Annotated in this window: 53 protein-coding genes, 1 tRNA gene and 1 pseudogene; 43 read left to right on the top strand and 12 right to left on the bottom strand. The window is 67.7% G+C overall.

All coding sequences use genetic code 11. The annotated features are described in order from the left end of the window. The 4 genes from WC493_RS06660 to WC493_RS06645 form a co-directional block, all read left to right on the top strand. Positions 1–330, top strand: a 330-nt coding sequence (locus WC493_RS06660; RefSeq protein ID WP_373063807.1) for a DapH/DapD/GlmU-related protein, incomplete at its 5' end; no start/stop codon positions are given. A gap of 4 nt (positions 331–334) precedes the next feature. Further along, positions 335–2,158 (top strand): glutamine--fructose-6-phosphate transaminase (isomerizing), encoded by a 1,824-nt coding sequence (glmS, locus tag WC493_RS06655; RefSeq protein WP_373063805.1) that lies wholly within the window; start codon positions 335–337, stop codon positions 2,156–2,158. A 90-nt stretch (positions 2,159–2,248) separates the two neighbouring features. After that, positions 2,249–3,580 (top strand): class I SAM-dependent methyltransferase, encoded by a 1,332-nt coding sequence (locus tag WC493_RS06650; protein ID WP_373063803.1) that lies wholly within the window; start codon positions 2,249–2,251, stop codon positions 3,578–3,580. Between the two features lie 52 nt (positions 3,581–3,632). After that, the gene (locus WC493_RS06645) at positions 3,633–4,952 is read left to right on the top strand and encodes a sorbosone dehydrogenase family protein (protein ID WP_373063801.1); all 1,320 of its coding nucleotides are present in this window, start codon (positions 3,633–3,635) and stop codon (positions 4,950–4,952) included. Positions 4,953–4,958: 6 nt separating this feature from the next. Here the strand turns inward: WC493_RS06645 and WC493_RS06640 are convergent, their stop codons facing one another. Continuing rightward, a complete protein-coding gene (locus WC493_RS06640; RefSeq protein ID WP_373063799.1) occupies positions 4,959–5,372 on the bottom strand; it encodes a DUF3830 family protein in 414 nt (137 codons plus the stop codon). A 120-nt stretch (positions 5,373–5,492) separates the two neighbouring features. Between WC493_RS06640 and WC493_RS06635 the strand changes: the two genes are divergently transcribed. Beyond that, the gene (locus WC493_RS06635; protein WP_373063797.1) at positions 5,493–6,023 is read left to right on the top strand and encodes a GNAT family N-acetyltransferase; all 531 of its coding nucleotides are present in this window, start codon (positions 5,493–5,495) and stop codon (positions 6,021–6,023) included. Here WC493_RS06635 and WC493_RS06630 read toward each other — a convergent pair. Continuing rightward, positions 5,960–6,439, bottom strand: coding sequence for a hypothetical protein (locus WC493_RS06630; RefSeq protein WP_373063795.1), 480 nt, complete (start codon positions 6,437–6,439; stop codon positions 5,960–5,962). The genes WC493_RS06635 and WC493_RS06630 overlap by 64 nt on opposite strands. A 124-nt stretch (positions 6,440–6,563) precedes the next feature. Between WC493_RS06630 and gabD the strand changes: the two genes are divergently transcribed. From gabD to mutT, 6 genes are all read left to right on the top strand, one after another. Continuing rightward, the gene (gene gabD, locus WC493_RS06625) at positions 6,564–8,018 is read left to right on the top strand and encodes an NADP-dependent succinate-semialdehyde dehydrogenase (protein ID WP_373063793.1); all 1,455 of its coding nucleotides are present in this window, start codon (positions 6,564–6,566) and stop codon (positions 8,016–8,018) included. 9 nt (positions 8,019–8,027) lie between these two features. Continuing rightward, the gene (gene gor, locus WC493_RS06620; protein WP_373063791.1) at positions 8,028–9,422 is read left to right on the top strand and encodes a glutathione-disulfide reductase; all 1,395 of its coding nucleotides are present in this window, start codon (positions 8,028–8,030) and stop codon (positions 9,420–9,422) included. A 126-nt stretch (positions 9,423–9,548) separates the two neighbouring features. Continuing rightward, a complete protein-coding gene (locus WC493_RS06615) occupies positions 9,549–10,517 on the top strand; it encodes a peptidylprolyl isomerase (protein ID WP_373063789.1) in 969 nt (322 codons plus the stop codon). Between the two features lie 42 nt (positions 10,518–10,559). After that, a complete protein-coding gene (argJ, locus tag WC493_RS06610; RefSeq protein ID WP_373063787.1) occupies positions 10,560–11,807 on the top strand; it encodes a bifunctional glutamate N-acetyltransferase/amino-acid acetyltransferase ArgJ in 1,248 nt (415 codons plus the stop codon). Then, entirely contained in the window at positions 11,788–12,318 is a 531-nt protein-coding gene (locus tag WC493_RS06605) for a GNAT family N-acetyltransferase (protein WP_373063785.1), read from the top strand. The genes argJ and WC493_RS06605 overlap by 20 nt, the downstream gene beginning before the upstream one ends. Before the next feature lie 22 nt (positions 12,319–12,340). Beyond that, on the top strand, positions 12,341–12,742 hold the full coding sequence (gene mutT, locus WC493_RS06600) for an 8-oxo-dGTP diphosphatase MutT (RefSeq protein ID WP_373063783.1): 402 nt from the start codon (positions 12,341–12,343) through the stop codon (positions 12,740–12,742). A gap of 123 nt (positions 12,743–12,865) precedes the next feature. Here the strand turns inward: mutT and WC493_RS06595 are convergent, their stop codons facing one another. Beyond that, positions 12,866–14,203, bottom strand: coding sequence for a GAF domain-containing protein (locus tag WC493_RS06595; RefSeq protein WP_373063781.1), 1,338 nt, complete (start codon positions 14,201–14,203; stop codon positions 12,866–12,868). After that, the gene (locus WC493_RS06590; protein ID WP_373063779.1) at positions 14,200–14,667 is read right to left on the bottom strand and encodes a hypothetical protein; all 468 of its coding nucleotides are present in this window, start codon (positions 14,665–14,667) and stop codon (positions 14,200–14,202) included. Before WC493_RS06590 ends, WC493_RS06595 begins: the two co-directional genes overlap by 4 nt. A gap of 128 nt (positions 14,668–14,795) precedes the next feature. On the opposite strand from WC493_RS06590, the gene WC493_RS06585 reads away from it, so the two are divergent. Further along, positions 14,796–15,470: a hypothetical protein gene (locus WC493_RS06585; protein WP_373063777.1), complete on the top strand. Its 675-nt coding sequence runs from the start codon at positions 14,796–14,798 to the stop codon at positions 15,468–15,470. A 1-nt stretch (position 15,471) separates the two neighbouring features. Here the strand turns inward: WC493_RS06585 and WC493_RS06580 are convergent, their stop codons facing one another. Further along, entirely contained in the window at positions 15,472–16,392 is a 921-nt protein-coding gene (locus WC493_RS06580) for a methyltransferase domain-containing protein (RefSeq protein WP_373063775.1), read from the bottom strand. A 26-nt stretch (positions 16,393–16,418) separates the two neighbouring features. On the opposite strand from WC493_RS06580, the gene WC493_RS06575 reads away from it, so the two are divergent. From WC493_RS06575 to WC493_RS06550, 6 genes are all read left to right on the top strand, one after another. Continuing rightward, entirely contained in the window at positions 16,419–17,180 is a 762-nt protein-coding gene (locus WC493_RS06575; RefSeq protein WP_373063773.1) for a double zinc ribbon domain-containing protein, read from the top strand. Between the two features lie 55 nt (positions 17,181–17,235). After that, a complete protein-coding gene (gene grxC, locus WC493_RS06570) occupies positions 17,236–17,496 on the top strand; it encodes a glutaredoxin 3 (RefSeq protein WP_373063811.1) in 261 nt (86 codons plus the stop codon). A 16-nt stretch (positions 17,497–17,512) separates the two neighbouring features. Beyond that, entirely contained in the window at positions 17,513–18,334 is an 822-nt protein-coding gene (locus WC493_RS06565) for a carbon-nitrogen hydrolase family protein (RefSeq protein WP_373063771.1), read from the top strand. Continuing rightward, positions 18,334–19,323 carry a lysozyme inhibitor LprI family protein gene (locus WC493_RS06560; RefSeq protein ID WP_373063769.1) on the top strand — a complete coding sequence of 330 codons (990 nt, stop codon included), beginning with the start codon at positions 18,334–18,336 and terminating at the stop codon, positions 19,321–19,323. Before WC493_RS06565 ends, WC493_RS06560 begins: the two co-directional genes overlap by 1 nt. 39 nt (positions 19,324–19,362) lie before the next feature. Beyond that, the gene (locus WC493_RS06555) at positions 19,363–19,785 is read left to right on the top strand and encodes a DUF1178 family protein (RefSeq protein WP_373063767.1); all 423 of its coding nucleotides are present in this window, start codon (positions 19,363–19,365) and stop codon (positions 19,783–19,785) included. A 71-nt stretch (positions 19,786–19,856) separates the two neighbouring features. Next, positions 19,857–20,942, top strand: a complete 1,086-nt coding sequence (locus WC493_RS06550) for an OmpA family protein (RefSeq protein WP_373063765.1) — start codon at positions 19,857–19,859, stop codon at positions 20,940–20,942. A gap of 28 nt (positions 20,943–20,970) precedes the next feature. Here WC493_RS06550 and WC493_RS06545 read toward each other — a convergent pair whose 3' ends face one another. Together WC493_RS06545 and ubiG are read right to left on the bottom strand one after the other, a co-directional pair. Next, the gene (locus WC493_RS06545) at positions 20,971–21,123 is read right to left on the bottom strand and encodes a hypothetical protein (RefSeq protein WP_373063763.1); all 153 of its coding nucleotides are present in this window, start codon (positions 21,121–21,123) and stop codon (positions 20,971–20,973) included. Continuing rightward, complete coding sequence (ubiG, locus tag WC493_RS06540) at positions 21,120–21,869, bottom strand: bifunctional 2-polyprenyl-6-hydroxyphenol methylase/3-demethylubiquinol 3-O-methyltransferase UbiG (RefSeq protein WP_373063761.1); 750 nt, start codon at positions 21,867–21,869, stop codon at positions 21,120–21,122. The genes WC493_RS06545 and ubiG overlap by 4 nt, the downstream gene beginning before the upstream one ends. A gap of 148 nt (positions 21,870–22,017) precedes the next feature. On the opposite strand from ubiG, the gene WC493_RS06535 reads away from it, so the two are divergent. The 8 genes from WC493_RS06535 to prmC all read left to right on the top strand — a co-directional run bounded on the left by WC493_RS06535 (position 22,018) and on the right by prmC (position 32,314). Beyond that, entirely contained in the window at positions 22,018–23,241 is a 1,224-nt protein-coding gene (locus tag WC493_RS06535) for an aspartate kinase (RefSeq protein ID WP_373063759.1), read from the top strand. A gap of 25 nt (positions 23,242–23,266) precedes the next feature. Further along, positions 23,267–24,343 carry an NAD(P)H-dependent flavin oxidoreductase gene (locus tag WC493_RS06530; protein WP_373063757.1) on the top strand — a complete coding sequence of 359 codons (1,077 nt, stop codon included), beginning with the start codon at positions 23,267–23,269 and terminating at the stop codon, positions 24,341–24,343. A gap of 57 nt (positions 24,344–24,400) precedes the next feature. Then, positions 24,401–26,611 (top strand): phosphoenolpyruvate--protein phosphotransferase, encoded by a 2,211-nt coding sequence (ptsP, locus tag WC493_RS06525; RefSeq protein WP_373063755.1) that lies wholly within the window; start codon positions 24,401–24,403, stop codon positions 26,609–26,611. 187 nt (positions 26,612–26,798) lie between these two features. Continuing rightward, on the top strand, positions 26,799–27,899 hold the full coding sequence (locus WC493_RS06520; RefSeq protein ID WP_373063753.1) for a helix-turn-helix domain-containing protein: 1,101 nt from the start codon (positions 26,799–26,801) through the stop codon (positions 27,897–27,899). Between the two features lie 19 nt (positions 27,900–27,918). Further along, positions 27,919–29,043, top strand: a complete 1,125-nt coding sequence (ispG, locus tag WC493_RS06515) for a flavodoxin-dependent (E)-4-hydroxy-3-methylbut-2-enyl-diphosphate synthase (RefSeq protein ID WP_373063751.1) — start codon at positions 27,919–27,921, stop codon at positions 29,041–29,043. A gap of 78 nt (positions 29,044–29,121) precedes the next feature. Further along, positions 29,122–30,366 carry a histidine--tRNA ligase gene (hisS, locus tag WC493_RS06510; protein ID WP_373063749.1) on the top strand — a complete coding sequence of 415 codons (1,245 nt, stop codon included), beginning with the start codon at positions 29,122–29,124 and terminating at the stop codon, positions 30,364–30,366. Positions 30,367–30,368: 2 nt separating this feature from the next. Then, complete coding sequence (prfA, locus tag WC493_RS06505; protein WP_373063747.1) at positions 30,369–31,451, top strand: peptide chain release factor 1; 1,083 nt, start codon at positions 30,369–30,371, stop codon at positions 31,449–31,451. Positions 31,452–31,453: 2 nt separating this feature from the next. Continuing rightward, positions 31,454–32,314 (top strand): peptide chain release factor N(5)-glutamine methyltransferase, encoded by an 861-nt coding sequence (gene prmC, locus WC493_RS06500; protein ID WP_373063745.1) that lies wholly within the window; start codon positions 31,454–31,456, stop codon positions 32,312–32,314. Here prmC and WC493_RS06495 read toward each other — a convergent pair. Both WC493_RS06495 and WC493_RS06490 read right to left on the bottom strand, forming a co-directional pair. After that, positions 32,308–32,976 carry an NAD(P)H-dependent oxidoreductase gene (locus WC493_RS06495; RefSeq protein WP_373063743.1) on the bottom strand — a complete coding sequence of 223 codons (669 nt, stop codon included), beginning with the start codon at positions 32,974–32,976 and terminating at the stop codon, positions 32,308–32,310. The two genes, prmC and WC493_RS06495, sit on opposite strands and share 7 nt — an antisense overlap. Positions 32,977–32,985: 9 nt before the next feature. Further along, positions 32,986–33,780: an SDR family NAD(P)-dependent oxidoreductase gene (locus WC493_RS06490; RefSeq protein WP_373063741.1), complete on the bottom strand. Its 795-nt coding sequence runs from the start codon at positions 33,778–33,780 to the stop codon at positions 32,986–32,988. 107 nt (positions 33,781–33,887) lie between these two features. Between WC493_RS06490 and WC493_RS06485 the strand changes: the two genes are divergently transcribed. Further along, positions 33,888–34,967, top strand: a complete 1,080-nt coding sequence (locus WC493_RS06485; RefSeq protein ID WP_373063739.1) for a P1 family peptidase — start codon at positions 33,888–33,890, stop codon at positions 34,965–34,967. Positions 34,968–34,977: 10 nt separating this feature from the next. Here the strand turns inward: WC493_RS06485 and serB are convergent, their stop codons facing one another. Next, the gene (serB, locus tag WC493_RS06480; protein ID WP_373063737.1) at positions 34,978–35,877 is read right to left on the bottom strand and encodes a phosphoserine phosphatase SerB; all 900 of its coding nucleotides are present in this window, start codon (positions 35,875–35,877) and stop codon (positions 34,978–34,980) included. A gap of 26 nt (positions 35,878–35,903) precedes the next feature. On the opposite strand from serB, the gene miaA reads away from it, so the two are divergent. The 9 genes from miaA to WC493_RS06435 all read left to right on the top strand — a co-directional run bounded on the left by miaA (position 35,904) and on the right by WC493_RS06435 (position 45,177). Further along, complete coding sequence (gene miaA, locus WC493_RS06475) at positions 35,904–36,845, top strand: tRNA (adenosine(37)-N6)-dimethylallyltransferase MiaA (RefSeq protein WP_373063735.1); 942 nt, start codon at positions 35,904–35,906, stop codon at positions 36,843–36,845. A gap of 88 nt (positions 36,846–36,933) precedes the next feature. After that, complete coding sequence (locus WC493_RS06470) at positions 36,934–38,694, top strand: acetolactate synthase 3 large subunit (RefSeq protein WP_373063809.1); 1,761 nt, start codon at positions 36,934–36,936, stop codon at positions 38,692–38,694. Between the two features lie 91 nt (positions 38,695–38,785). After that, entirely contained in the window at positions 38,786–39,289 is a 504-nt protein-coding gene (gene ilvN, locus WC493_RS06465; RefSeq protein ID WP_373063733.1) for an acetolactate synthase small subunit, read from the top strand. 24 nt (positions 39,290–39,313) lie between these two features. Next, complete coding sequence (gene ilvC, locus WC493_RS06460) at positions 39,314–40,333, top strand: ketol-acid reductoisomerase (protein ID WP_373063731.1); 1,020 nt, start codon at positions 39,314–39,316, stop codon at positions 40,331–40,333. A gap of 173 nt (positions 40,334–40,506) precedes the next feature. Next, positions 40,507–41,547, top strand: a complete 1,041-nt coding sequence (locus WC493_RS06455) for a rod shape-determining protein (protein ID WP_373063729.1) — start codon at positions 40,507–40,509, stop codon at positions 41,545–41,547. A gap of 51 nt (positions 41,548–41,598) precedes the next feature. Beyond that, entirely contained in the window at positions 41,599–42,612 is a 1,014-nt protein-coding gene (gene mreC, locus WC493_RS06450) for a rod shape-determining protein MreC (protein WP_373063727.1), read from the top strand. Between the two features lie 8 nt (positions 42,613–42,620). Continuing rightward, the gene (gene mreD, locus WC493_RS06445) at positions 42,621–43,145 is read left to right on the top strand and encodes a rod shape-determining protein MreD (RefSeq protein ID WP_373063725.1); all 525 of its coding nucleotides are present in this window, start codon (positions 42,621–42,623) and stop codon (positions 43,143–43,145) included. After that, a complete protein-coding gene (mrdA, locus tag WC493_RS06440) occupies positions 43,142–45,028 on the top strand; it encodes a penicillin-binding protein 2 (protein ID WP_373063723.1) in 1,887 nt (628 codons plus the stop codon). The genes mreD and mrdA overlap by 4 nt, the downstream gene beginning before the upstream one ends. A 73-nt stretch (positions 45,029–45,101) precedes the next feature. Continuing rightward, positions 45,102–45,177 (top strand) — tRNA-Lys (locus tag WC493_RS06435). Positions 45,178–45,278: 101 nt separating this feature from the next. Here the strand turns inward: WC493_RS06435 and bfr are convergent. Both bfr and WC493_RS06425 read right to left on the bottom strand, forming a co-directional pair. After that, positions 45,279–45,755, bottom strand: a complete 477-nt coding sequence (gene bfr, locus WC493_RS06430) for a bacterioferritin (RefSeq protein WP_373063721.1) — start codon at positions 45,753–45,755, stop codon at positions 45,279–45,281. Positions 45,756–45,850: 95 nt separating this feature from the next. Beyond that, a complete protein-coding gene (locus WC493_RS06425) occupies positions 45,851–46,084 on the bottom strand; it encodes a bacterioferritin-associated ferredoxin (protein ID WP_373063719.1) in 234 nt (77 codons plus the stop codon). A 555-nt stretch (positions 46,085–46,639) separates the two neighbouring features. Between WC493_RS06425 and WC493_RS06420 the strand changes: the two genes are divergently transcribed. The 7 genes and pseudogenes from WC493_RS06420 to WC493_RS06390 form a co-directional block, all read left to right on the top strand. Beyond that, positions 46,640–47,086 carry an Rrf2 family transcriptional regulator gene (locus WC493_RS06420; protein ID WP_373063717.1) on the top strand — a complete coding sequence of 149 codons (447 nt, stop codon included), beginning with the start codon at positions 46,640–46,642 and terminating at the stop codon, positions 47,084–47,086. Between the two features lie 93 nt (positions 47,087–47,179). Continuing rightward, positions 47,180–48,223, top strand: coding sequence for a sulfate ABC transporter substrate-binding protein (locus tag WC493_RS06415; protein ID WP_373063715.1), 1,044 nt, complete (start codon positions 47,180–47,182; stop codon positions 48,221–48,223). 9 nt (positions 48,224–48,232) lie between these two features. Then, positions 48,233–49,111 carry a sulfate ABC transporter permease subunit CysT gene (gene cysT, locus WC493_RS06410; protein ID WP_373063713.1) on the top strand — a complete coding sequence of 293 codons (879 nt, stop codon included), beginning with the start codon at positions 48,233–48,235 and terminating at the stop codon, positions 49,109–49,111. Between the two features lie 2 nt (positions 49,112–49,113). After that, positions 49,114–49,971 carry a sulfate ABC transporter permease subunit CysW gene (gene cysW / locus WC493_RS06405; RefSeq protein ID WP_373063711.1) on the top strand — a complete coding sequence of 286 codons (858 nt, stop codon included), beginning with the start codon at positions 49,114–49,116 and terminating at the stop codon, positions 49,969–49,971. 12 nt (positions 49,972–49,983) lie between these two features. Then, on the top strand, positions 49,984–51,033 hold the full coding sequence (locus WC493_RS06400; RefSeq protein WP_373063709.1) for a sulfate/molybdate ABC transporter ATP-binding protein: 1,050 nt from the start codon (positions 49,984–49,986) through the stop codon (positions 51,031–51,033). Between the two features lie 42 nt (positions 51,034–51,075). After that, entirely contained in the window at positions 51,076–51,978 is a 903-nt protein-coding gene (locus WC493_RS06395; protein WP_373063707.1) for a DUF3445 domain-containing protein, read from the top strand. A 168-nt stretch (positions 51,979–52,146) separates the two neighbouring features. After that, a pseudogene (locus WC493_RS06390) lies at positions 52,147–52,476 on the top strand (hypothetical protein); the annotation flags it as partial.

The raw sequence follows: 52,476 nt of genomic DNA, 5'->3' as shown, positions 1-52,476 counted from the left end.
GTGCTCGGCGAAGGCGCCAAGGCGAACCACCTGAGCTATCTCGGCGATGCAGTGATCGGCGCCGGCGCCAATATCGGAGCAGGCACCATCACCTGCAATTACGACGGTTACACCAAGTCGAAGACCGAGATCGGCGCCGGTGCCTTCATCGGCTCCAACTCGGCCCTGGTGGCGCCGGTCACGGTCGGTGCCGGCGCCATTGTCGGCGCTGGTTCGGTGGTGGTCGAGCCGGTCGCCGCCGACGCCCTCTATCTCGAACGGGCCAAGCCGGTGCAGAAGCCGGGCTGGGCCGCGCGCTTCCGCCTGCGCAGGGGCAGGCGCCAGGAGTAATCTCATGTGTGGCATCGTCGGTATCGTCGGCAGCTCCGAAGTCGCATCGCGCCTGGTCGACGGCCTGCGGAGGCTCGAATATCGGGGCTATGATTCGGCCGGTCTCGCCACCCTGGTCGACGGCCGGATCGAGCGCCGCCGGGCCGAGGGCAAGCTCGGCCACCTGACCGAACTCCTGGCGCAGCAGCCGCTGCCCGGCATCACCGGGATCGGCCACACCCGCTGGGCCACCCATGGCGCACCCACGACGACCAATGCCCATCCCCATGCGACCAAGCATGTCGCCGTCGTGCACAACGGCATCATCGAGAATTTTCGCGAACTGAAGAACGAGCTGGTCGCCCGCGGCCACGTGTTCGAGAGCGAGACGGATTCGGAGGTCGTCGCCCATCTGATCTCCGACGGGATCGAGCGCGGGCTCGAGCCGCAGCCGGCGGTGGCTGAGGCGCTGCACCGGCTGCGCGGCGCCTTCGCGCTGGCGATCCTCTTCGCCCGTCACGACGGCTTGCTGATCGGCGCCCGGCGCGGCAGTCCGCTCGCCGTCGGCTTCGGCGAGGGCGAGATGTATCTGGGCTCCGACGCTCTCGCCCTGTCGAGCTGGACGCGCCGCGTGCTCTACCTCGAAGAGGGCGACTGGGTGGTGCTGAACCGCGACGGCGCCCAGGTCTTCGATGCCCAGGACCGGCCGGTCGAGCGTTCGATCCGCACCGTCTCCCTGTCGCCCTCGATGATCGAGAAGGGAAACTACCGGCATTACATGCAGAAGGAGATCTTCGAGCAGCCGCAGGTGATCGGCGACGCGCTGGCGACCTATCTCGACCCCGCGACGCGCAGGCCCCGCCTGCCTGCCGGCGGGCCGGACTGGAACGCCGTGCAGCGCCTGACCATCGTCGCCTGCGGGACCTCGAACTACGCCGCCATGATCGCCAAATATTGGTTCGAGCAGGTGGCACGACTGGCGGTCGAAGTCGACATCGCCTCCGAATTCCGTTACCGCGAGGCGCCCCTGCCGCCGGGCGGTGCCGCGCTCTTCATCAGCCAGTCGGGCGAGACGGCGGATACGCTGGCGGCGCTTCGCTATGCCAAGGCACATGGCCAGTTCATCGTCGCCCTGGTCAACGTCCCCGAATCCTCGATGGCGCGGGAAGCCGATCTGGTGCTGCCCATCCTGGCCGGGCCGGAGATCGGCGTCGCCTCGACCAAGGCCTTCACCTGTCAGTTGACCGTGCTCATGTGCCTCGTCCTCGCCGTCGCCCGCGCCCGCGGCACGATCGACGCGGCGGAGGAGGCGCGGCTCTGCGCCGCCCTGTCGGAAGTGCCGGCACGTGCCCTCGAAGTGCTGAACCACGACGACAAGATCCGCGAGATCGCGGACTGGCTGGCCCAGGCGCGCGACGTGCTCTATCTCGGCCGGGGGGCGATCTTCCCGGTCGCCCTCGAAGGCGCCCTGAAACTCAAGGAAATCTCCTATATCCATGCCGAAGGCTATGCGGCCGGCGAATTGAAGCACGGGCCGATCGCCCTGATCGACGACCTCGTGCCGGTCATCGTGCTCGCCCCCCACGGCCCTCTGTTCGAAAAGACCGTGTCGAACATGCAGGAAGTCCTGGCCCGCGGCGGCCGCGTGATTCTCCTGTCCGATACCGCGGGGATCGAGACCGAGGGCAAGCACGCTGCCGAGATGATCGAGCTGCCCCTGGTCGATCCCTTCGTGACGCCGGTGCTCTATGCGATTCCGGTCCAGCTTCTCGCCTATCACACCGCGGTCGCCAAGGGCACGGACGTCGATCAGCCGCGCAACCTGGCGAAATCCGTGACCGTGGAATAGGTACAAGGGCGGCCTGAAAATAGGGGCATCGCCGGGGCGCCGGCAGCGCTATAGTCCCGCCGTTTGCGCCGCCGCCTGGGAAGGACTGCCGTGGTCGAAGACAAACGCCTGGCGGCCGCCCGCCGATTGTTCGAGCATGTGGCGAGCCGGCTGGACGGCTCGATCGCCGTCCGCCTGTGGGACGGCAGCGTGATCCCCCTCGGGCCCGAGGCCGACACGCGCTACCAGGTCGCCTTCGATTCGGCGGCGACGCTGGGTCGCCTGCTGCGCCGGCCGACCCTGGAAAACCTGGTGATCCACTATGCCGAAGGCCATGTCGACCTGCTGGGCGGCGACCTGATCGAATTCGTCGAGGCGGCCCAGGCCCGGCGCATGAAGCTGAAATTCAGCGATCTCGACAAGGGCCTGCTCGCCCGCTGCCTGTGGACGCTGGCCCGGACGCCGGGCAAGGCGGGGGCCGCCGAACACCGTTTCGGCGCGGACGAGGCGGCCCGCGTCTCCTCCGACCAGCGCCACGATCAGGATTACATCCGCTTCCACTACGACATCGGGGACGACTTCTACCGTCTCTTCCTCGATCCCGAGACGCAGTATTCCTGCGCCTATTTCACCGATTGGGACAACAGCCTCGAACAGGCCCAGCGCGACAAGCTGGATCACATCTGCCGCAAGCTGCGCCTGAAGCCGGGGGAGCGTTTCCTCGATGTCGGCTGCGGCTGGGGCGGGCTGATCGCCCATGCCGTGCAGCATTACGGCGTGACCGCCCATGGCGTCACCCTCTCGCAGAACCAGCATGATTTCGCCCGCGCCAAGATGGAACGCCTGGGGATTGCCGACAAGGTGACGATCGAGCTGAAGGACTATCGCCTGCTCGAGGGGCGCTTCGACAAGATCGCGTCGATCGGCATGTACGAGCATGTCGGCATCGCCAATTACCCGGCCTATTTCGGCAAGCTGAAATCGCTGCTGCGCCCGGGCGGCATATTGCTCAACCACGGCATCACCCGCCGCGCCAAGGCGGACAAGCGCCGCTTCGGCAAGATCCGGCCGGAGAACCGGCTGATCCTGAAATATGTCTTCCCGGGCTCCGAACTCGACCATATCGGGCACACGCTGGAGAGCATGGAAGCCGTCGGTTTCGAGATTCACGACGTCGAAGGCCTGCGCGAGCATTATGCCCGCACCACCCGGCTCTGGTGCCAGCGCCTGTCGGCCCGGAAGGACGAGGCGATCGCCCAGGTGGGCGAGGCCAAGTATCGTCTCTGGATCGCCTATCTGGCCGGCGTCTCCTTCGCCTTCAAGAATGGCACGCTCCGCCTGTTCCAGACCGTGGCGACCCGGCACCAGAAGAATGCGCCGCTGGAATTGCCGCCCAGCCGGGCCGATCTCTATACAAGGGCCGAATCGCAAAGCCGGGGTTGACGGCGGCCGCTCGCGGCGGATCATCCCCTCAACGACAAGGGGGAGGGATGCCATGAAGCGCTGGCTGAAAATCGGCCTGGGGGCCGCCGTGCTGTCGGTGGGCGGTTGCCTCGCCGTGCTGCAGGCCGGGGGCGACACCTCGAAACTGCCGCCGGGCGCCGATTTCGGACCAAATCCGACCCTGGTCGCCCCGGTCACCGGCCTGATGCCGACGGTCAATATCGCCACGGCGGTGGGCTGGGCGCCGGGCGGCGCCCCGGTCGCAGCACCGGGCCTGAAAGTCACGGCCTATGCGACCGGCCTCGACCATCCGCGCTGGCTCTATCGCCTGCCGAACGGCGACATCCTGGTGGCGGAGACGAACCGCCCGTCGACCGCGAGCGGGCTCACCGGCATGGCGGAGCGCTATATCATGGGCCAGGCGGGCGCCGGGGTCGCCGGTGGCAACCGCATCAGCCTGCTGCGCGATGCCGACGGCGACGGCGTGCCCGAACTGAAGACACCCTTCATCGAAGGCTTGAACGCACCCTTCGGCATGGCCCTGGTGGGCGAGACCCTTTATGTCGCCACGGCGGAAGCCCTGATCCGCTTCCCCTACAAAGCGGGCGAGACCAAGATCACCGCCCCGCCGGAGCGGGTGGTGGACCTGCCGGGTGGGCCGCTCAACCACCATTGGACCAAGAACCTGGTCGCCGCGGCCGACGGCAAGCATCTCTATGTGGCGGTCGGCTCCAATTCCAACGTGGGCGAGAACGGCATGGAGGTCGAGAAGGACCGCGCCGCCATCCTGGAGGTCGATCCCGCGGCCAGGACTTACCGCGTCTTCGCCTCGGGCCTGCGCAACCCGGTCGGCATGGGCTTCGAGCCGGTCACCGGCAAGCTCTGGACCTCGGTCAACGAGCGCGACGAATTGGGCAGCGATCTGGTGCCGGACTATATGACCTCGGTCGTCGACGGCGGTTTCTATGGCTGGCCCTACAGCTATTACGGCCAGCATGTCGACACACGGGTCGAGCCGCAGCGCCCGGATCTCGTGGCCAAGGCCCTGGTGCCCGACTATGCCCTGGGCGCCCATACCGCCTCCCTCGGTCTCGCCTTTGCCGAAGGCACGCTGCTGCCGCCGGCCTTCCGCGCCGGCGCCTTCGTCGGCCAGCACGGCTCGTGGAACCGCGACCCGCGCGCCGGCTACAAGGTGATCTTCGTGCCCTTCGCGGTGGGCAAGCCGGCGGGCCTGCCGGTCGACGTGCTGACCGGTTTCCTCAGTCCCGAGGGCGATGCCTGGGGCCGCCCGGTCGGCGTCGCCTTCGATCGCCTGGGGGCCCTGCTGGTGGCCGACGACGTCGGCAACGCGGTCTGGCGGGTGGCGCCGTGAAGGTATTCAGGCCAGCTCGAAACGGATGTCCTGGGCGCCTTCCCAGAGCGTCATCTTGCCGAGCTTCACGACATTCTCGAGGTCGCCCTCGATGGTGATGAAATGGTTGCCGGCGAGCTGGCCCATCTTGCTGGCGAAATGGACGCCGCCATAGGCGAGCAGAATCTCGGTCTCGGAAATACCGCCGGGATAGAGGATGATCTGGCCCGGCGCCGGATAGCTGGTGTGGTTCTCGTAGTCGACGCCGAAGTCGAGATCGCCGAGCGGCATCCACACGCCTTCGCCGCTCCAGCGCACATGCACCACTTTCGAGACGAAGGGCATCTGCTTCTTGAAGGCGGCCACGGTCTTGGGCGCCAGCGCTTCCTCGAAGCGGGCCTTGAAGGTGAAGGGGCCGGCAGTGATCTTCAGTGCGGACAACGCGGATTCTCCTTGGGCGTTTGCGCCGATTACAGTGTAGCCGGGGCGTTCCGTCACCATCAAAGGCCCCAGAAACAGTTTCGCCGTTTTTGCGGCCATCGGAAGTTGAAATACAGGGTTATGGCAACCGTCGATATTCGCCCCTTCGAGCCCGAAGACCTGATGCCGCTGATCCGCCTGTTCCGGGACAGCGTGCGGCAGGTGGCGATCCGCGACTATACGCAAGCGCAGGTCGAGGCCTGGGCGCCCGATCAGATCGACCCGCTCGCCTTCGGCATGCGCTTCGCGCGGCAGACCACGATGGTCGCGGTCGAGAGCGGGGCGACGGCGGGCTTTGCCACGATCGACGAGCGCGGCCATGTCGACCTTCTCTTCGTCCACCCCGATCACCAGCGCCGGGGCGTTGGCCGGGCGCTGCTCTCGGCGGTCGATGCCTGGGCGCGGGGACGGGGCCTCGGCCGGCTCTCGGCCCATGTCAGCTTCACCGCGCGACCGCTGTTCGAAGCTGTCGGTTTTGCGGCGCTCACCAGACGGCGGATCGAGATCCGCGGCCAGGCGCTCGAAAATTTCCGGATGGAGAAACCGCTTCAGACCGACGGGCAGCCATCCTCGCCGAGCGGCAGCGATTCGGGATTGCCGGGCGCCCAGTGATCGACGAAGGCGCCGGGAATGCCGGTATTGGCGGGATCGCCGCCGACCGGATAGAAGCGTTCCGCCCCCTTGGGTCCGCCGACCGCGAAACAGGACGGGTCGTCCTTGGCATTCAGAGTCGGATAGTCGAAGCAGGCGAGCGGCGTGCCCGCCTCGAAGGCACCGAAGTCCTGGGACAGGCTGTCGATCCACCAAGTCCCGGAATGCAGGCACTGGAGCTGGAAATAGGCGCTCCGCCCGTCCGGCGAATAGAATTCCTTGAACTTGTCGCCCGAGAGGAAATGGCCGTTCAGCGTGCGATTGGAGAACAGCGCGCGGAGCTGTTCGCTGTCGCGAATCACGTCGGGCTGGGCATGGGCGGGGCCGGTCGCGGCAAGGATGCAGAACAGAAGGACGGCGAGACGGCGGCAGGCCATGAAGGGCATCTCCTCGGCGGACACCTGCCTGATATGCGCCTTCGGCAGGCCCGTGAAAAGCCCGGGGGCTATCGACGCGGCCCTAAGCCGCCTTAAGATGCGCCTCCCAGCAAGGGAGGATCGGATGCTCGCACTGAAAGACCCCAGCCTGTTCCGGGACAGGAACTTCATCGCGGGCCAATGGGTCGGCGCCGACGACGGCGCCACGGTCGAGGTGAACAACCCGGCGACCCTGGAAATCCTGGGCACCATCCCCAAGTCCGGCGCGGCCGAGACCAGGCGGGCGATCGCCGCCGCGAATGCCGCTTGGCCCTCCTGGCGCGCCAAGACGGCCAAGGAACGCGCCCAGATTCTGCGCCGCTTCGCCGATCTCATGATGGCGAACCAGGACGACCTGGCGCTCCTGATGACCGCCGAACAGGGTAAGCCACTGGCCGAGGCCAAGGGCGAAGTGGCCTATGCCGCCGCCTTCCTCGAATGGTTCGGGGAAGAAGCCAAGCGGGTCTATGGCGAGACCATCCCCGGCCATGCCGCCGACAAGCGCCTGATCGTGCTGCGCCAGCCGGTCGGCGTCGTCGCCGCGATCACACCGTGGAATTTCCCCTCTGCCATGATCACGCGAAAGATCGGCCCGGCGCTCGCCGCCGGCTGTCCGGTCGTGGTGAAGCCGGCGACCCAGACGCCCTATTCCGCGCTCGCCCTGGCCGAACTCGGCACCCGCGCCGGCCTGCCGGCGGGCGTCCTCAACGTGGTCACCGGGGCGGCCGGCGCCATCGGCGGCGAGCTGACGTCGAACCCGACGGTGCGCAAGCTGACCTTCACCGGCTCGACCGAAGTGGGCAAGATCCTGATGGCGCAATGCGCCGCCACGGTGAAGAAGGTCAGCCTCGAACTCGGCGGCAATGCGCCCTTCATCGTTTTCGACGACGCCGATCTCGACGCCGCGGTCGAAGGCGCCATCGCCTCCAAATACCGCAATACGGGGCAGACCTGCGTCTGCGCCAACCGCCTGCTGGTGCAGGACGCCGTCTATGACGCCTTCGCCGAGAAGCTGGGCAAGGCGGTCGCCGCGCTCAAGGTCGGCAACGGCGTGGAGGCCGGCGTCACCCAAGGCCCGCTGATCGACATGAAGGCGGTCGCCAAGGTCGAGGAACATATCGCCGATGCCGTCGCCAAGGGCGCCAAGATCGCGGCCGGCGGCAAGCGCCACGCCCTCGGCGGGAGCTTCTTCGAGCCGACCGTGCTGACCGGCGTCACCCCCGCCATGGCGGTCGCAAGGGAAGAGACCTTCGGCCCGGTGGCGCCGCTGTTCCGCTTCACCGACGAGGCGGAGGCGATCGCGATGGCCAACGACACCGAATTCGGCCTGGCCAGCTATTTCTACGCCAGAGACGTCGGCCGCATCTTCCGCGTCGCCGAGGCGCTGGAATATGGCATCGTCGGCATCAATTCGGGCCTCATCTCGACCGAGGTGGCACCCTTCGGCGGGGTCAAGGAATCCGGCATCGGGCGCGAAGGCTCCCGCCACGGGATCGAGGATTACCTCGAACTCAAATATCTCTGCCTCGGCGGCATCTAGGCGGACCCCATGACCGTGAACGTGCACCCTTACGATTACGACCTCTTCGTCATCGGCGCCGGTTCGGGCGGTGTCCGGGCGGCGCGGATCTCCGCCGGTTACGGCGCCCGCGTCGCCGTGGCCGAGGAATACCGGGTCGGCGGCACCTGCGTGATCCGCGGCTGCGTGCCGAAGAAGCTCCTGGTCTATGCCTCGCATTACCACGACGAGATCGCGGATGCGGCCGCCTTCGGTTGGACCGTCGAAGGCACGCCCCGCTTCTCGTGGCCGAAGCTGATCGCCGCCAAGGACCGCGAAATCGACCGCCTGAACGGCCTCTATATCAAGGGGCTGGAGAGCGCGGGCGTCACTTTGATGGAGGGCCGGGCACGTTTCGTGGATGCCCATACGCTCGACGTCGGCGGCAAGCTGGTCACTGCGGCGACCGTGCTGATCGCCACTGGTGCGACGCCCGAAGTCCCGGCGATCCCGGGGCGCGAACACGCCATCACCTCGAACGAAGCCTTCCACCTGGCCGATCTGCCGGGACGCATCGCGATCGTCGGCGCCGGCTATATCGCGGTCGAATTCGCCGGCATCTTCGCCGGCATGGGCGCCAAGACCACCCTCGTGCACCGACGGGCGCAACTGCTGCGCGGCTTCGACGACGACATGGCCCGCCGCCTGGGCGAGGAATATGTCCAGAAGGGCATCGACCTCCATCTGAGCGCCACGCCGACCGCGATCGACAAGACCGCTTCGGGCCTCGTCCTCCATCTCTCGGACGGCCATTCGCTCGAAGTCGACCAGGTGATGTTCGCGACCGGGCGGCGGCCCAATACCAAGGGCCTGGGCCTGGAGGCCGCGGGGGTCGATGCCGGGGCCAAGGGCGAAGTGCTGGTCGACCTCTATTCCCGCACCAATGTGCCGAACATCTATGCCGTCGGCGACGTCACCGACCGCCTGGCCCTGACCCCGGTTGCCATCAAGGAGGGCCATGCCTTCGCCGATACGGTGTTCGGCGGCCGCCCTGCGGTGGCCGATCACGCCGACGTGCCGACCGCGGTGTTCAGCCAGCCGCCCATCGGCACCGTCGGGCTGACAGAAGCCGAGGCGGTGGAGCGCTACGGCGCCGTGGATATCTACGAGGCCGGCTTCCGCCCGATGAAGCACACGCTGACCGGGCGGCAGACGCGGACCTATATGAAGCTGATCGTGGAGCCGCGCTCGGACCGGGTGGTCGGCGTCCATATGATCGGCGACGACGCGCCGGAGATCGTCCAGGCCCTCGGCATCGCGATCAAGGCGGGCGCCACCAAGGCCCAGTTCGACCGTACCGTGGCGGTCCACCCGACCGCGGCCGAGGAACTGGTGCTGATGCGGACCAAGGCGCGCACGGCAAAGGCGGAGGCACCGGCGGCCTGAGCCCGCGCATTTTGCCGCGGGAGCGAAAACTCCCGCGCTTCTGCCCTAATCCTGCCTTTTCTTTGGTCTAAGGCGAGGGCCGGGAGTTCGGCGTGGCGGTGCTTGCAGACCGTCGCGCGAGGCTCCATGATCCGCGCCACTTCGGCCTGTTCCGGCCATCCCGCCTTCCACGTCTCTCCGTCCCACTTCGGGGTCATCATGCAGCGTCTGACTTTCCCGTGCCTCCTCGCCTTCGGTCTGGCCGTAGCGCCGGCCGCCTTCGCCGAGGGGACGGCGCCCGCGCCCGCGGCCGCCCCTGCTGCGGCCCCGGCGGCCGCCGATCCGGTGGTGGCGAAGGTGGGGGACCAGGAAATCCATCGCTCCGAAGTGGCCGAAGCCTACAAGAGCCTGCCCGAGCAGTTCTCTCAGATCCCGATGGAGGCGATCTTCAACGAGCTGGTTCAGCAGCTCGTCGAGCGCCGCGTGGTCGCCATCGCGGCCGACAAGGCGGGCCTCGGCAACGATCCCGAAGTGCTGGCCAAGCTCGCCGTGCTGAAGGAGCGCGTTCTCGAAGAGGTCTACGTCAGCCGGGTGATCGATCCGACCATTACCGACGCCATGCTGAAGGCCAAATACGACAAGATCATCGCCGATAATCCGGCCGAAGAGGAAGTCCACGCCCGCCACATCCTGGTCGACAGCGAGGAAGAGGCGAAGAAGCTGAAGGCGGAGCTCGACAAGGGCGCCGATTTCGCCGAACTGGCGAACAAGCACTCGAAGGACGCGCACGACGGTTCGGGCGGCGACCTCGGCTATTTCACTCGCGACCGCATGGTGCCCGAATTCGCCGAAGCCGCCTTCGCCGCCGAGAAGGGCAAGGTGGTCGGCCCGGTGAAGACCCAGTTCGGCTGGCACCTGATCCTGGTGATCGACAAGCGCAAGCAGGAACCGCCGCCGTTCGAGAGCGTGAAGGACCAGCTCAAGGAAATGGTCGCCCAGGAAGTGACGGCGGCCAAGGTCGAGGAGCTGAAGAAGGGGCTGACCATCCAGGTCTTCAACCCCGACGGTTCGGTGCCGCGGCCGCAGATCGCGCCGGCGCCCACGCCCGCTCAATAATCATCCGTCCTGTCGCCAAGCCCAAGCCCGAGGAGAGATTCCATGGCCGGGGGGAAGACCCATTCCGTTTCGCCGCTCGCCCCTGAGGGGATGCCCGAATTGCCACCGATCGCCGGTGTCGAGATCGGCGCGATCGAAGCGGGCGTGCGCTACAAGGGCCGTACCGACCTGATGATGATGCGCTTCGCCACCGGCACGGTGGCGGCGGGCGTCTTCACCACGTCGAAATGCGCCTCGGCCCCGGTCGACTGGTGCCGTTCGATCCTGGGCAAGGGCGGTGCGCGCGCCGTCGTGGTGAATTCCGGCAACGCCAATGCCTTCACCGGCAAGGCCGGCGCCGCCGCGGCCAAGACGGTCGCTGTCGCCACCGCCAAGCTGGTGGGCTGCAAGGCCGATGCCGTCTATATGGCCTCGACCGGCGTGATCGGCGAAGTCCTGCCGGCGGAAAAGGTCACTGCCGCCCTGCCCAAGCTCGCCACCACGCTCCGCCCCGACCGCTGGGACGAGGCGGCGCGGGCGATCATGACCACCGACACCTTCCCCAAGGCGGCGGTGCGCAAGACCGACATCGACGGCAAGCCGGTCACTATCGTCGGCATCGCCAAGGGTTCGGGCATGATCGCACCGGACATGGCGACCATGCTCTCCTTCGTCGCGACCGACGCCACGATCCCGGGCGACGTGCTCCAGGCCCTGCTGGCCAAGGCGGCGGACAAGTCGTTCAATTCGATCACGGTCGACGGCGACACCTCGACCTCGGACACGCTGCTCGCCTTCGCCACGGGCAAGGGCGTCACCCACAAGCCGGTGACCAAGCTCGGCGACGCCCATTTCCGCCACTTCAAGGCGGCCTTCGAGGACTTGCTGGTCGAACTCGCCCAGCTCGTCGTGAAGGACGGCGAGGGGGCGCGGAAATTCGTCACCGTCACCGTGACCGGCGCCCAGTCGGCCAAGGCGGCGCGCAAGATCGCGCTCACCATCGCCAATTCGCCCCTGGTGAAGACCGCGATCGCCGGTGGCGACGCCAATTGGGGCCGCATCGTCATGGCCGTCGGCAAGTCGGGCGAGAAGGCCGACCGAGACAAGCTGACGATCAAGATGGGCGGCCGCTTGGTCGCCGAGAAGGGCGCCGTGCACCCCCGCCACGACGAGGCGGCGGCGACCGAGCACTTCAAGGGCACCGATATCGTGATCGAAGCCGATGTCGGCGTCGGCAAGGGTTCGGCCACGGTCTGGACCTGCGACCTGACCCACGGCTATATCGACATCAATGCCGACTACCGGAGCTGAGCGTCCGGCCGTCGTCCTGCGCCCGCTCGTCCCCGCCGATGCCGGGACGATCGGGCGCGACCTCGACGATTTCGAGATCGCGCGCTGGACGGCGCGCATCCCCCATCCTTATCCGCCGGGGGCTGCCGAAGCCTATCTGGCCGAGGCGGCGGCGTCGGACGAAGTGGGCAGCAGCCTGCACCGGGCGATCACGCTGGCGGGCGACGACACGCTGCTCGGCATCATCTCGCTCTTCGGCATGACGGGCGACGGCTCGGCCGAAGTCGGCTATTGGCTGGCCCGCCGCCATTGGGGCCGGGGCATCGCCGGGGAAGCGCTGCGCGCCCTGGTGGCGCTGGCAAGGGCGCGGGGATTGACGCGGCTCACCGCCCAGGTCATGACCGACAATGCGCGCAGCATCGGCGTCCTCACCGGGGCGGGCTTCGTCAAGGACGCGGGCTGGAGCGCCCCGCGTGAGAATGTCGTCGGCGTCCGCACCTGCGGCGCCGGCTATGTCCTCGATTTGGGGTAGTGGGATTGGTGCGGGGGAAGGCATGAACCGGATCGTCATCGTGACCGCGGCCGTGCTGGTCGATCCCGACCGCCGCATCCTGATCGCCAAGCGGCCGACGGGAAAATCGCTCGCCGGGCTCTGGGAATTCCCCGGCGGCAAGCTGGAGCCGGGCGAGAGTCCGGAACAGGCCCTGATCCGCGAGCTGGACGAAGAACTGGGCATCACCGTGCGCGAGCCCTGCCTCGCCCCGCTCACCTTCGCCAGCCACGCCTACGAGAAATTCCACCTGCTCATGCCGGTCTATGTCTGCCGGCGCTGGGAAGGCGTGCCGCAGGCGAAGGAACACGCCGAACTCGCCTGGGTCAACCGCATGAAGCTCGGCGACTATCCGATGCCACCCGCCGACCTGCCCCTGATCTCGGTGATCCAGGACCAGGTCTGAAGGCGCCGCAGCCTTCGTTTACCCTTACCGCCCCAACGCATCATGCCCGGGCTCGTCCCGGGCATCCACGTCGAGACGAGCCGCAGTTGCCGTGAATTCCCCGACGTTCTCGAGCATCTCCCCTCAAGTCACCACTTCGATCTCGGGCGTGCCGTCGAGTTCCAGGCGGATCTGGCCGCGGCCGGGGCGGCTCAGGCGGATCGGGGCGGCGCGTTCGTCGAGTCTTCGGCGCAGCAGGATCAGGCGGGTCTCCAGATTGTCCTTCACCTCCGGCAGGCGGAGCCGCGGGTCCATGCGGATCTCGCGGTTGGTGAAGTCGGTGCGCCCTTCGTCCAGATGGGCGCGCAGGAAATGGTGCAACAGGCGCCCGGGGATGCCGCGTACCAGATAGTCCTCGCCCAGGAAGATACTGTCGTCGAAGGGATAGTAGCGGATGCGGAGGCGACCCTCGGCCGGGACGGGCGGCGGGGCGGGCGCCGGAGCCGGGGCCTCGCCCGCCGCCGCTTCCTGGAGGGCGAGGCCGGCGGCCAGATGGCCCGCGACCAGGGCCAGGGCATTCTCGTCCTCCCGCGTGAAGGCGAAGCGCCGGGGCGATTCGGCGAAGACGAGACCGAGGAGCTGGCCGCGGCCGAGCAGGGGAATCGCCATTTGGCTCAAAGGCTCGGCCAGGCCCGGATAGGGCACGCTGTGCGTCTCGGCCGCCGTTTCCTGGCGCACGGCGGCGGCATAGCGCCGGCCCCGGCTGATGTCGGCCAGGCGAAGCGGCAGGCGCGCCTTGGCGGCGAGGCCGATGACGCCGTCGCCCAGCGCCACTTCGGCCCCGATGCCGAGGGTGTCGTAGCCGCGGCTCGCCATGACGGAAAGGCGGGTGCCGTCTTCGTCCGGGATCAGCACCATCATGTGTCCGATGCCGAAGTCATCCGCCATGCCCTGCAGCACGCGGTCGATCATGGCATCGGCGTCGCGGCAGGCGGCGATCTCGGCGGCGAGCCTGGTGCTGGCGGCCAGGCGGTCGGCGGCATCCGGCCCCGGCGGCGCCGGCGACCACAGCACGGAACTCGGCGCCGGCACCGGCTCCCAGGTCAGCACGCGGTAGATGTCGGCACTGCGGAGCGCCATCACCCCGGCCATGCCCTGCTGGGCCGACATGGCTTCGAGATGAAGCGCCATCCGCTCGAACAGGGGGCCTGCCGTCTTCGCTTCGACGAAGGCGATCTCGAGCAGGAATTGCTCGCCGCTCCGCCCGTCGACCACGATCAGCGCCGCCCGGCCGCCGGCCCGGACATTGGCCGCGGTCTTGCTGAAGAACTGGTTCGACAGGGCGACATGGCCGTCGTCCAGGTAATGGACGTGGGAGAGGTAGGAGACATTGGGCACGCCCATGCCGTCGACCGTGGCGATGATCGAAGGGATGACGCCTTCGAAACAGGCGGCGAGATCGCGTAAGCGGCGCCCGTTCATGGCGCGCCCTCCAGCAGGCTGCCGGCCCGCGGCCCCGGGGTCTGCACGAAGACGTCGGCCGGGCGGAAGCGAAGGCGCATCAGTCTTTCGTCGCCCATCCAGAAGGAAATCTGCCCCGGTGTCACGCCGAGCCCGGCCAGCACTGCGCCGACCTGACGGCGATAGGCCTGCGACCAGTCGTGATCCGCCGCCTCGGCCGGGGCGAGGGCGGTGACCGTGCCTTTGAGCTGGTAGGTCCGGTAATCGTCCGGCTTGACCACGGTAACCGCGACCGGCGCCCCGGGGGTCAGATTGGCGACCAGGCGCGGCCATTGCGCGGCCGAGACCATCGTATCCATCAGCCCGCCTGGCGCGCGCCGGTTGCCCAGGCCGCGGCCGATCGCCGGCAGAAGGGCGCCGTCGCGCGAAGCCAGAATGGTCATGACCGCACCTTCCGCGAAGGTGGCGATGCTGTCGTCGATCAAGGCTCCCCCTCCGGCCGATCCCGATAGGAGCAATTTAGGAAAAACGAACAGGACTTAGGAAGCATTTAGGAAGCCCCGGCCCGGGCAGGGGACTATCTGGATGGGCATCGACGAACAAGGAGGTTCCGATGTCTGCACGTCACGATTTCTATGGCCCGATCCACAAGGCGCTCCGCTTCGGCTCGACCGGGCTGCTGCTCCGCCTCGGCAATTGCGATGCCGGCGACGAGGCGGCGCGAGCGGCGCTCTGCGCCGATCTCCGCGCCCAGCTCGCCCTCGGGCGCGCTCATCTCGACCACGAGGAACGCCATCTGCACGGCGCCCTCGAAGCCCGCGCCCCCGGTGTGGCCCGCGTGCTGGAGGATCAGCACGGCCACCACCTGCTGCGCTTCGACCAGTTGGGCGAGCTGATCGCCGCCCTGGAAACCGCCCCGGCGGCGGGGCAAGCGGCGGCGGCCCAGGCCCTCTATCTCGCCTTTTCCGCCTTCATCGCGGAGGACTTCGCCCATATGCATGTCGAAGAGACGGTGACCCAGCCCCTGCTGCACGCCCATTTCAGCGACGACGAAATCCGCGCGATCGAGGGCGGCATCATCGCCAGCCTGACGCCGGAAGAAAACATCGCCTATATGCGCCTGATGCTGCCCGCCATGACCCCGGCCGAACGGCTCGGCATGCTGACCGGGATGCGGGCGGCAGCCCCGGCCGAAGCCTTCACCGCGGTGATCGAAATGGCGGCAAGGCCCTGCCTGCCGGCGCGGGATTTCGCCGATCTCGCCGCCGGTTTGGCGCTCGCCGCCTGAGCTAGCCGGCCTTGTCGCCGGTGCCGATTTCCGGGACGCCCAGCGCATCGGCCAGCCGATGGGTGGCGGTGCCACGGCGTTTCGGCACCGGCTGGTCGGGGCCGGGGGCCCAGCCGGTCAGGGTGACGATCTCGAAGGTCGCGGGGATGCGGCCGTCGGGGCCGGCGAAACGGGCCTGATATTCCTCGGCCAGGGCGAGCACGGTCTCGCGCCGCAAGGGCTTCCGCCGCCGCGCCGCCAGGGCGTTCTGCTCGCCCATGCCGCGGAGGTCGCGGATCAGGCCGAAGACGTCCCCATAGGTGACGGTGATCGTCTCGAGGTCGACGACCGGCATGGCGAAGCCGGCGCGCTGCATCAGGCCGGCGGCATCGCGAAGATCGACGAAGGGCGAGACATGGAGGGAGGCCGCGCCCTCGACCCGCGCCTCGGCGGCGAGGAAGGCCTGGCGGAGTTCGGTCAACGTGCCGCCGCCGATCATCGAGGCGGCGAAGAAACCGTCCGGCTTCAGGGCGTCGCGGATCTGCACCAGGGTGCCCGGCAGGTCGTTCACCCAGTGGAGCGAGGCGGCCGAGGCGATCAGGTCGAAGCTGCCGTCGGCAAAGGGCAGCCATTCCTCGTCCGCCACCAGCGCCGTACCGCCGGCCAGTTGCGCCATGGCGGGCGCCAGATCGGCGGAAATCACCGTATCGACCTTGCCGCTCGCCTTCAGATGGCGGCCGAGGGCGCCGTCGTGGCAGCCGAGGTCGAGGGCGAGGGGGAAGCGCCGGTCGATGTCCTGGATCCGGTCCGCCACCCGGTCGGCGATCTCGGCGAAGAGGAAATCGTGCTGGGCCAGGGTCGTGGCGGCCCGCGTCCGGTGGCGGGCGACCGCGCGGCGGTCGAACACCAGCATGTCGTCGGGGGTGGGCGGTGCTGCGCTCATGCGCCCTTCTATGGCACGATGCGGGCATGATCGCGAGGGGCTTGCAGCGATGGACGAAGCGGGGGGCGACGCGCCTTCTCGACTTCCTGTTGCCGCCGGTCTGCCTCGGCTGCGATGCCGGTGTCGATGCGCCGGGCCGGCTCTGCGCCGCCTGCTGGCCCAGGGTGGCCTTCATCTCGGCCCCGCTCTGCGTCTGTTGCGGCCTGCCCTTCGAACTGCCGGTACCGGCGGGTACGCTCTGCGCCGCCTGTATCGCGGCGCCGCCCCGTTTCGACCATGCCAGGGCGGCGGCGCGCTATGGCGGGCCGATTCGCGACCTGCTGCTCCGCTTCAAGCATGGCGACCGGCTGGATCTGGCACCCGCGCTCGGCCGGCTGCTGGTCCAGGCCGGCGCCGATTGTCTCGACGGCGCGGATGCCCTGGTCCCCGTTCCACTCCATTGGCAGCGCCGCCTGGCCCGCCGCTACAACCAGGCGGCCGAACTGGCGCGCCAGGTGGGCGCCTTGTCCGGCACGCCCGTCTGGCCGGACGTGCTGCTGCGCCGGCGGCCGACGCCGCCCCAGGGCCGGCTCGGCCGGCTCGCCCGCCTGCGTAACGTGGCGGGGGCCTTCGAGGTGGCGGCGGCGGCCAAGCCCCGGATCGCCGGGCGCCACCTCGTGCTGATCGACGACGTCTTCACCACCGGCGCTACTGCCGATGCCTGTTGCCGGGCGCTGAAGGCGGCCGGGGCCGCCCGCGTCGATCTCCTGACCGTGGCGCGGGTCGTCCATGCGGGAGATCCTGCTTGAGGATCTTTTCGCACTGCACCACGTTATTGGGGTGAAGCCGCCGGAGGGCCCGACCGTGACCGACGTCACCATCTATACGACCCAGATCTGCCCCTATTGCTACCGCGCCAAGCAGCTCCTCGCGGAAAAGGGCGTCACTTATCACGAGATCGACGTCTCGATGGACGCCGCCAAGCGCGCCGAGATGACGGAGCGCGCGGGCGGCCGCCGCACCGTGCCGCAGATCTTCATCGGCGCAACCCACGTCGGCGGTTGCGACGACCTTTATGCCCTTGATCGCGCGGGCAAGCTGGATACCCTCCTGAGCGCTGCCTGAGCCTCGGGAGTTTTTCATGTCCGTCCTGCGCGTTGCCTGTGTCCAGATCACCGCGGGACGGGACGTGGCCGCCAATGTCGAGACCGCGAGCCGGCTGATCCGCGCCGCCGCGGCCGACGGCGCCCGCCTGATCGCCACGCCCGAGATGACCTCGCTCATGGAGCGGGACAAGAAGGCGATGCGCCCCAAGATCCGGACCGAGGACGAGGACCAGGCGCTGCCCGCCTTCCGCGCCCTGGCGGCCGAACTCGGCGTGCATCTGCTGATCGGCTCCCTGCCGATCGACGTGGGGCAGGACAGGCTGGCCAACCGGGCCTTCCTGATCGATCCCGCAGGCGCGATCAAGGCGCGCTACGACAAGATCCACATGTTCGACGTCGACCTGCCGGGGGGCGAGAGTTTCCGCGAAAGCGCCTCCTACCGCCCGGGCGAGCGCGCCGTGGTGGCCGAGGTCGAGGGTGCCAAACTGGGCCTGACGATCTGCTACGACCTTCGCTTCGCCACGCTCTACCGAAGGCTGGCCCAGGGCGGGGCGGAGATCCTGGCGGTGCCCGCCGCCTTCACCAGGATCACCGGCGAAGCCCATTGGCATGTCCTCCAGCGCGCCCGCGCGATCGAGACCGGCTGTTTCGTGATCGCGCCGGGCCAGACCGGCACCCATGAGGACGGCCGCCAGACCTACGGCCATTCCCTGATCATCGATCCCTGGGGCGTGGTGCTGGCCGACGGCGGCACCGAGGTGGGCTTCGTCGCCGCCGATCTCGACCTCGACCTGGTCGGGACGGCACGCGGCCGGATCCCGGCCCTGAAGCACGACCGTCTGTTCGAGGGGCCGTGATGCGCCTGCTTCCGCTCGCCACTGTCGCCGCGGTGCTGGCCGCTCCCGGCGCCGCCCTCGCCTTCGACTGCACCAAGGCGAAGACCGACATCGAAAAGGCGATCTGCGCCGATCCCGCCGCCAAGGCCGCGGACGATGCCATGTCGGCCGCCTATGCCGCGGCCAAGGCCCTGCTCGACGCCGAGCAGCAGAAGGCCCTGCGTGACGATCAGCGCGACTGGGTGAAGCGCCGGAACGATATCTGCATGACCTATCCCGACCAGGGCCAGGCGACGCCGGATGCCGAATGCCTGGCACGCATGGCGACTGACCGGGCCGGACTCCTCTCGGCTGCGCCGGTCTTCGCCGGGCCGGACGCGCCGCGCTTCGCGCCGGTGATCCTGCGCGACGTCGACGAAGCGGCCCAGCTCGAGGTCTCGATCATCCGGCCCCAGGTGGTCGAGCCGCAGACGCCCGCGATGAACCAGTTGAACGGCCTCCTGGCCAAGGCGGCCGGCGCCAGCGAGACCGACATCGGCTCCGAGGAAGGGCCGTATGGCCGGATCGTCGGCTATCGCATCGGCTATGCCTCGGGGCGTTTCGTCTCGGTCGATTTCGACATCTACGAATATACCGGCGGCGCCCACGGCATGAGTTACAACGTGGTGGTCAATTTCCTGCCCGAGGCGGGGCGCGCCCTGAAGCTCGACGACGTGATCGACGCCAAGGGCAAGGCCGCCCTGATCCCGCTCTGCCGCGCCTCGGTCACGGCCGAAAAACACAAGCGCGAAGTCCCGGAAGAGCTGATCGCGGATTCCCTCGGCGACGAGGCACTGGCCGACGGCATCGGCGACATCGCCAACTGGGGCTTCGACGGCGACGGCGTTCGCATCCACTACGCGCCCTATGCCCTCGGCTCCTATGCCGAAGGCGGCTACGACTGCACGCTCTCCTGGGCCGCGCTGAAACCCCTGACCAAGGCGGACGCCCCTCTGCCGTTCGACAGATAGGGCCTTGCCAAAGCGGCTTCGCGCCGTCACATCAAGGACATGATCGTCTACGACCTCGGCTGTCCCGAGGGCCATGTCTTCGAGGCATGGTTCAAGGACAGCGCCACATTCGAGAAACAGGCCCGCCAGGGCAAGGTCGCCTGCCCCACCTGCGGCGCGACCAAGGTGACGCGCGGCCCCCAGGCGACCAATGTCGCGACCGGCGTCAGCCGCGAGAAATCGGCCAAGGCGGCCGAGCAGCAGGCCGAGATGCGCGCCGCGCTCAAAGAATTGCGGAAGGCGGTCGAGACCAATTGCGACTATGTCGGCGACCGTTTCGCCGACGAGGCGCGCAAGATCCATCACGGTGAGGCCGAATCCCGCGGCATCTACGGCGAGACCACGCCGGAAGAAGCCAAGGCGCTCGACGACGAGGGCGTGCCCATCGCCCGCATTCCCTGGATCGAACGGGAAGACGCCTGAGGCGCCATTGCTGGCGCCCCGGCGCCGGGGTAGCGTCTTCCCCCTGCCGAACCGGGGGAAGCCAGCAGATCATGCCGATTCGTTTCACGCGTTTCGCGGGCGCCGTCGCGGCCGCGCTGCTGTCCTGCGTCGCCGCGCAGGCCGCCTTGGCCGACGACGAGATCGAACCCAGGCTGAAGAAAGTGCTGACCAGCGACGCGCCGAAGTCGGCGGACAATCCGCTGACCGGGCGCTATGGCGGCTCCGTCATCCTGTCGCAGACCAAGAAGCCTTTCGACGAATTGCTGCTGCCGTCGAGCCCGGCGCTCGGCAAGAGCTATTCCAGCCCCGCCTGGGACAAGCGCGAGCGGGCGGAAGGCCAAGTCACCCGCACGATCTATCTGATCAACGAGGAACGTTCGACCCTCGAGGTGTTGCGCAATTTCACCGATGCGCTGACCGCCAAGGGCTTCGAGATCGCCTTCCAATGCGCCGCCGAGGATTGCGGCGAAGCCTTCCCGAGCCTGAAATATTCCTGGGACAACAAGCAGGCGCTGGTGGTCGGCTCGGGCTACGACAATGCCCGCCAGTCGTTCATCCCGGCCGTGTTCGACTATGTGAAGGATGTCCGCTACGCCCTTCTCAAGAAGGTGGCGCCGGAGGGCACCTCGCTGGTCGGTGTCTATACGGTGGTGATGACCGGGGGCAGCAACGGCAACATCAGCCATGCCCTGACCAATACCACCCAGGTCCTGCTCGAAGTGGTCGAGCCCAAGCCGATGGAGCGGCGGATCGAGACCGTGAAGGCGGCCGAGATCGGCAGCAAGCTGGGCGGCGAGGGCAGGGTGGTCTTCTACGGCATCTATTTCGATTTCGACAAGGCGGAGCTGAAGCCGGAATCGGAGCCCCAGCTCGCCGAAATGGCCAAATTCCTGACCGACAACCCGACCGCCAAGGTCTATGTCACTGGTCATACCGACAACAAAGGCGGGCTCGACTACAACCTCGCCCTCTCGGAGCGCCGGGCCAAGGCGGTGGTCGCCGCCCTCGTCTCCAAATACGGCATCGCGCCCGCCCGCCTGACCCCGAAGGGCCTCGGCCCGCTCGCACCGCTCGCCTCCAATGCGAGCGAAGACGGCCAGGCCAAGAACCGCCGGGTCGAGATGGTGCTGCAGTAGGGTGCGCCGCGCTACCGGCTTGCCGGCTTTACGGCTTGCTGGTGCCGGCGGCAGAGTCGTCCGGGTCGACTACCGGCGCATCCGGCCTGCCCAGGTCGGCATAGGCCCGGCGATCGGCGTCGCTGGCCCATTCGATGAACGTTTCGAACGGATCCGGGTCCGGAAGTGGTTCGTCGCTCATGGCCGGACCGCGAAGACCATGTAGTTCACGTCCATGTCGCGCGACAGACGCCATTCGTCGGCCAGCGGGTTGTAGCTGACGCCGGTCGAGCCGCGGGTCTCGAGGCCGGTCGGGCGGAGTGCGGCGGCGAGTTCGCTCGGCTTCACGAATTTGTTGAAATGGTGGGTGCCGCGGGGCAGCCAGCGGAGCACGTATTCGGCGCCGACGATGGCCAGGGCGAAGGCCTTGGGGGTGCGGTTCAAGGTCGCGGTCACCATGACGCCGCCGGGCTTCACCATGCTGGCGCAGGCCGCCATGAAGAGGTTCAGGTCGGCGACATGCTCGACCACCTCCATGTTCAGCACGATGTCGAATCGCTCGCCCGCACGGGCCAGGTCCTCGGCCGTGGTGCAGCGGTAATCGATCGGCAGGCCCGATTGTTCGGCGTGCAGGGCGGCGACCTTGACGTTCTTTTCCGAGGCGTCGGCCCCCACCACCTCGGCCCCGAGGCGCGCCATGGGTTCCGACAGGAGCCCGCCGCCGCAGCCGATGTCGAGCAGGCGGAGCCCGGCGAAGGGCTTCAGATCCGCCGCCGGGCGGCCGAAATGGCGGCCGATCGTCTCGCGCAGATAGGCGAGGCGGGTCGGGTTGAACTTGTGCAGCGGCTTGAACTTGCCCGCGGGGTCCCACCATTCCTCGGCGATGGCCGAGAATTGGGCGACCTCGCCGGGGTCGATCGTGGTGCGTGCGTTCGCTTCGCCTGCCATTTGGGTCGTCCGTTCAATCATCGGGCCAATCATCGGGCAGCCGCCTTGCCTCTGGGCGGCACGGGGGATATGTATACGCGCCTTTTGCGGCCGGCCAGTCTTCTCCGATGGCCGGTCTTGCCTGCATCGCCTTGGAGTTACCACGCGCATGGCACGCCTGGTCCTGAAATTCGGCGGCACGTCCGTCGGCACTGTCGAACGCATCAAGAATGTGGCGCGTCGGGTCAAAGCCGTGGTCGACGCCGGCAACGAAGTCGCCGTCGTGGTTTCCGCCATGTCGGGCGAGACCAACAAGCTGGTCGGCTACTGCCGCGACATCGCCCCCCTGCACGACGCCCGCGAATATGACGCGGTGGTCGCCAGCGGCGAGCAGGTGACCGCCGGCCTCCTGGCGATCGCGCTTCAGGAACTCGGCGTCTCGGCCCGCTCCTGGGCCGGCTGGCAGGTCCCGATCGAGACCGACGGCGCCCATGGCTCGGCCCGCATCGAGCGGATCGACACCGCCGAGATCGAGCGCCGCATGAAGGAAGGCCAGGTCGCCGTGGTGGCCGGCTTCCAGGGCATCGGGCCGGATCACCGGATCACCACGCTCGGCCGCGGCGGTTCGGACACTTCGGCGGTGGCGCTGGCGGCGGCCATGAAGGCCGATCGCTGCGACATCTACACCGATGTCGACGGGGTCTATACGACCGATCCGCGGATTGTCGAGAAGGCCCGTAAGCTTGATAAGATCACTTACGAAGAGATGCTGGAAATGGCGTCGGTCGGCGCCAAGGTTCTACAGATCCGTTCGGTCGAGATGGCGATGAAGCATCGCGTCCGCGTTCAGGTTCTGTCGAGCTTCGAGGACAAGCCCGGCACGCTGGTGGTTGACGAGGACGAAATCGTGGAACAGGAACTCATCTCCGGCATCGCCTACAGCCGCGACGAGGCGAAGGTCACGGTGCTCAAGGTCGCCGACCGGCCGGGCGTCGCCGCCGCCGTCTTCGGCCCGCTCGCCGATGCCAATGTGAATGTCGACATGATCGTCCAGAACGTCGCCGACGACGGCAAGACGACCGACGTCACCTTCACCGTGGGCAAGGCCGACCTCGCGCTGGCGATCAAGGTTCTGCAGGACAACCGCGAGAAGATCGGCTTCCGCGACCTGCACACCGACGGCAATGTGGCCAAGATCTCGGTCATCGGCGTCGGCATGCGCAGCCACGCCGGCATCGCCCGCCAGATGTTCACCACGCTGGCGGAAAAGGGCATCAACATCCAGGTCATCTCGACCTCGGAAATCAAGATCAGCGTGCTGGTGGCGGCGGAATATACCGAACTCGCCGTCCGCGCCCTGCACACCGCCTATGGGCTCGATGCCGCCGCTTGAGCGGCCCTGTTCTGAAGGAAGTACGATGACCCAAGCGGGCAGCGGTCGCACGGTTCTGGATCGGCTCTGGCAGCGGGGCCGGGAATTCCTGGGCACGGAGACCGCCATCATGGGCGGCGCCATGTCCTGGGTTTCCGAACGCCACCTGGTCTCGGCGATCTCCAATGCCGGCGGCTTCGGCGTGATCGCCTGCGGCGCCATGACCCCCGCCCTGTTGGAGGCGGAGATCGCGGGCACCCAGGCGCTGACCAAGAAGCCCTTCGGCGTCAACCTGATCACCATGCATCCCCAGCTCGACGAGCTGGTCGACGTCTGCATCGCGGCCAAGGTCGGCCATGTGGTGCTGGCCGGCGGCCTGCCGCCCAAGACCGCGATCGACAAGGTGAAGGCGGCGGGCGCCAAGGTGATCTGCTTCACGCCGGCGCTGTCGCTCGGCAAGAAGCTGGTCCGTTCCGGCGTCGACGCCCTGGTGATCGAAGGCATGGAAGCGGGCGGCCACATCGGTCCGGTCTCGACCGCCGTGCTGGCCCAGGAGATCCTGCCCGAGATCCGCGAAGTGCCGATCTTCGTCGCCGGCGGCATCGGCCGGGGCGAGGCGATCGCCATGTATCTCGAACTCGGCGCCGCGGGCGTGCAACTCGGCACCCGCTTCGTCTGCGCGACCGAATCGATCGCGCACCCCAATTTCAAGAAGGCCTTCATCCGCGCCGCCGCCCGCGACGCGATTCCCTCCGTCCAGCTCGATCCGCGCTTCCCCGTCATTCCCGTCCGCGCCTTGCAGAATCAGGGCACGCGCCGCTTCATGGAGACCCAGGCCGATGTCGTGGCACGGTTCAACCGGGGCGAAGTGGACAAGGATGCCGCCATGCTGGAGATCGAGCATTTCTGGGCCGGCGCGCTGCGCCGCGCGGTGATCGACGGCGACGTCGAGAACGGCTCGCTGATGGCCGGCCAGTCGGTCGGCATGGTGACGCGCGAACAGCCGGCGGCGGAGATCATCCAGGAGCTGGTGACCCAGGCGGCCGATGCGCTGGCCTCCCGCCTGGCGCTCCACGCGGTCGCTCCCGACGTGGGCGCGGCTCCGACGCCGCTCCGGGCCTGAGCCATGGCGGGCGCGGTGGGCGGCCCCCGTGTCCTCCTTCGGCGCCTGCGTGAAGTCATGGCGGGGCCGGGGACGGCCCAGGAGCGCCTGGACAAGATCGTGCGCAACATCGCGGCCAACATGGTCGCCGACGTGTGCTCGATCTATCTGCTGCGCTCGGGCTCCCGGCTCGAACTCTTCGCCACCGAGGGCCTGAATCCCGAGGCGGTGCACAAGGCCTTCCTCAAGGTGGGCGAGGGCCTGGTCGGTACCATTGCCGAGACCGCGCTGCCGCTGAGCCTGCCGGACGCCCAGTCGCATCCCAAGTTCGCCTATCTGCCGGAGACCGGTGAAGAGATCTATCACTCCCTGATGGGCGTGCCGATCATCCGGGCCGGTCGCGTCGTCGGCGTCGTCGTCGTGCAGAACCGCACCATGCGGGAATACGACGAAGACGAGATCGACGCCCTGCAGACCATCGCCATGGTGCTGGCCGAACTGGTCGGCCAGGGCGATCTGGTCGATCCGGCCGAATATACCGCGGTCGATTCGAGGCGTTCCGAACCCTATATCTACGACGGCGTCGGCCTCGCCGAAGGCTTGGCCATGGGCGTCGCCGTGCTGCACGAGCCGCGCGTCGCGGTCGATCGCCTGATCGCCGAGGATCCCCAGGCCGAACTCAATCGCCTCGCCACCGCCATCTCCTCGCTGCGTCGGCGTATCGATGCCATGCTGGCGGACGAGGACATGGTGCCGGCGGGCGAGCACCGCGACATCCTCGAAACCTATCGCATGTTCGCCCACGATCGCGGCTGGCGCGACAAGATCGAGGAAGCGATCAAGTCCGGCCTGACAGCGGAAGCCGCGGTCGAGCGCGTGCAGATGGAAACCCGCGCCCGCATGGGCTCGGTCACCGATCCCTATCTGCGCGAGCGCCTGTCGGACCTCGAAGACCTGGCCAATCGGCTGATGCGCCACCTGGTCGGCAAGTCCGAGACGGCGGCCGGCGAGGTCCTGCCGGAAGAGGCGATTCTGATCGCCCGCACCATGGGCCCGGCCGAACTGCTCGACTACGACCGTTCGCGCCTCAAGGCCGTGGTGATGGAGGAGGGCTCGCCGACCAGCCATGTGGCAATCGTCGCCCGCGGCTTAGGCATTCCCCTGGTCGGCGGCTGCGAGCGGGTGCTGGAGCGGATCGAGCCGGGCGACGTGGTGGTGGCCGACGGCGACACCGGCCAGGTCATCTTCCGTCCTTCTCCCGAAGTCTCGGCTGCGTTTGCCGAGAACCTGCGTATCCGGGTCGAGCGGCGCGCGGAATATGCCCAGTACCGCAACATGCCGGCGGTCTCGCGGGACGGGATCGCCGTCAAGCTCTATATGAACGCCGGCCTGCACGTCGACCTGCCGCACCTGGACGAGACCGGGGCGGACGGCATCGGCCTGTTCCGGACCGAGCTCCAGTTCATGGTCTCGGCCACCATGCCCAGGCTGGCCGCCCAGATCGAGCTTTATGCCCAGGTCCTGAACGCGGCCGGCGAGCGCCCGGTGATCTTCCGTACCCTCGATGTCGGCGGCGACAAGGTGTTGCCTTATATGGTCGGCCAGCGGGAAGAGAATCCGGCGCTGGGCTGGCGCGCAATCCGCCTGGTGCTCGACCGGCCGGCGCTGCTCCGCTACCAGCTCCGCGCGCTCCTGATCGCGGGCGCCGGCAAGACGCTGTCGGTCATGTTCCCGATGGTCGCCGACGTCGCCGAATTCCGCCAGGCGCGCCAGATCCTCGAGGTCGAACGGCGCCGGCTCGAACGCCTGGGGCGGCCGCTGCCGGCGGCGATCCGGGTCGGTACCATGCTTGAAGTGCCGGCGCTCGCTTATCAGTTGCCGGCCCTGCTGCCGCTGGTCGATTTCATCTCGATCGGCTCGAACGACCTGCTGCAGTTCTTTTTCGCGGCCGACCGGGGCAATCCCAAGGTGTCCGGGCGCTACGACCTATTGGCGCCGTCGGCGCTCAAGCTGCTGCGCGACATCTGCGCCACCTGCACCGCGGCCGACGTGCCGGTCTCGCTCTGCGGCGAAATGGCCGGGCGGCCGCTCGAAGCCATGGCGTTGTTCGGCTTGGGCTTCCGCTCGATTTCGATGAACGCGGTGTCGATCGGGCCGGTGAAGGCGATGCTGCGCGGCTTGAACGTCGGCGAGTTCCGCGCCTACCTCGAAAGGTTGATCGACGGGCCCGATCGCACGCTGCGCGGCAAGATCGAGAGTTTTGCGCGCGACCACGGCGTCGCCATCTGAGTGGCGTCTTTGTCGCAGCCGTAAGTGTATGATGAAACGGGCGATTAACCGAGTTGCGTTCATGTGCCGACCTTCTTATGTTGGCGGCAGCTTTCTCGAAGGGTCGAGGTCGTTCGCCGGGGCGGCCTGAATCAGTCATCCGGTTGTCATGCGTTATTTCGCCGACCGGGGCGTTGCGAGAGTTTCGATGGCACAGGGCAGACGTAAGCCGTATCTGGTTCAGCCGGATGTCGAAGTTCCGGCTGAGGAATCCTATTATTCCGGTGTCGGCGCCCAGCTTCGGGAGGCGCGCCAGTCCTATGGCCGCACCACGGCCGAGATTGGTGCTGCGCTGCGGATCAAGCCCGCCCATCTCGACGCTCTCGAAAGGGGCGAGACGGAGGGCACGCCGGGGCTGACCTATGCTCTCGGCTATCTCCGCTCCTACGCGACCTTCCTCGGCCTCGACGGCGAGGCGGCAGTGGCCGCCTTCAAGGCGGAGCTGAACCGCACCCCGGAGCCGCAACCGCTGAATTTCCCGGCTCCGGTCCAGGAAGCCAAATTCCCGACCGGGCGCGTGCTCTCGCTCTCGATCGTACTCCTGGTGCTGGTCTACGGCGGCTATTACTACGTCTCGCGCACCAATACGCTGCCGGCCGAAGTGGTGCCCTCGGTACCTGCCGAACTGGCCGATGCGCCCGCGCCCCAGCCGGGTCCGGGGGCGGTCGCCGCGGCGGCCCCAGCCGTGCAGGCGCCCGCGTCCAATGATCCGACCTCGGCCTATGCCGCCCAGATGCCGGCCCCGGCCGCTGAACCGGCGTCCAGCGCCGCCGTCTCCATCACCCCGACCCTGCCGGCGTTGACCGTGGCACCGGGCGCGCCTGCGGTGCCGGGTGCCTTGCCCAGTGTGGTGGCGGCCCCTCCGGGCTCGATGCCCACGCCGCTGCCGACCGATGTCGCGGCCCCGCCGCCGGCCGCCGCTCCGGCGCCGGTGACCACTGCCGCCACCACCCATGTGCCATCGCCCAATGCCGAAGGCCGGGTCGTGTTGAAGGCGACCGACGCCGCCTGGGTCCAGGTCCAGGGGGCGGGCAACGAAATCCTCTTCACCAAGATCCTGCGCGCGGGCGACACTTACGTGGTGCCTGCCCGGCCGGATGTCGTTCTCGTCACCGGCAATGCGGGCGCGGTCGAAGTGATCGTCGACGGCAAGTCGCTCGGTAGCCTCGGGGCCATCGGGCAGGTGCGCCGCAACGTGCCGCTCGATCCCGAGAAACTGCTGGAAGGCGCCGCCAAGCCGCCGGCTTGAGGCGCGGGACGTTGACCCCATGACCGTGCGCGCCTATCGCCAGATCGTCCGCCGCAAGAGCCGGCAGATCATGGTCGGCTCCGTGCCCGTGGGCGGCGATGCGCCGATCTCGGTGCAGACCATGACCAATACGGTCACCGCCGACGTCGAAGGCACCATCGCCCAGATCCGCGCGGCCGAGGCCGCGGGGGTGGACATCGTCCGCGTCTCCTGCCCGGACGAGGATGCCACCAAGGCGCTCAAGGCGATCGTCAAGGCATCCGCGGTACCGGTCGTCGCCGATATCCATTTCCACTACAAGCGCGCGATCGAGGCGGCGGAAGCCGGCGCCGCGTGTCTCCGCATCAATCCGGGCAACATCGGCTCGGCCGCGCGCGTCCGCGAGGTCGTGCAGGCGGCCAAGGACCATGGCTGCTCGATGCGGATCGGCGTCAATGCGGGCTCGCTCGAACGCGAGCTCCTGGAGCGCTATGGCGAGCCTTGCCCCGAGGCCATGGTCGAATCCGCGCTCAACCACGCCAAGATCCTGGAAGACAACGACTTCACCGAATTCAAGATCAGTGTGAAGGCGTCCGACGTGTTCCTGGCCGTGGCCGCCTATCAGGGCCTGGCGGAGGCTTGCGACTATCCCCTCCACCTCGGCGTGACCGAGGCGGGCGGCCTCATCACCGGTACGGTGAAAAGTTCGATCGGCATCGGCTCCCTGCTCTGGGCCGGCATCGGCGACACGATCCGCGTCTCCCTCTCGGCCGAGCCGGTCGAGGAAGTGAAGGTCGGCTTCGAGATCCTGAAGGGGCTCGGCCTCCGGCACCGCGGCGTTTCCATCGTCTCCTGCCCGTCCTGCGCCCGCCAGGCGTTCCAGGTGATCAAGACGGTCGAAGTGCTGGAAAAGCGCTTGGCGCATATCTCGACGCCGATCACGCTCTCGATCATCGGTTGCGTGGTGAACGGGCCGGGCGAAGCGCGCGAGACCATGCTGGGCGTCACCGGCGGCGGCAACGGCAATCACATGGTCTATGTGAACGGGTTGACCGACCACAAGGTGACCGACGGCGACCTGATCGACCATGTCGTCGAGCTGGTCGAGAAGCGCGCGGCCGAGATCGAAGCGACGAAAAACGCGGCTCCCGCAGCCGCCGAATAGCGATACAAACCGAATTCACGGGCCATGGCGGGGCGGGATCCCGCCGTGGCCGAAGCCTTTGGATATTCGAGGACCATCATGGCAGCGCTGCAATCCGTTCGCGGGACCCACGACCTTCTGGGCGAGGACGCGCGGCGCCATGCCCATATCGTGGCGACCTTCAAGGATGTCGCGACCTCTTACGGCTTCCAGGAAATCGAGACGCCGATCTTCGAATTCACCGAAGTCTTCCACCGGACCCTGGGCGAGACTTCGGACGTCGTCTCGAAGGAGACCTATACTTTCACCGACCGGGGCGGCGAGTCGCTGACGCTGCGCCCGGAGATGACCGCCGGCATCGCCCGCGCCTTCATCTCGGGCGGGCTCGCCAAGGACCTGCCGCTGAAACTGTTCGGCCACGGCCCGATGTTCCGCTACGAGCGGCCGCAGAAGGGCCGGCTTCGCCAGTTCCACCAGGTCGACATCGAGCTCTTGGGTGTCGCCGAGCCGGCGGCCGACATCGAGGTGCTGGCCCTCGGCCATGATTTCCTGCATGCCCTCGGCCTCGGCGCGCGGGTCGAGCTCCGCCTCAACACGCTCGGCGATACCGAGAGCCGGCTCGCCTATCGCCAGGCCCTGATCGACTATTTCTCGGCCCATAAGGACAGGCTCTCGGAAGACAGCCTGAAGCGCCTCGAGCGCAACCCGATGCGCATCCTCGATTCGAAGGACGAGGGGGACCGGGTGATCGTCGCCGATGCCCCGCGCCTGCAGGATTATCTGAACGAAGCCTCCGCCGAATTCTTCGCCAAGGTGAAGGCGGGGTTGGATGCCCTCGGTATTCCCTATGTCGTCGACGAGCGCCTGGTGCGCGGGCTCGACTATTACAGCCACACGGCCTGGGAATTCGTGACGACCGACCTCGGCTCCCAGGGCACGGTGCTGGGCGGCGGGCGCTACGACGGGTTGATCGCGCTGATGGGCGGGCCGCAGACCGCGGGCATCGGCTTCGCCGCCGGCATCGAGCGCCTGGCCATGATGATCGCGCCGCCCCCGGCCCCGGCCCGGGCGCTCACCGTCGTCGCGATCGGGCAGGCGGCCGAGGCGGAGGCGCTGCGCCTCGTGCACCGGCTGCGCCGGGCCGGCTTCGTGGTCGACCAGACCTATCGCGGCAATGTCGGCAAGCGGCTGGAACGGGCCTCGAAGAACGGCGCCCGTGTCGCCCTGCTGCTGGGTGACGAGGAACTGGCCAATGGCGTCGTCAAGCGCCGCGACCTCGACACGCGGGACGAGGCGGCGATCCCGCTCGCCGATGTCGAGGCCGCGCTGGCGGCCTATCGCTGATCATGGTGCGCGAGGACCAGCTCGAACGTATTCTGCTCCGCCACGAAGCGCTCGAGGCGGAACTGGCGGGCGGGCAGCTCGCATCCGGCGATTTCGCCAAGACGTCGCGCGAATTGGCCGAGTTGGAGCCGGTGGTCGCCTCGATCCGGGGCTTGCGCGCCAAGCGCCGCGAACTGGCCGATCTCGACGCGATGATCGCTGATCCCGCCGCCGATGCCGAAATGCGCGAATTGGCGGAAGCGGAACGCCGCGACCTGGGCGAAGCCCTGCCGGGCCTGGAGCGCGCCGTCGCCGTCGCCCTGCTGCCCAAGGATGCGGCCGACGAACGCTCGGCCATCCTGGAAATCCGCGCCGGCACCGGGGGCGAGGAGGCGGCGCTTTTCGCTCGCGATCTCTTCGGCATGTATACCCGCTATGCCGGGCTGCACGGCTGGCGGGTCGAGATGATGTCGGAATCCGAGGCCGAACACGGCGGCTACAAGGAAGTGATCGCCTCGATCACCGGCGCCGGCGTCTTCGCCCGGCTGAAATTCGAATCCGGCGTGCACCGGGTCCAGCGCGTGCCGGCGACCGAGGCGGGCGGCCGCATCCACACGTCGGCCGCGACCGTCGCGGTGCTGCCGGAAGCCGAGGAAGTCGACATCGCGATCGACGAGAAGGACCTGCGGATCGACGTCTTCCGCTCCTCCGGCCCGGGCGGCCAGTCGGTGAACACCACGGATTCGGCCGTGCGCATCACCCATCTGCCGACCGGCCTCGTGGTCCAGCAGCAGGACGAGAAGAGCCAGCACAAGAACAAGGCCAAGGCCATGAAGGTGCTGCGCGCCCGGCTCTATGAACTCGAGCGCGAGAAGGCGGACGCCGAACGCGCGGCCGACCGCAAGGGCCAGGTCGGCTCGGGCGACCGCTCGGAACGGATCCGCACCTATAATTTCCCGCAAGGGCGGGTCACCGACCACCGCATCAACCTGACCCTCTACAAGATCGACAAGGTGATCTCGGGCGAAGCGCTCGACGAGATCATCGAGCCCCTGATCGCCGCGGACGAGGCGGCCAGGCTCGCCGATCTCGACGGCCAGGCCTGATCGTGGGCGGGCCGACGGTCAAATCCCTGGTGAACGAGGCGGCCACGCGGCTTCGCATGGCCGGCGTCGAAGGGCCGCGGCGCGATGCCGAACTGATCGTCGGCCATGTCCTGGGCCTCGACCGCGCCGCCATATTGGCCCATGGCGACGACCCGGTGGCGGAAGCGCCGGCCGCGAGGATCGACGCCATGGCGGCCGAGCGCGCCGCCCGCCGCCCGATGGCCCAGATCCTGGGCCGGCGCGAATTCTGGAGCCTGAATTTCAAGGTGACCGAGGCGACGCTCGATCCCCGGCCGGACACCGAGACGCTGGTCGAGGAAGTCCTCTCCGTGATCGGGCTCCGCCGTTGGAAGGCGTTTCGCCTACTCGACCTCGGCACCGGCACCGGCTGCATCCTGGCCGCCCTGCTGACCGAATGTCCGGCGGCGACCGGCGTCGGTGTCGACCGCTCGGCCGCGGCGGCCGCAGTCGCGCGGGAGAATATGCAGGCCCTGGGCCTCGCTCCCCGTGCCCGCATCCAGGAGGGCGACTGGAGCGACGGGCTGCACGAGCGTTTCGACGTCATCGTCTCCAACCCGCCCTATATCCCGGAGGCGGACATGGCCCGCCTCGCCCCCGAAGTCCGCCTGTTCGAGCCGCGCACGGCGCTGACGCCGGGCGGCGACGGGCTCGGCGCCTATCGCACCATCCTGGACAGGCTGCCGCCGGTGGCGGCACCGGGCGCCATCGTCGCCTTCGAAGTGGGGATCGGCCAGGCGGCGGCGGTGGCCGAGCTGATGGAGGCGGCGGGCCTCGGCCCCGTCACCACCCGCCGCGACCTCGCCGGGATCGAGCGCGTGGTGCTCGGCCGCTTTCCTCAGTAGGGGCCGACGTCGTAGGGACTTTCCTGGCCGATGGCGGCGAGCCGGGCCTGCCAGGCGGCGAGCCAGGCGCTACGCTGTTCGGGCGTCGCCCGCGCCGGCCCGTGGTGCAATTCCGGCGCCAGCACCTCGAAGCCCAGGAATTGCAGGATGCCCCGGTGGATCGGGCGGAGGATCGCCGTGATGTCGCCGTTGAAGCCGCCCTTCCGGTAATTCTCGGGCGGGCCGCCGATGGTGACCGAGAGCAGCGCATTCTTGCCCTGGAACGGCCCGGTCGCATAGAAGCGGCCGCCGCCGTAGGTCCGCCCCATGGCCATCACCCGGTCGACCCAGCCCTTCAGGATCGCCGGCAGGCCGAACCACCAGAGGGGGAACTGGAAGATCATCAGGTCGCAGGCTTCGACCTTTTCGATTTCCGCTTCCACTTCGGGCGAAAAGCCGCCCACCTCGGTCGCGTGCATTTCCTCGATCTGGAGCTTCAGATAGTCCGGATCCTTGACCGAGGTGAAATTGGCCCGGCTCGAGACGGGATCGAAACCCATGCGGTAGAGGTCGCTCACCACGACCGTATGGCCCGCGGCTTCGAGCGCCGCGACTGCGGCATCGACCATGGCGCCGTTGAAGCTCTGCCGTTCGGGATGGGCGAAGACGATCAGGACCTTCATGGGCCCTTCTCAGACGATCGTGCGCACGATGCCGCCTTCGACCCGAAGGGCGGCACCATTGGTGGCCGAGGCTTCCTTGGAGCAGGCATAGACCACCATATTCGCCACTTCCTCGACCGAGGCGAAACGCTGGAGGAGCGAGGTCGGGCGGAGCTGCTTGACGAAATTGGCGGCGAATTCGTCGACCGAGGTGCCGGCCTCGGCCGCCAGCGCCTTCAGGAAATCCTCGACCCCGTCGGAACGGGTCGGACCGGGCAGCACCGCATTCACCGTGACCCCGGTGCCCGCGGTCATTTCGGCGAGACCGCGCGAGATCGCCAGTTCGGCCGTCTTGGTCATGCCGTAATGGATCATCTCGGCCGGAATGTGCAGGGCGGATTCGGACGAGATGAAGACGATGCGGCCCCAATTGGCCTTCAGCATCCCCGGCATATAGGCGCGCGACAGGCGCACCCCGGACATGACATTGACCTCGAAGAAGCGGGTCCAATCGGCATCCGGAATATCGAAGAAGCCCTTGGGCTCGAAGATGCCGGCATTGTTCACCAATATGTCGACCGCGGGCAGGGCGGCGGCAAGCGTGGCAGCCCCTTCGGCGGTGCCGACATCGGCCGCGATGCCGCGCACGGAAGCGCCCGGGGCGGCCGCCTGTACGGCGGCGACGGCGGCGTCGACCCGCCCCTGGCCCCGGCCGTTCACCACGACGGCGGCGCCCGACTTGGCGAGGCCGATGGCGATCGCCTTGCCGATGCCGGAGGTCGAACCGGTGACCAGGGCGGTCTTGCCCGAAAGATCGATGTTCATCGGGATGTTCCTCCGTTGCGTGCCTTTTCCGGGCGGCCAGGATGACAAAGCCGGGGTGTCGGGGGAATATCGAGAAAGGCAATGCAGTCCTGCCCTCGGAATCAGACATGACACGTCATCCGCATGAAACCGGCCCGAACGGGCGCCGCCGCACCCGCGGCCTCGGCCTGCCGTTCCGGGGTACGCCCGGTCCCTTCAATGCCATCACCGACGTGCCGGGCGTCGAGGTCGGTTACACCACGCTGATCGATACCGACCGCCCCGTCAGGACCGGCGTCACCGCGATCCTGTCGCGCCCGCGCGGCAAGCTGCTGCACCCGGTCTGGTCGGGCGTCTTCTCGATGAACGGCAACGGCGAGATGACGGGATCGCATTGGGTGCGCGACGGCGGCTGGTCCACCGGGCCGATCGCCATCACCAACACGGCCTCGATCGGCATGGTGCACCATGGCGTCAACCGCTGGATGATGCAGCGCTTCCCGGAACAGGTGGAACAGCTCTGGTTGCTGCCCGTGGTGGGTGAGACCTATGACGGCTATCTGAACGAGATCGAGGGCCTGCATGTGACCGAGGCCGACGTGCTGGCCGCGATCGACGCCGCCGCGACCGGGCCGTTGGCGGAAGGCAATGTCGGCGGCGGTACCGGCATGATCGCCTATGAATGGAAGGGCGGCACGGGCACCGCCTCCCGCCGCGTCGCCGTCCGCGCCGGGGATTATACGCTCGGCTGCCTCGTGCAGGCGAACCACGGGCGCGGGCCGTGGTTCGAGGTCTGCGGCGTCCGCGTCGGCGAAAAGCTGTTGCCGCCGCCGGTGTGGCGGAAGGAGACGGGCTCGATCATCGTCGTGCTGGCGACCGATGCGCCGTTGCTGCCCGGCCAGTTGGAGCGCCTGGCGCGCCGGGCCGCGATCGGCATCGGCCGGAACGGCACGCCGTCCGGCAATTCCTCCGGCGACATTTTCTTCGCCTTCTCGACCGCCAACGACTTCGGCCCCCTGCCGGAACCCGAGCTGTTCCACCTGGACGCGGTGCCGAACGACGACCTCGACGCCTTCTACATGGCGGCAGTCGAGGCGGTCGAGGAATCCGTGGTCAACGCCATGCTGGCGGCCGAGACCATGGCGGGGCGGAAGGGCCGCGTGGTGCCGGCGATCGATCCGGACGAACTGGCGGCGCTGTTCGGATGACCAGGGTCGCTCAGACCGCGAATTCGTCGCGGTTGTAGCCCTGGAAATAGAGCAGGGCGGTCAGGTCGCCGTGGGTCACCTTGGCCCGGGCGGCGGCGGCCACCTTCGGCTTGGCGCGGAAGGCGACGCCGAGGCCGGCGGCCTCGATCATGGGCAGGTCGTTGGCACCGTCGCCGACCGCCAGCGTCTCGTCGGGCGAAAGGCCGAAATGGGCGGTCAGGCCGCGCAGCGCCTCGAGCTTGGCGTGCGCCCCCAGGATCGGCAGGGCGACCGTGCCGCTCAGCGCGCCGTCGGCCACTTCGAGCGTATTGGCGCGGTTCTCGTGGAAGCCCAGGAAATCGGCCACGCGGCTCGTGAAGAAGGTGAAGCCGCCGGAGACCAGGGCGCAGTGCGCGCCATTCGCCGCCATGGTGCGCACCAGGCTGCGGGCGCCGGGGGTGAAGCGCACGCGCTCGTCGTAGCAGGTCTGCAGCACGCTTTCGGAGAGGCCCTTCAGCTTGCCGACGCGCTCCTTCAAGGCGCTCTCGAAATCCAGCTCTCCGCGCATGGCGCGTTCGGTCACCGCCGCGATCTCGGCCTTGAGGCCGGCGAAATCGGCCAATTCGTCGATGCATTCGATCGTGATCATGGTCGAATCCATGTCGGCGATCAGCAGGCGCTTGGCCCGTCCGAGGTCCGCCTGGGCCAGCCGGTCGAAGGGCAGGCCGGCCAGGGCCATGTCGGCGATCTTCTCGGCCGTGACGAAATCCAGCCCGTCGAAGGGCAGGTCGGCCGCGATGCCGTCGCCGAGCCAGACCGGGTCCTCGACCTCGGCGCCCGCGTGATCGAGGGCGAGGGCGATATCGGCCATGTGCTGGGGGGTGAGGGCGGCTTCGGCAGGGTTGCCGACGACGGTCAGGACGTGGTTCATCTGGGCACGCAGAGAAGGAGTGAAACTTGGCCGCCACCGTACTGATCGCCGGGCCGACCGCAAGTGGCAAGTCGGGGCTGGCCCTTGCATTGGCGGCAAGGCTCGGCGGCCGGGTGATCAATGCGGATTCGATGCAGATCTATGCCCGCCTGCACATCCTGACCGCCCGGCCCGATGCGGCGGCCGAGGCGCGGGTACCGCACCGCCTCTATGGCGTGATCGATCCGGCGGAAGCCTGTTCGGCGGCGCGCTGGGCCGAACTCGCCCGGGCCGAGGTCCGCGCCGCCCATGCGGCGGGGGCGGTCGCCGTGGTGGTCGGCGGCACTGGGCTTTATTTCCATGCCCTGACCGAAGGGTTGGCCGATGTCCCGGCGATCGATCCCGCGGTGCGCGTGGGCCTGTCCCGGCGCCTCGCGGTGGAAGGGGCGCCCGCCCTGCACGCCGATCTCGGCCGTCTCGATCCCGCCCTGGCGGCGCGGCTGAAGCCGGGGGACAGCCAGCGCATCCTGCGCGGCCTCGAAGTCGCATTGGGCACCGGACGGCCGCTCTCCGCCTTCCAGGCCGCGGGCGGGGCGGCGCCCGATCTCGGTACCGTCGAGCGGGTCGTGGTGGCGCCGCCGCGCGAGGCGCTGCTGGCCCGGATCCGCCGCCGGCTCGAAGCCATGGCGGCCGAAGGGGCGATCGAAGAGGCGCGCGCCTTCGCCGCCCTCGGCCTCGATCCCGCCCTGCCGGCGGCCAAGGCGATCGGCCTTCGGCCCTTCGCCGCCCACGCGGCGGGCGAAATGTCGCTGCCCGCCGCGCTCGAAAAGGCCGAGATCGAGACCCGGCAATACGCCAAACGGCAGATGACCTGGGCCCGGGGGCGTATGGCAGACTGGCGCTGGGTCGCCTCCGCGCAAGAAACGGAAAGAATTATCAATGATATTGAACGGAAGCTGCGTCCAGAGGGGTTGACGACGCAATCTTGAACGATTAGGGTGCGCCCTCCGCCAATTCGGGGGCGGTTTGTCTCGGCTCGGGGCCGCGAGGGCGGCCGGCATGGAAGGTATCGGTGTTATGGCGCAGACGATGATGACCGGCGCAGAGATCCTGCTCAAAGCCCTGGTCGATCAGGGCGTGGACACGATCTTCGGCTATCCGGGCGGTGCGGTACTCCCCATTTACGACGCGCTCTATCAGCAGGAAGACATCAAGCACGTGCTGGTCCGCCAGGAAGGCGGGGCGGCCCATGCGGCGGAAGGCTATGCCCGCTCGACCGGCAAGGTCGGCGTCCTGCTGGTCACCTCGGGCCCCGGCGCCACCAATGCGGTCACCGGCCTGACCGACGCGCTGATGGATTCGATCCCGATCGTCTGCATCACCGGCCAGGTCGCCACCCATCTGATCGGCAACGACGCCTTCCAGGAGGCGGACACGGTCGGCATCACGCGGCCCTGCACCAAGCACAATTGGCTGGTCAAGGACATCAAGGACCTGGCCCGCGTCGTCCACGAGGCCTTCTATGTCGCGCGGAGCGGGCGGCCCGGCCCGGTCGTCATCGACCTGCCGAAGGACATCCAGCTCGGCACCGGCGTCTATACGCCGCCGGCCAATGTCCAGCACAAGTCCTATCGCCCGCAGGTGAAGGGCGATCTCAACAAGATCCGCCAGGCGGTCGAGATGATCGCCGCGGCCGAAAAGCCGATCTTCTATACCGGCGGCGGCGTGATCAATTCCGGCCCCATGGCCTCGCAGCTCCTGCGCGAGATCGTGCGGATGACCGGCTTCCCGATCACCTCGACCCTGATGGGGCTCGGCGCCTATCCGGCCTCGGACAAGCAGTGGCTGGGCATGCTGGGCATGCACGGCACCTACGAGGCCAATAATGCGATGCACGACTGCGACCTGATGGTCTGCGTCGGTGCCCGTTTCGACGATCGCATCACCGGCCGCATCAACGCCTTCTCGCCCAACTCGAAGAAGATCCACATCGACATCGACCCCTCGTCGATCAACAAGAACGTGCGGGTCGACCTCGGCATCGTCGGCGACGTCGCCCATGTCCTCGAGGACATGATCAAGGTCTGGAAGTCCAAGGTGCTGCGCCCGAACAAGGACGCCCTGGCGACTTGGTGGAAGCAGATCGAGGAATGGCGCGCGCGCGACTGCCTGCGCTACAAGCCCTCGGCCGAGATCATCAAGCCGCAATATGCGATCCAGCGCCTGCATGCCCTGACCAAGGACATGGACACCTACATCACGACCGAGGTCGGTCAGCACCAGATGTGGGCGGCCCAGTTCATCGGCTTCGAGGAGCCGAACCGCTGGATGACGTCGGGCGGGCTCGGTACCATGGGCTACGGCCTGCCGGCCGCGATCGGCGTGCAGATGGCGCATCCCGATGCGCTGGTGGTCGATGTCGCGGGCGAAGCCTCGATCATGATGAACATCCAGGAGCTGGCGACGGCGATCCAATACCGCCTGCCGGTCAAGGTCTTCATCCTGAACAACCAATATATGGGGATGGTGCGCCAGTGGCAGGAACTGCTGCACGGCAACCGCTATTCCGAGAGCTACATGCACGCCCTGCCGGATTTCGTGAAGCTGGCGGAAGCCTTCGGCGCGGTCGGGCTTCGCTGCGACAGGCCGGCCGATCTCGACGACACGATCAAGGAAATGATCGCGGTGAAGCGTCCGGTGATCGTCGACTGCATGGTCGACCAGAAGGAGAATTGCTTCCCCATGGTGCCGTCGGGCGCCGCCCACAACCAGATGATCCTGGGGCCGGACGACGAGTCCAACCGGGACATCTCGACCGAGGGCATGGCCCTCGTCTGAGGGCCGGCCCCCGGGGCGCGGGTGCAAAGCGATTTCCCAACCGGATATTTCCAGCTATAAGCCCCGCCGACGCGGGGAAGAAGAGGGCGCCGTGGAACCGATCCGCAGCCATACCATTGCCGTTCTGGTCGACAACGAGGCGGGTGTTCTCGCCCGCGTGATCGGCTTGTTCTCCGGCCGCGGCTACAATATCGACAGCTTGACCGTGGCCAAGGTCGAGGACAGCCGCAATCTTTCCAGGATCACCGTGGTGACCTCGGGCACCGAGATGGTGATCGAGCAGATCAAGGCCCAGCTCGACCGCCTGGTGCCCGTGCACAAGGTCCAGGATCTGACCCAGGACGGGCCGTCGCTCGAACGCGAACTCGCCCTGATCAAGGTCGTCTCGACCGGCGAGAAGCGGGTCGAGGCGCTTCGCCTCGCCGATGCCTTCCGCGCCCGCGTGCTGGACAGCACGGCGCAATCCTTCGTCTTCGAGCTGACCGGCAATACCTCGAAGATCGATGCCTTCATCGAACTCATGCGGGGGCTCGGCCTGGCCGAACTGTCCCGCACCGGCGTCGTCGCGATCCAGCGCGGCACCGGCTCTCTCTGACAACCGAAAACAAGGACCAGACCCATGCGCGTCTATTACGATCGCGACGCCGACGTGAACCTGATCAAGGCCAAGAAGGTCGTGATCGTCGGCTACGGCAGCCAGGGCCATGCCCATGCCCTGAATCTGCGCGATTCCGGCGTGAAGGACGTCGCCGTGGCGCTGCGCCCCGGCTCGGCCACCATCAAGAAGGCCGAGGGCGAGGGCCTGAAGGTCATGACCCCGGCGGAAGCCGCGGCCTGGGCCGATGTCGTCATGATCCTGACCCCGGACGAGCTCCAGGGTAAGCTCTACAAGGACGACCTCGAGAAGAACATGAAGCAGGGCGCTGCGCTGGTCTTCGCGCACGGCCTGAACATCCACTTCAAGCTGATCGAGGCGCGCCCCGACCTCGACGTCTTCATGATCGCGCCGAAGGGCCCGGGCCACACCGTGCGTTCCGAGTTCCAGAAGGGCGGCGGCGTGCCCTGCCTGGTGGCCGTGCACCAGAACGCCTCGGGCAATGCCCTCGAGATCGCGCTGTCCTACGCTTCGGCGATCGGCGGCGGCCGTTCGGGCATCATCGAGACGACCTTCCGCGAAGAATGTGAGACCGACCTGTTCGGCGAGCAGGCGGTGCTTTGCGGCGGCCTGACCGCCCTGATCAAGGCCGGCTTCGAGACCCTGGTCGAGGCGGGCTACGCCCCCGAGATGGCCTATTTCGAGTGCCTGCACGAAGTGAAGCTGATCGTCGACCTGATCTACGAGGGCGGCATCGCCAACATGCGCTACTCGATCTCGAACACCGCGGAATACGGCGACTATGTCACCGGCCCGCGGATCGTGACCGAAGAGACCAAGAAGGAAATGAAGCGCGTCCTCGAGGACATCCAGACCGGCCGCTTCACCCGCGACTGGATGCTGGAGAACATCGCCGGCACGCCGTCCTTCAAGGCCACCCGCGCCCTCCAGGCCGAGCATCCGATCGAGGAAGTGGGCGCCAAGCTGCGCGCCATGATGCCCTGGATCACCAAGAACAAGCTCGTGGACAAGGCCCGCAACTGAGCCTTCGGCTCCGTCGCCGGAAGGCCGCGGCCCCGCGCCGCGGCCTTTAGCATTTGCAGCGCAGGCCCGTCACATAAGCCATTGAGCCGCGGCCCATGAGTCTTTAAAGAAGAGCGCAATTCGACGGCAGGCCGTCTCGGATCTCGCCTGCCTTCCACCGGAGTGCCCTTTCGATGTTTTCGAAGATGCTCGGCGTTTTGTCCGCCGACATGGCTATCGACCTTGGTACCGCCAATACGCTCGTCTATGTGAAGGGCAGGGGCATCGTCCTTAACGAACCCTCGGTCGTCGCGATGGTCAGCAACCGCGGCAAGAAACAGGTTCTGGCGGTCGGCGACGAGGCCAAGATGATGCTGGGCCGAACCCCCGGCAACATCGAGGCGATCCGACCGCTGCGTGACGGCGTCATCGCCGATTTCGAAGTCGCGGAAGAGATGATCAAACATTTCATCCGCAAGGTGCACAACCGGCGCTCCTTCGCTTCGCCCCAGATCGTCGTCTGCGTGCCTTCGGGCTCGACCGCGGTCGAGCGCCGGGCGATCCAGGAATCGGCCGAATCGGCCGGCGCCCGGAAGGTCTATCTGATCGAGGAGCCGATGGCGGCGGCGATCGGCGCCAACCTGCCGGTGACCGAGCCGACCGGCTCCATGGTCGTCGACATCGGTGGCGGCACCACGGAAGTGGCCGTGCTCTCGCTCGGCGGCATCGTCTATTCCCGCTCGGTCCGCGTCGGCGGCGACAAGATGGACGAGGCGATCATCGCCTATATCCGCCGCAATCATAACCTCCTGGTCGGCGAGGCTTCGGCCGAGCGGATCAAGAAGGAGATCGGCTCCGCCTGCCCGCCCGAGGACGGCCATGGCCTGACCATGGAGATCAAGGGCCGCGACCTGATGAACGGCGTGCCGAAGGAGCTGATCATCAGCCAGCGCCAGATTGCCGAGAGCCTGGCCGAGCCGGTCTCGGCCATCGTTGAGGCCGTGAAGGTGGCGCTGGAGCACACGGCGCCCGAACTGGCGGCCGACATCGTCGACAAGGGCATCGTGCTCACCGGCGGTGGCGCCCTGCTCGGCAACCTCGATCTCGTGCTGCGCCACGCGACCGGCCTGCCGGTCTCGATTGCAGACGACCCGCTGACCTGTGTCGCAAAGGGCACGGGCCGGGCGCTCGAAGAGATGAAGACCTTGCGCCATGTCCTGACGCAGGCTTACTAATTCTGGTCTGACCATCGTCTTCGGGGGGCCCGCCCCCCATAGGACTTCGTCGTGCGCCAACCGCAGCAAAGGGTGAACAGCCTGACGGCACCGATCAAGGTGCTGGCGCAGCGATTCGCCTTTCTGGCCCTCCTCGTCCTTTCGGTCGGGCTGATCATCCTGGGCAAGGTCGACTCGATGCTGATCGAGCGCGGCCGTGCCGTGGTCGTCGACCTGGCGGCGCCGGTGCTCGACCTCGTGGCCAAGCCGCTGGCCAGCGTGAAATCGGGCATCGCCGCGATCGACACCTGGGTCAATCTCTATGAGGAGAATCAGGCCCTGCACGAGGAGAACGAGCGCCTGCGCGCCTGGGCGTCGACCGCGCGGCGCCTGGCGATCGAGAACGCGACCTATCGCGATCTCCTCCATGTCCGGACCGAGCCGCAGGTGCGCTTCGTCACCGCCCGCATCATCGGCGAAGGCGGCGGTCCCTTCGTGCGCACCGTGGTGGTCGACGCCGGCACCGCGTCGGGCGTCAAGTCGGGGCAGGTCGGGCTGACCGGCTCCGGCGTGGTCGGCCGCGTGCTGGCGGCCGGCAACGAAGCCTCGCGCCTGCTGCTCCTCACCGACCTGAACAGCCGGGTTCCCGTGGCGCTCGAAGGCGCCCAGGCGCGCGGCGTGCTCGAAGGCGACAATTCGGCCCTGCCGCGGCTCTCCTACCTCGCCCCCGGCATAAGGGTCCATCCGGGCGACCGGGTGGTGACCTCCGGCATCGGCGGCATGTTTCCGCCCGGCCTGCCCGTCGGCGCCGTGGAGACGGTGACCAACGGCGTCGTCCGCGTGCGCCCCTGGGTCCGCTTCGACAAGCTCGACTTCATCAAGATCGTCGAATACGACGGCGAGCCGGGCCCGGTGCCCGATCCCGAGCCCCCCTCCGGCCCGCCGCTGCCCGCCCTGAACACGCCCGAGCCGGCCAAGCCGGCGCCGGCTCCTGCCCCGGCCGCAGCTCCGGCGCCCGAAGCGGTGAAGCCGCCGCCGCCGGCCCGCGTCTACGCGCCCCGGCAGCCGCCGTCGGACGACCAGTAGGTGTGGCCGTGACCGAGCCCTGGGCACGACGCGCCTTGGCCAGCCTGGTCCTGCTGGTGCCGCCCCTGGTCGGCCTCGCCTGCGTCCTGTTGTCCGTGGCGCCCTCCGGCATCAACGGCATCGATGCGGCCGGTCCGGCGCTGACCCTGATGCTGGTCTATTTCTGGACCATCTTTCAGCCGGAACTGCTGCCGCCGCCCGCGGTCTTCCTGATCGGGCTGCTGCAGGACACGCTGTCGGGCGCGCCGATCGGCCTCGGCACCCTGATCCTGCTCGCCGTGCAGCGTTTCGTCGCCAGCGAGCGGCGGGTCTTCACCGCGCGCACCTTCAGCATCGCCTGGTTCGGCTTTGCCGTGGTCGCCCTGATCGCCACGGCGGGGGGCTGGCTGCTCGGCTCGATCCATGCCACGCGCCTGATCGAATTCCAGCCCTTCGTCATGCAGGCGCTGTTCTCGATCGCCCTCTATCCCGTGGTGAGCTGGCTTTTCGGCCAGATCGTGCGCAGCCTGAAGTCACTGGAGAGTTTCCGGTGAGCGTCGAGAAGAACGACGCTGTCCGCGCCAAACTGCTGACGCGGCGGGCCCTGTTCCTGGCCGGCGGACAGCTCGCCCTGCTCTCGGTGTTGGCCGGGCGCATGTATCAGCTCCAGGTGATCGACGGCGACAAATATCAGACGCTGGCCGAAGACAACCGCATCAACCTGCGCCTGCTGGCGCCGACCCGGGGCCGCATCCTGGACCGCTTCGGCAACGAGCTGGCGACTGGGCGGCAGAATTTCCGCGTCGTCCTGATCCGCGAGCAGTCGGACGACGTCGATGCCACGCTGACCGGCCTCAATGCCATCGTGCCGATCCAGGAACACCAGCTCCGCCGGGTCCGGCGCGAGATGGGGCGGGTGCGCGCCTTCATGCCGGTCACGGTGCTGGAAAACCTGACCTGGGAAGAATTCGCCGCGATCAATGTGCACAGCCCGGAATTGCCCGGTATCCAGCCCGACGTGGGCGAGACCCGTTACTATCCCTTCGGGCCGGAACTCGCCCATGTGATCGGCTACGTTTCCTCGGTCTCCGACAAGGACCTGTCGGACGGCAGCGATCCCGTCTTGCAGCTGCCGGGCTTCAAGATCGGCAAGAACGGGGTCGAGCGGACTTTCGACACGGCGCTGCGCGGCAAAGCCGGTACCAGCCAAGTCGAGGTGAACGCCTTCGGCCGCATGATCCGCGAACTCTCGCGCGACGAGGGGCAGCCGGGCGAGGATGTCGTGCTCGCCCTCGATCTCGCCCTCCAGCGCTTCGCCTACCAGCGCCTGGGCGAGGAGAGTGGGGCGGCCGTGGTGATGGACGTTCATACCGGCGAGCTGCTCGCGGTCGCCTCGACCCCGGGCTACGACCCGACACCCTTCAACCTGGGTCTGTCCAAGACGGAATGGAACACGCTCAGCACCAATCCGCGCAATCCGCTGGCCAACAAGCCGATCTCGGGCCAATACCCGCCCGGCTCCACCTTCAAGATGGTGGTCGGGCTGGCGGCGCTCGACGCCGGGGCGATCTCGCCCAACTACACCGTGTTCTGCCCGGGTTCGCTCCAGCTCGGTACCCATACGTTCTATTGCTGGAAGAAGGGCGGCCACGGCACCGTCGACATGCAGGCGGCGCTGGAACAATCCTGCGATTGCTTCTTCTATGACGTCGCCCGCAAAGTGGGCATCGACCGGCTGGCGGAATTCGCCCGCAAGTTCGGCCTGGGCGAACGCCTGGGCATCGAGTTGCCGAGCGAGAAGCCGGGCCTGATTCCGACCCAGGCCTGGAAGGAAAAGACCCTGAAGAAGCCTTGGCTCCAGGGCGAGACGGTGATCTGCGGCATCGGCCAGGGCTATGTCCTGGCGACCCCCCTGCAACTCGCCACCATGACGGCCCGAATCGCCAACGGCGGGCGCGCCGTGGTGCCACGGCTGGCCAAGGCGCCGGCCGATGCGCCGCCGGCGCCCCAGATCGACGTCGACAAGCGCTGGCTCGACGTCGTGATCAGGGGCATGAACCGGGTCATGAACAGCCCCTCGGGCACCGCCTTCCGCTCGCGAATCACCGAACCGGGGATGCAGATCGCGGGCAAGACGGGGACCAGCCAAGTGGTGCGAATCAGCCGGGCCGAGCGCCTGTCGGGCGTGCGCCGGCGGGAAGAGGACAAGCCCTGGCGCGAACGCCACCACGCCCTCTTCGTCGGCTTCGGCCCGGTCGACAATCCGCGCTATGCCTGCGTCGTGCTGATCGAGCACGGCGGCGGCGGCTCTTCGGCCGCGGCCCCGGTCGCTTCCGACATATTGCGCGAGGCGATGCGCCTCGATCCGCTGTCGCGCACCGCCCTCGCGCCGGGCGTCGCCAAGCCCGATGGCGAAGGTCCGAAGGGCGCCGGTTGATTTTTTTCGATTAAGCCCTCGACAAGTGGGGCCCGGCTTGGTAAAAGCCCGGCCTCGCGTCGATCGAGGCGTGGGGCTGTTAGCTCAGTTGGTAGAGCGGGTGACTCTTAATCACTAGGTCAAAGGTTCGAATCCTTTACAGCCCACCAATTTTCCCGAAGTGATCGGGTTTTCCAGGCGGCGGATCCGCGGGGTTTCCGGGAGGTACCCAGCAGATCCGCCGCATCCCTTTTCAAGACTGTTCTTCGGCTCAGCTCGGCTCGCCGACCTGGGTCTGGAGATAATTCTGCAAGCCGATCTTGTCGATCAGCTCGAGCTGGGTTTCGAGGTGGTCGATATGTTCCTCGGTATCGTCGAGGATCTCGCGCAGCAGGCTGCGCGACACATAATCCTGCACCTTCTCGCAAGCTTCGATCCCGGCCACCAGCGTGGCATGGCCGCGCCGTTCGACCGTGAGGTCGGCGGCCAGGCCCTCCGGCACCGTCTCGCCGATCGCCAGCTTGTGCAGGTCCTGGAGGTTGGGCAGGCCTTCGAGCAGCAGCACGCGCTTGATCAGCTTGTCGGCGTGCTTCATCTCCTCGATCGATTCCTTGTACTCGTGCTTCGCCAGCCGCTCGAAACCCCAGTTCTCGTAGATGCGGGCGTGCAGGAAATACTGATTGACCGCGGTCAGCTCGTTGGTCAGCACTTCGTTCAGGAATTTGATGACCGTGCGGTCGCCCTTCATGGCTGGTCTCCGTCGATAGGCAGGGGGGACTGTCGAGGCGCCGGGACGCCTCCCTTCATCATGCCACGACGGTACGCGGTTGCGAGGGCTGCCTGCTATTCCGCGGCCAGCAGGAAGAGCTGGGGCGCCTCGCCCGGAGCGGCGGGGGCATGGCCGCAGGCGTCGCGGTGGCCGCAGGCGCCGATCAGGCCGCGGATCTCGCCCACGCATTTGCCGCATTGAGGCTTGCAGTCCAGGCTGCGGAACACCGCGCCCGTGGTTTCGGCGCCATCGGCGATCGCAGCGTCGACCGCTCGTCGATTCAAACCATTGCAGTTGCAGACATACATGGCGGCGACCGTTGTCTCGACCCGAGGCGTTGCAGTTGCGAGGCGCTTGCACTTGCATATAGCGCGAGACGGGTGCATTGTCGAGGCCTGTGCGAATGGTTCGCATTCGCGCTGCTGCCGGTCGGGAGAGTTTTCGATGTTCCTGTGGTCTTCGTCTTCTGCCTTGGTCTCGCTCGCTGCCCTGATGGGCCGGAATGACAAAGAGTCCAGCCCTGCGGCGGTGCAGGAAGCAGTGCGGCCTGAACACGGCGCGGTTCCGCCCGCGCGGCCTCGGCTGATGGGGTTGCCGCCCCGCTGATCAATAACATCATAAGCATTGTAGAAAATTTTATAAGCGACATCCGCTGTCGTTGAATTAAGCTGCTGCTTCCGACCTACAGCACGACGGAGGCGGCAGGTGCCCGGCAGTGTCGTCCGCCATTGGCAACATATCGAGCGTATCATCGCCCTGGTGGCACTGACCGGGGCCACCGGGTTTGTCCTGAGTCTGGTCCTGGGCGGGCACTGAGGGCCACGTCCCGGACCGCGGCGAGGGCGGCACAGTCGGGGGCGGCGATGATTTCGCAGAAAGCCAAATACGCCTTCAAGGCGCTGATCCACCTTGCGGGCCGCCACGGCGAGACTGTCTCGATCGACGACATCGCCCAGGCGACCCAGGTGCCACGCAGCTTCCTCGAACACATCCTGCTCGATCTGAAGGGCAGGGGCATGATCGCCAGCCGGCGCGGCCGGGCCGGCGGCTACGTCATGGAGCGGCCGCCGGCGCAAATCTCGGTCGGCATGGTGCTGCGTGCGATCGACGGGCCGATCGCGCCCCTGAGCTGCATTTCCGTCAATTCCTACGCGCCCTGCGCCGATTGTCAGGACGAAGCCGCCTGCGCCGTGCGCCGACTGTTCGGCGATGTCTACAACGTGATGCTGCAGACCATGGACGCGACCACCCTGGCCGATGCGCTGCGCGACGACGCCATGCGCATAAAACATATATTTAGTGTTATATGATTTCTAATCCACAAAAACAGCTTTGACAAAGGCGACAAACTCAGTCGTGATTTGTCTTATCGACTGGTGACCACGCCCAAGGGGGGCAGAAGCATGTTCGAGAGCAAGACGAGCCGTCGTTCCGTTCTGAGCGGTTTCGGCCGGATGGCCTGCGGCGTGACCCTCGCCGCCATGATCGGCACGCTGCCTGTCGCTGCCCATGCCGAGACGACGCTGCTGAATGTCTCCTACGATCCGACGCGCGAACTCTACAAGGCTTTCAACGACGCCTTCGCGGCCCATTACAAGGCCGAGACGGGCGAGGCGGTGACCATCCAGGCATCCCACGGCGGCTCGGGCAAACAGGCCCGCGCGGTGATCGACGGGCTGGAGGCCGATGTCGTCACCCTCGCCTTGGCCTATGACATCGATGCGATCGCCGACAAGGGCCTGATCGCGCCCGACTGGCAGAAGCGCCTGCCCGACAATGCCTCGCCCTATACCTCGACCATCGTCTTCCTGGTGCGCAAGGGCAACCCGAAGGGCATCAAGGACTGGAACGACTTGGTGCACGACGGCGTCGAGGTGATCACGCCCAATCCGAAGACCTCGGGCGGGGCGCGCTGGAACTATCTCGCCGCCTGGGCCTATGCCCTGAAGCACAACGGCAACGACGAGGCCAAGGCGAAGGAGTTCGTCGCCCAGCTCTACAAGCATGTGCCGGTGCTCGATACCGGCGCCCGCGGCTCGACCACCACCTTCGTCGAGCGCGAGATCGGTGACGTGCTGCTGGCCTGGGAGAACGAGGCCTTCCTGGCGCTCAAGGAACTCGGCCCCGACCAGTTCGAGATCGTGGTGCCCAGCCTGTCGATCCTGGCCGAGCCGCCGGTCGCCGTGGTCGACAAGGTGGTGGACAAGCGCGGCACCCGCAAGGTCGCCGAAGCCTACCTGAAGTACCTCTACTCCAAGGAAGGCCAGGAGATCGCGGCCCAGTGGTTCTATCGCCCGCGTGACAAGGAAGTGGCGGCCAAGTACAAGGAAACCTTCCCGACCATCGAACTGGTCACGATCGACGATGCGGCATTCGGCGGCTGGCGCAAGGCCCAGGCCACCCATTTCGCGGACGGCGGCGTGTTCGACCAGATCTACAAGCCGTAAGGACGAGACTTGGCATCCACTGGGTTCCTGTCGAGACGGCATCGGCCGAGCGTCATTCCGGGCTTCCGGGCGACGCTCGGCTTTTCGCTCGCCTATCTCGGCGTCATCGTCCTGATCCCGATCGCCGCCCTCTTCGTGAAGGCGGGCGAGATCGGCTTCGGCGGCGTCGTCGCCATCGCGCTCGACTCCCGCGTGCTGGCGGCGCTGCGCCTGTCCTTCGGGGCGTCGCTGGTGGCGGCGCTGATCAACGGTGTGTTCGGCCTGATCGTCGCCTGGGTCCTGGTGCGCTATCGCTTTCCGGGCAAGCGGGTGGTCGATGCCATCGTCGACCTGCCCTTCGCCCTGCCGACGGCGGTCGCCGGCATCACGCTGGCGACGCTCTATGCCCGGAACGGCTGGGTCGGCGGCCTGGTCGGCCCAGGCACCTGGGTCGGCGAGCTGTTCGGGCCGAAGGGCATGATGATCGCCTATACGCCGCTCGGCGTCGTGCTGGCGCTCACCTTCATCGGCCTGCCCTTCGTGGTGCGCACGGTGCAGCCGGTGCTGGCCGATTTCGACGTCGAGACGGAAGAGGCGGCGGCGAGCCTGGGCGCGTCGCGCATCGCGACTTTCAGCCGGGTCATCCTGCCGGCGATCCTGCCCGCCCTGGTCACCGGTTTCGCGCTCGCCTTCGCCCGGGCCGTGGGCGAATATGGCTCGGTCATCTTCATCGCCGGCAATATCCCGATGGTGTCGGAGATCGCACCGCTGCTGATCGTGACCAAGCTCGAGGAATATAATTATGCCGGTGCCGCGGCGATCGCCGTGATCATGCTGGTGATTTCCTTCTTCCTGCTCCTGGTGATCAACGTGCTCCAGCGCTGGAACCAGTCGAGGATGCAGGCCTGAGCATGGAAGGCGCCCCCCGCAGCAACGATGCCACGACCGAAGGCCCCTTCCTGCGCCTGAGCCTTTCCGGCCTGGCACTGGCCTATCTGGCGCTCTTCCTCGTCCTGCCGCTGGTCGCGGTGTTCACGCAGGGGCTCGCCAAGGGCTTCGGCACTTTCTTCACCGCCGTCACCGAGCGCGACACCTGGAGTGCGATCACCCTGACCCTGACGGTCGCGGCGATCTCGGTGCCGCTCAACATGGTGTTCGGCGTCGCCGCCTCCTGGGCCGTCGCCAAATACGAATTTCCCGGCAAGTCGGTGCTGATCACCCTGATCGATCTGCCCTTCTCGGTCTCGCCGGTGATCTCGGGCCTCGTCTATGTCCTGCTCTTCGGGGCCCAGGGCTACCTCGGGCCGTTCCTGGCCGAACACGATATCAAGGTCATTTTCGCGGTGCCCGGCATCGTGCTCGCCACCGTCTTCGTCACCTTCCCCTTCATCGCGCGCGAATTGATCCCGCTGATGCAGGAGCAGGGCACCTCGGAGGAGGAGGCTGCGATCTCCCTCGGGGCGTCGGGTTGGCAGACCTTCTGGCGCGTCACATTGCCCAACATCCGTTGGGGCCTCCTCTATGGCGTGCTTCTGTGCAATGCCCGGGCGATGGGGGAATTCGGCGCGGTCTCGGTGGTCTCCGGCCATGTCCGCGGCCTGACCAACACGATGCCGCTGCATGTCGAGATCCTCTACAACGAGTATAATTTCACGGCGGCCTTCGCGGTCGCCTCGCTGCTCGCCCTTCTGGCGCTGGTCACCCTGGTCCTGAAGACCGTGCTGGAGTGGCGCTATGGCGACGAGATCGCTGCCTCCGCGCGGCACTGACCGGGATCGGCCATGAGTATCGACATTTCGGGGGTGAGCAAGAATTTCGGCGCCTTCCAGGCCCTGAACGACGTCAGCCTGGAGGTTTCGGGCGGCGAGTTCCTGGCCCTGCTCGGCCCTTCCGGCTCGGGCAAGACGACGCTTCTGCGCATCATCGCCGGGCTCGAGTTCGCCGACCGGGGCCGCGTCCTCTTCGAGGGTCATGACGTCAGCGACCGCTCGGTGCGCGACCGCCACGTCGGCTTCGTGTTCCAGCACTACGCCCTGTTCAAGCACATCACCGTGGCCAAGAACGTCGCCTTCGGGCTCGAAGTCCGGCCGCGGGCAAGCCGGCCGCCCCGGGCCGAGATCGAGGCCCGGGTCGACCGCCTGCTCCGCCTCGTCCAGCTCGAAGGCCTCGGCGGGCGCTATCCCTCGCAGCTCTCGGGCGGCCAGCGCCAGCGCGTGGCACTGGCCCGGGCGCTGGCGATCGAGCCCCGCGTCCTCCTGCTCGACGAGCCCTTCGGTGCGCTCGACGCCAAGGTGCGGAAGGAGCTGCGCCGCTGGCTTCGCAAGCTGCACGACGACATGGGCATCACTACCGTCTTCGTCACCCACGACCAGGAAGAGGCGCTGGAGATCGCCGACCGGGTCGTCGTCATGAACAAGGGCCTGATCGAGCAGGTCGGCCCGGCCCAGCAGGTCTATGACGCGCCGGCGACGCCCTTCGTCTACGATTTCTTGGGCAATACCAACCGGCTGCCGGCCGCGGTGAAGGGCGGTATCGCCAATGTCGCCGGCCTGCTGGTGCCGGTCGCCGATGTCGAGGACGGGCTGGGCATGGCCTTCGTCCGCCCGCATGAATTCGATATCAAGCCTTCGGGCACCTATGGCGGGATCGAGGGCACCATCGCCCATGTCTTCGCCAACGGCCCGATCCTTCGGGTCGAGGTCAATGTTCCGACGATCTCGCTCACGGTCGAGGTCGAGGCCATGCGCCAGGTGCTGGACGGATTGTCGCTGGAGCGGGGGGCAAGGGTTGCGCTCACCCCCCGGAATATCCGAGTCTTCCCCGATCGGTGATCGAGCGGCGGCGTGGCCCGCCGCCGCAGCGGGAGTGGCGTCGTGATTCCCTATGTTCCCTTTTCGACCGGGCCCTATCGCATCCAGATGGGCTTGGCCGGCCTCGACCTCGACGACTGGATCCAGATCGACGAGCATTATCGTGCCGAGATCGAGGAGAAGCAGCGCCTGCTGGCGACCCGCCACGGCGACGTCTTCGGTGCCTTGCCGGGGACCGAGCAGATGGGCGCCGAAGTCCTGGCCCTGCTGATCGAACATCTGTGCCGCCGCTTCCCCGAGCGTTTCCGGGTCGAGGGCGACGACGAATTCCTGGTCGACCGGATCGACGGCTGGCGCCATCCCCTGCGCGATTTCTCGCTTCACCCGCTCGACCGGGCGGCCCGCCTGGTGCAGGAAGACCTCGCCCTGATGCATTCGGCCGGCGAGGGGGAGCCCTACCGCCTGGTCGCCGGCTCGGTCTGCTTCCCGTCGCGCTGGGACCTCGCGGAAAAGCTGGGCAAGCCGCTCGAAGCCGTGCACGGCCCGGTGCCCGGCTACAAGGGCAAGCTGGCGGCGCCCATGGACCGCTTCTTCGCCCTCCTGAAGGAGGACCGGCCGGTCTGGCGCACCAATTGGTCGCTGCACGACGATCCCGCCCTGTTCCAGCCCGCCCCGCACGGCGACCGCGTGATCACGCCGCCGATCACCGCGGCCGATGTCGGTCGGCGCATCTACCTTCGCTCGGAGCGCCAGACCCTGCGCCGCTTAGCCGTGACCGGGGCGATTTTGTTCACGATAAGGACCTATCGCTGCCCGCTCGAGCAGGTCGCGGCCGAGCCCGAACTGGCCGCCGTGCTGGCCGAGGCGATCGACGCCCTGCCGCCGGAAACCCTGGCCTACAAGGGCATGACGGCGCATAAGCCGGCGCTTCTCGCCTATCTGCATCAGGCCGCCGGCATGGCCTGATCTGTGGTCGGCCGGCAACACCGGGGGTGCCATTGCCGTGGTGTGACGGCGCTCACTTGCAATGTTCGATTGATGTTCCAGAATGACGCGGCGCCTGGGGGAAGGCGTCGGAACAGGTGTGTCATGCGAATTGCCGGAGTTTCTACTGTCGTAGCCGCTGGCTTGGGGTTGGCGCTCCTCGGGGCGTTCGCCGGCATCGCGGTTGCACAGGAAGCGGCGGCGCCCGCCACCGGCCCCCTGATCCTGACCCCCGACCCGGCCCCCGCGGCCAGTGCCGCCCCGGCAGCCGAGTCCGGCCCGGTGGCCGCCGTGGTGCCGCCGCCCTCACCTGCCGTGCCGGCACCCGACGTGGCCGGTGAGTCGGACGAGCCGCGCACCACCGGGATCGACGACGATCCGGTGCCGCCGGTCCAGGCGCCCGCGCCGGCTCCGGCCAGCGCCGGCCTGCCCGCCGGCGCCACGCTCGAAGGGGCGCTCGGTCTCGATGTCGCGCGCCTG

Origin of the sequence: Zavarzinia sp., assembly GCF_041650655.1 — a bacterium.
In the GTDB taxonomy this organism is placed as follows: Bacteria; Pseudomonadota; Alphaproteobacteria; order Zavarziniales; family Zavarziniaceae; genus Zavarzinia.
This window is presented reverse-complemented; position numbering and strand designations above follow the sequence as displayed.

Coding starts and splice junctions, on each gene's coding strand:
- glmS (WP_373063805.1), top strand. CDS start 335: ATGTGTGGCATCGTCGGTATCGTCGGCAGCTCCGAAGTCGCATCGCGC.
- WC493_RS06645 (WP_373063801.1), top strand. CDS start 3,633: ATGAAGCGCTGGCTGAAAATCGGCCTGGGGGCCGCCGTGCTGTCGGTG.
- WC493_RS06635 (WP_373063797.1), top strand. CDS start 5,493: ATGGCAACCGTCGATATTCGCCCCTTCGAGCCCGAAGACCTGATGCCG.
- WC493_RS06630 (WP_373063795.1), bottom strand. CDS start 6,439: ATGGCCTGCCGCCGTCTCGCCGTCCTTCTGTTCTGCATCCTTGCCGCG.
- gabD (WP_373063793.1), top strand. CDS start 6,564: ATGCTCGCACTGAAAGACCCCAGCCTGTTCCGGGACAGGAACTTCATC.
- gor (WP_373063791.1), top strand. CDS start 8,028: ATGACCGTGAACGTGCACCCTTACGATTACGACCTCTTCGTCATCGGC.
- WC493_RS06615 (WP_373063789.1), top strand. CDS start 9,549: ATGATCCGCGCCACTTCGGCCTGTTCCGGCCATCCCGCCTTCCACGTC.
- argJ (WP_373063787.1), top strand. CDS start 10,560: ATGGCCGGGGGGAAGACCCATTCCGTTTCGCCGCTCGCCCCTGAGGGG.
- WC493_RS06605 (WP_373063785.1), top strand. CDS start 11,788: ATGCCGACTACCGGAGCTGAGCGTCCGGCCGTCGTCCTGCGCCCGCTC.
- mutT (WP_373063783.1), top strand. CDS start 12,341: ATGAACCGGATCGTCATCGTGACCGCGGCCGTGCTGGTCGATCCCGAC.
- WC493_RS06595 (WP_373063781.1), bottom strand. CDS start 14,203: ATGAACGGGCGCCGCTTACGCGATCTCGCCGCCTGTTTCGAAGGCGTC.
- WC493_RS06585 (WP_373063777.1), top strand. CDS start 14,796: ATGTCTGCACGTCACGATTTCTATGGCCCGATCCACAAGGCGCTCCGC.
- WC493_RS06580 (WP_373063775.1), bottom strand. CDS start 16,392: ATGAGCGCAGCACCGCCCACCCCCGACGACATGCTGGTGTTCGACCGC.
- WC493_RS06575 (WP_373063773.1), top strand. CDS start 16,419: ATGATCGCGAGGGGCTTGCAGCGATGGACGAAGCGGGGGGCGACGCGC.
- WC493_RS06565 (WP_373063771.1), top strand. CDS start 17,513: ATGTCCGTCCTGCGCGTTGCCTGTGTCCAGATCACCGCGGGACGGGAC.
- WC493_RS06560 (WP_373063769.1), top strand. CDS start 18,334: ATGCGCCTGCTTCCGCTCGCCACTGTCGCCGCGGTGCTGGCCGCTCCC.
- WC493_RS06555 (WP_373063767.1), top strand. CDS start 19,363: ATGATCGTCTACGACCTCGGCTGTCCCGAGGGCCATGTCTTCGAGGCA.
- WC493_RS06550 (WP_373063765.1), top strand. CDS start 19,857: ATGCCGATTCGTTTCACGCGTTTCGCGGGCGCCGTCGCGGCCGCGCTG.
- WC493_RS06545 (WP_373063763.1), bottom strand. CDS start 21,123: ATGAGCGACGAACCACTTCCGGACCCGGATCCGTTCGAAACGTTCATC.
- ubiG (WP_373063761.1), bottom strand. CDS start 21,869: ATGGCAGGCGAAGCGAACGCACGCACCACGATCGACCCCGGCGAGGTC.
- WC493_RS06535 (WP_373063759.1), top strand. CDS start 22,018: ATGGCACGCCTGGTCCTGAAATTCGGCGGCACGTCCGTCGGCACTGTC.
- WC493_RS06530 (WP_373063757.1), top strand. CDS start 23,267: ATGACCCAAGCGGGCAGCGGTCGCACGGTTCTGGATCGGCTCTGGCAG.
- ptsP (WP_373063755.1), top strand. CDS start 24,401: ATGGCGGGGCCGGGGACGGCCCAGGAGCGCCTGGACAAGATCGTGCGC.
- WC493_RS06520 (WP_373063753.1), top strand. CDS start 26,799: ATGGCACAGGGCAGACGTAAGCCGTATCTGGTTCAGCCGGATGTCGAA.
- ispG (WP_373063751.1), top strand. CDS start 27,919: ATGACCGTGCGCGCCTATCGCCAGATCGTCCGCCGCAAGAGCCGGCAG.
- hisS (WP_373063749.1), top strand. CDS start 29,122: ATGGCAGCGCTGCAATCCGTTCGCGGGACCCACGACCTTCTGGGCGAG.
- prfA (WP_373063747.1), top strand. CDS start 30,369: ATGGTGCGCGAGGACCAGCTCGAACGTATTCTGCTCCGCCACGAAGCG.
- WC493_RS06495 (WP_373063743.1), bottom strand. CDS start 32,976: ATGAAGGTCCTGATCGTCTTCGCCCATCCCGAACGGCAGAGCTTCAAC.
- WC493_RS06490 (WP_373063741.1), bottom strand. CDS start 33,780: ATGAACATCGATCTTTCGGGCAAGACCGCCCTGGTCACCGGTTCGACC.
- WC493_RS06485 (WP_373063739.1), top strand. CDS start 33,888: ATGACACGTCATCCGCATGAAACCGGCCCGAACGGGCGCCGCCGCACC.
- serB (WP_373063737.1), bottom strand. CDS start 35,877: ATGAACCACGTCCTGACCGTCGTCGGCAACCCTGCCGAAGCCGCCCTC.
- WC493_RS06470 (WP_373063809.1), top strand. CDS start 36,934: ATGGCGCAGACGATGATGACCGGCGCAGAGATCCTGCTCAAAGCCCTG.
- ilvC (WP_373063731.1), top strand. CDS start 39,314: ATGCGCGTCTATTACGATCGCGACGCCGACGTGAACCTGATCAAGGCC.
- WC493_RS06455 (WP_373063729.1), top strand. CDS start 40,507: ATGTTTTCGAAGATGCTCGGCGTTTTGTCCGCCGACATGGCTATCGAC.
- bfr (WP_373063721.1), bottom strand. CDS start 45,755: ATGAAGGGCGACCGCACGGTCATCAAATTCCTGAACGAAGTGCTGACC.
- WC493_RS06425 (WP_373063719.1), bottom strand. CDS start 46,084: ATGTATGTCTGCAACTGCAATGGTTTGAATCGACGAGCGGTCGACGCT.
- WC493_RS06420 (WP_373063717.1), top strand. CDS start 46,640: ATGATTTCGCAGAAAGCCAAATACGCCTTCAAGGCGCTGATCCACCTT.
- WC493_RS06415 (WP_373063715.1), top strand. CDS start 47,180: ATGTTCGAGAGCAAGACGAGCCGTCGTTCCGTTCTGAGCGGTTTCGGC.
- cysW (WP_373063711.1), top strand. CDS start 49,114: ATGGAAGGCGCCCCCCGCAGCAACGATGCCACGACCGAAGGCCCCTTC.
- WC493_RS06400 (WP_373063709.1), top strand. CDS start 49,984: ATGAGTATCGACATTTCGGGGGTGAGCAAGAATTTCGGCGCCTTCCAG.